The 55,458-nt window shown below is 51.8% G+C and carries 46 protein-coding genes, 5 tRNA genes and 1 pseudogene (1 of these 52 running past the window's edge); 28 read left to right on the top strand and 24 right to left on the bottom strand.

Translation table 11 applies throughout. From position 1 onward, the window contains the following. Positions 1-89: 89 nt before the first annotated feature. The 3 genes from HMPREF0636_RS06280 to HMPREF0636_RS06270 all read left to right on the top strand — a co-directional run bounded on the left by HMPREF0636_RS06280 (position 90) and on the right by HMPREF0636_RS06270 (position 2,150). Positions 90-163, top strand: a tRNA-Ile gene (locus HMPREF0636_RS06280). A 17-nt stretch (positions 164-180) separates the two neighbouring features. Beyond that, a tRNA-Ala gene (locus HMPREF0636_RS06275) sits at positions 181-254 on the top strand. 369 nt (positions 255-623) lie between these two features. Next, positions 624-2,150, top strand: a complete 1,527-nt coding sequence (locus HMPREF0636_RS06270; protein WP_044169198.1) for a Do family serine endopeptidase — start codon at positions 624-626, stop codon at positions 2,148-2,150. A gap of 399 nt (positions 2,151-2,549) precedes the next feature. Here the strand turns inward: HMPREF0636_RS06270 and HMPREF0636_RS06265 are convergent, their stop codons facing one another. The 7 genes and pseudogenes from HMPREF0636_RS06265 to HMPREF0636_RS08255 form a co-directional block, all read right to left on the bottom strand. Then, positions 2,550-3,671 (bottom strand): ABC transporter permease, encoded by a 1,122-nt coding sequence (locus HMPREF0636_RS06265; RefSeq protein WP_044169196.1) that lies wholly within the window; start codon positions 3,669-3,671, stop codon positions 2,550-2,552. A gap of 6 nt (positions 3,672-3,677) precedes the next feature. Next, positions 3,678-4,781: an ABC transporter permease gene (locus HMPREF0636_RS06260; RefSeq protein WP_044169194.1), complete on the bottom strand. Its 1,104-nt coding sequence runs from the start codon at positions 4,779-4,781 to the stop codon at positions 3,678-3,680. Positions 4,782-4,817: 36 nt separating this feature from the next. Continuing rightward, positions 4,818-5,612 (bottom strand): annotated as a pseudogene (locus HMPREF0636_RS06255) (ABC transporter ATP-binding protein); the annotation flags it as partial. Continuing rightward, positions 5,579-6,520, bottom strand: coding sequence for an ABC transporter ATP-binding protein (locus HMPREF0636_RS06250; RefSeq protein ID WP_044169192.1), 942 nt, complete (start codon positions 6,518-6,520; stop codon positions 5,579-5,581). The pseudogene HMPREF0636_RS06255 and the gene HMPREF0636_RS06250, both read right to left, overlap by 34 nt. Next, entirely contained in the window at positions 6,501-7,400 is a 900-nt protein-coding gene (locus HMPREF0636_RS06245) for an HlyD family secretion protein (protein ID WP_044169191.1), read from the bottom strand. The genes HMPREF0636_RS06250 and HMPREF0636_RS06245 overlap by 20 nt, the downstream gene beginning before the upstream one ends. Before the next feature lie 146 nt (positions 7,401-7,546). Next, positions 7,547-8,830: a TolC family protein gene (locus tag HMPREF0636_RS06240; protein ID WP_052328775.1), complete on the bottom strand. Its 1,284-nt coding sequence runs from the start codon at positions 8,828-8,830 to the stop codon at positions 7,547-7,549. Between the two features lie 8 nt (positions 8,831-8,838). Further along, a complete protein-coding gene (locus HMPREF0636_RS08255; protein WP_052328774.1) occupies positions 8,839-9,450 on the bottom strand; it encodes a TetR/AcrR family transcriptional regulator in 612 nt (203 codons plus the stop codon). A 557-nt stretch (positions 9,451-10,007) separates the two neighbouring features. On the opposite strand from HMPREF0636_RS08255, the gene HMPREF0636_RS06230 reads away from it, so the two are divergent. Both HMPREF0636_RS06230 and HMPREF0636_RS06225 read left to right on the top strand, forming a co-directional pair. Next, positions 10,008-11,141, top strand: coding sequence for an OmpA family protein (locus tag HMPREF0636_RS06230; RefSeq protein ID WP_044169189.1), 1,134 nt, complete (start codon positions 10,008-10,010; stop codon positions 11,139-11,141). Positions 11,142-11,170: 29 nt separating this feature from the next. After that, positions 11,171-12,355, top strand: a complete 1,185-nt coding sequence (locus HMPREF0636_RS06225; RefSeq protein WP_044169187.1) for an OmpA family protein — start codon at positions 11,171-11,173, stop codon at positions 12,353-12,355. Between the two features lie 330 nt (positions 12,356-12,685). Here HMPREF0636_RS06225 and HMPREF0636_RS06220 read toward each other — a convergent pair whose 3' ends face one another. After that, the gene (locus tag HMPREF0636_RS06220) at positions 12,686-13,465 is read right to left on the bottom strand and encodes an ADP-ribosylglycohydrolase family protein (RefSeq protein WP_044169186.1); all 780 of its coding nucleotides are present in this window, start codon (positions 13,463-13,465) and stop codon (positions 12,686-12,688) included. 340 nt (positions 13,466-13,805) lie between these two features. On the opposite strand from HMPREF0636_RS06220, the gene HMPREF0636_RS06210 reads away from it, so the two are divergent. Together HMPREF0636_RS06210 and HMPREF0636_RS06205 are read left to right on the top strand one after the other, a co-directional pair. Then, positions 13,806-14,018, top strand: a complete 213-nt coding sequence (locus HMPREF0636_RS06210; protein WP_155807303.1) for a hypothetical protein — start codon at positions 13,806-13,808, stop codon at positions 14,016-14,018. Between the two features lie 2 nt (positions 14,019-14,020). Beyond that, positions 14,021-15,154 (top strand): major capsid protein, encoded by a 1,134-nt coding sequence (locus HMPREF0636_RS06205; protein WP_044169183.1) that lies wholly within the window; start codon positions 14,021-14,023, stop codon positions 15,152-15,154. A gap of 342 nt (positions 15,155-15,496) precedes the next feature. Here HMPREF0636_RS06205 and HMPREF0636_RS06200 read toward each other — a convergent pair. Further along, positions 15,497-15,568 (bottom strand) — tRNA-Arg (locus tag HMPREF0636_RS06200). 349 nt (positions 15,569-15,917) lie between these two features. On the opposite strand from HMPREF0636_RS06200, the gene pdxH reads away from it, so the two are divergent. The 6 genes from pdxH (at position 15,918) to HMPREF0636_RS06170 (ending at position 23,934) form a co-directional block, all read left to right on the top strand. Next, complete coding sequence (gene pdxH / locus HMPREF0636_RS06195) at positions 15,918-16,568, top strand: pyridoxamine 5'-phosphate oxidase (RefSeq protein ID WP_044169181.1); 651 nt, start codon at positions 15,918-15,920, stop codon at positions 16,566-16,568. A 126-nt stretch (positions 16,569-16,694) separates the two neighbouring features. Continuing rightward, positions 16,695-17,612: a tyrosine-type recombinase/integrase gene (locus HMPREF0636_RS06190; RefSeq protein ID WP_044169180.1), complete on the top strand. Its 918-nt coding sequence runs from the start codon at positions 16,695-16,697 to the stop codon at positions 17,610-17,612. Positions 17,613-17,698: 86 nt separating this feature from the next. Next, positions 17,699-19,288 (top strand): lamin tail domain-containing protein, encoded by a 1,590-nt coding sequence (locus tag HMPREF0636_RS06185; protein WP_044169179.1) that lies wholly within the window; start codon positions 17,699-17,701, stop codon positions 19,286-19,288. Positions 19,289-19,818: 530 nt separating this feature from the next. Beyond that, complete coding sequence (locus tag HMPREF0636_RS06180) at positions 19,819-20,442, top strand: TetR/AcrR family transcriptional regulator (RefSeq protein ID WP_044169178.1); 624 nt, start codon at positions 19,819-19,821, stop codon at positions 20,440-20,442. A 71-nt stretch (positions 20,443-20,513) separates the two neighbouring features. After that, positions 20,514-22,628 (top strand): TonB-dependent receptor domain-containing protein, encoded by a 2,115-nt coding sequence (locus HMPREF0636_RS06175; RefSeq protein ID WP_248616890.1) that lies wholly within the window; start codon positions 20,514-20,516, stop codon positions 22,626-22,628. 31 nt (positions 22,629-22,659) lie between these two features. Continuing rightward, the gene (locus HMPREF0636_RS06170) at positions 22,660-23,934 is read left to right on the top strand and encodes a YncE family protein (RefSeq protein ID WP_044169176.1); all 1,275 of its coding nucleotides are present in this window, start codon (positions 22,660-22,662) and stop codon (positions 23,932-23,934) included. A gap of 121 nt (positions 23,935-24,055) precedes the next feature. On the opposite strand, the gene HMPREF0636_RS06165 is transcribed toward HMPREF0636_RS06170, so the two are convergent. The 8 genes from HMPREF0636_RS06165 to HMPREF0636_RS06130 form a co-directional block, all read right to left on the bottom strand. Next, on the bottom strand, positions 24,056-24,259 hold the full coding sequence (locus HMPREF0636_RS06165) for a hypothetical protein (protein ID WP_044169174.1): 204 nt from the start codon (positions 24,257-24,259) through the stop codon (positions 24,056-24,058). Further along, a complete protein-coding gene (locus HMPREF0636_RS06160) occupies positions 24,249-24,731 on the bottom strand; it encodes an N-acetylmuramoyl-L-alanine amidase (protein ID WP_044169218.1) in 483 nt (160 codons plus the stop codon). The genes HMPREF0636_RS06165 and HMPREF0636_RS06160 overlap by 11 nt, the downstream gene beginning before the upstream one ends. Further along, a complete protein-coding gene (locus HMPREF0636_RS06155) occupies positions 24,728-25,240 on the bottom strand; it encodes a hypothetical protein (RefSeq protein ID WP_044169173.1) in 513 nt (170 codons plus the stop codon). The genes HMPREF0636_RS06160 and HMPREF0636_RS06155 overlap by 4 nt, the downstream gene beginning before the upstream one ends. A 233-nt stretch (positions 25,241-25,473) precedes the next feature. After that, positions 25,474-25,944, bottom strand: a complete 471-nt coding sequence (locus HMPREF0636_RS06150; RefSeq protein WP_044169171.1) for an HU family DNA-binding protein — start codon at positions 25,942-25,944, stop codon at positions 25,474-25,476. Positions 25,945-26,601: 657 nt separating this feature from the next. Then, positions 26,602-28,914 carry a TonB-dependent receptor gene (locus HMPREF0636_RS06145; protein ID WP_044169170.1) on the bottom strand — a complete coding sequence of 771 codons (2,313 nt, stop codon included), beginning with the start codon at positions 28,912-28,914 and terminating at the stop codon, positions 26,602-26,604. 48 nt (positions 28,915-28,962) lie between these two features. Further along, positions 28,963-29,880 (bottom strand): DUF4249 domain-containing protein, encoded by a 918-nt coding sequence (locus tag HMPREF0636_RS06140; RefSeq protein WP_044169168.1) that lies wholly within the window; start codon positions 29,878-29,880, stop codon positions 28,963-28,965. Continuing rightward, the gene (locus HMPREF0636_RS06135; RefSeq protein ID WP_044169166.1) at positions 29,877-30,710 is read right to left on the bottom strand and encodes a hypothetical protein; all 834 of its coding nucleotides are present in this window, start codon (positions 30,708-30,710) and stop codon (positions 29,877-29,879) included. The genes HMPREF0636_RS06140 and HMPREF0636_RS06135 overlap by 4 nt, the downstream gene beginning before the upstream one ends. Before the next feature lie 12 nt (positions 30,711-30,722). Next, on the bottom strand, positions 30,723-32,084 hold the full coding sequence (locus tag HMPREF0636_RS06130; protein WP_162147894.1) for a C10 family peptidase: 1,362 nt from the start codon (positions 32,082-32,084) through the stop codon (positions 30,723-30,725). A gap of 1,227 nt (positions 32,085-33,311) precedes the next feature. On the opposite strand from HMPREF0636_RS06130, the gene trpS reads away from it, so the two are divergent. The 15 genes from trpS (at position 33,312) to rodA (ending at position 48,311) form a co-directional block, all read left to right on the top strand. Beyond that, complete coding sequence (trpS, locus tag HMPREF0636_RS06125; RefSeq protein WP_044169162.1) at positions 33,312-34,301, top strand: tryptophan--tRNA ligase; 990 nt, start codon at positions 33,312-33,314, stop codon at positions 34,299-34,301. Positions 34,302-34,340: 39 nt separating this feature from the next. Beyond that, the gene (locus HMPREF0636_RS06120; protein ID WP_005468403.1) at positions 34,341-34,742 is read left to right on the top strand and encodes a DUF3127 domain-containing protein; all 402 of its coding nucleotides are present in this window, start codon (positions 34,341-34,343) and stop codon (positions 34,740-34,742) included. 105 nt (positions 34,743-34,847) lie between these two features. Beyond that, positions 34,848-35,321, top strand: coding sequence for a 23S rRNA (pseudouridine(1915)-N(3))-methyltransferase RlmH (gene rlmH / locus HMPREF0636_RS06115; protein ID WP_044169160.1), 474 nt, complete (start codon positions 34,848-34,850; stop codon positions 35,319-35,321). Between the two features lie 31 nt (positions 35,322-35,352). Continuing rightward, complete coding sequence (locus HMPREF0636_RS06110; protein WP_044169158.1) at positions 35,353-37,089, top strand: phosphoethanolamine transferase; 1,737 nt, start codon at positions 35,353-35,355, stop codon at positions 37,087-37,089. A 27-nt stretch (positions 37,090-37,116) separates the two neighbouring features. Then, positions 37,117-38,349: a GTPase HflX gene (gene hflX, locus HMPREF0636_RS06105; protein ID WP_044169157.1), complete on the top strand. Its 1,233-nt coding sequence runs from the start codon at positions 37,117-37,119 to the stop codon at positions 38,347-38,349. A gap of 36 nt (positions 38,350-38,385) precedes the next feature. Next, the gene (locus HMPREF0636_RS06100; protein WP_044169155.1) at positions 38,386-39,516 is read left to right on the top strand and encodes a ferrochelatase; all 1,131 of its coding nucleotides are present in this window, start codon (positions 38,386-38,388) and stop codon (positions 39,514-39,516) included. Between the two features lie 707 nt (positions 39,517-40,223). Further along, positions 40,224-40,295: transfer RNA gene (locus HMPREF0636_RS06095), tRNA-Glu, on the top strand. A gap of 27 nt (positions 40,296-40,322) precedes the next feature. Beyond that, positions 40,323-40,577: a 30S ribosomal protein S20 gene (gene rpsT / locus HMPREF0636_RS06090; protein ID WP_005468409.1), complete on the top strand. Its 255-nt coding sequence runs from the start codon at positions 40,323-40,325 to the stop codon at positions 40,575-40,577. 55 nt (positions 40,578-40,632) lie between these two features. Next, positions 40,633-40,707 (top strand) — tRNA-Glu (locus tag HMPREF0636_RS06085). Positions 40,708-40,971: 264 nt separating this feature from the next. Continuing rightward, a complete protein-coding gene (gene purH, locus HMPREF0636_RS06080) occupies positions 40,972-42,489 on the top strand; it encodes a bifunctional phosphoribosylaminoimidazolecarboxamide formyltransferase/IMP cyclohydrolase (protein WP_044169154.1) in 1,518 nt (505 codons plus the stop codon). A gap of 26 nt (positions 42,490-42,515) precedes the next feature. After that, on the top strand, positions 42,516-43,535 hold the full coding sequence (mreB, locus tag HMPREF0636_RS06075) for a rod shape-determining protein (protein WP_005468411.1): 1,020 nt from the start codon (positions 42,516-42,518) through the stop codon (positions 43,533-43,535). Between the two features lie 15 nt (positions 43,536-43,550). Further along, positions 43,551-44,420 (top strand): rod shape-determining protein MreC, encoded by an 870-nt coding sequence (gene mreC, locus HMPREF0636_RS06070; protein WP_044169152.1) that lies wholly within the window; start codon positions 43,551-43,553, stop codon positions 44,418-44,420. Continuing rightward, positions 44,413-44,928: a hypothetical protein gene (locus HMPREF0636_RS06065; protein ID WP_044169150.1), complete on the top strand. Its 516-nt coding sequence runs from the start codon at positions 44,413-44,415 to the stop codon at positions 44,926-44,928. The genes mreC and HMPREF0636_RS06065 overlap by 8 nt, the downstream gene beginning before the upstream one ends. 7 nt (positions 44,929-44,935) lie before the next feature. Next, on the top strand, positions 44,936-46,795 hold the full coding sequence (gene mrdA, locus HMPREF0636_RS06060; protein WP_044169149.1) for a penicillin-binding protein 2: 1,860 nt from the start codon (positions 44,936-44,938) through the stop codon (positions 46,793-46,795). Between the two features lie 10 nt (positions 46,796-46,805). Continuing rightward, positions 46,806-48,311, top strand: coding sequence for a rod shape-determining protein RodA (rodA, locus tag HMPREF0636_RS06055; RefSeq protein ID WP_044169147.1), 1,506 nt, complete (start codon positions 46,806-46,808; stop codon positions 48,309-48,311). 471 nt (positions 48,312-48,782) lie between these two features. Here the strand turns inward: rodA and HMPREF0636_RS06050 are convergent, their stop codons facing one another. The 7 genes in view from HMPREF0636_RS06050 to HMPREF0636_RS06020 are tightly spaced (at most 60 nt apart) and all read right to left on the bottom strand, a layout consistent with a single transcriptional unit that may run on beyond the window. Next, positions 48,783-49,271: a S24/S26 family peptidase gene (locus HMPREF0636_RS06050; RefSeq protein ID WP_044169145.1), complete on the bottom strand. Its 489-nt coding sequence runs from the start codon at positions 49,269-49,271 to the stop codon at positions 48,783-48,785. Positions 49,272-49,274: 3 nt separating this feature from the next. Continuing rightward, positions 49,275-50,156: a hypothetical protein gene (locus HMPREF0636_RS06045; protein WP_044169144.1), complete on the bottom strand. Its 882-nt coding sequence runs from the start codon at positions 50,154-50,156 to the stop codon at positions 49,275-49,277. Between the two features lie 14 nt (positions 50,157-50,170). Continuing rightward, positions 50,171-51,148: a glycosyltransferase family 2 protein gene (locus tag HMPREF0636_RS06040; protein ID WP_052328773.1), complete on the bottom strand. Its 978-nt coding sequence runs from the start codon at positions 51,146-51,148 to the stop codon at positions 50,171-50,173. A gap of 60 nt (positions 51,149-51,208) precedes the next feature. Beyond that, entirely contained in the window at positions 51,209-53,596 is a 2,388-nt protein-coding gene (locus tag HMPREF0636_RS06035; protein ID WP_044169143.1) for a GumC family protein, read from the bottom strand. A gap of 4 nt (positions 53,597-53,600) precedes the next feature. After that, the gene (locus HMPREF0636_RS06030) at positions 53,601-54,485 is read right to left on the bottom strand and encodes a polysaccharide biosynthesis/export family protein (RefSeq protein WP_044169214.1); all 885 of its coding nucleotides are present in this window, start codon (positions 54,483-54,485) and stop codon (positions 53,601-53,603) included. 19 nt (positions 54,486-54,504) lie between these two features. Further along, complete coding sequence (locus HMPREF0636_RS06025) at positions 54,505-55,101, bottom strand: sugar transferase (protein WP_044169141.1); 597 nt, start codon at positions 55,099-55,101, stop codon at positions 54,505-54,507. 16 nt (positions 55,102-55,117) lie between these two features. Then, a protein-coding gene (locus HMPREF0636_RS06020) for a glycosyltransferase (RefSeq protein WP_044169140.1) crosses the window boundary here: on the bottom strand, positions 55,118-55,458 show its final stretch. It continues 778 nt past the right edge of the window; the window shows 341 of its 1,119 coding nt (coding positions 779-1,119); its start codon lies beyond the right edge, outside the window; its stop codon occupies positions 55,118-55,120.

The raw sequence follows: 55,458 nt of genomic DNA, 5'->3' as shown, positions 1-55,458 counted from the left end.
CGATGAGTTAGGCTTTCTCTCTTGCGATTGTGCTACCTTCTGATGTCATATCTTTTATTATTCTCATCTATTCTTAGAAGTCCTAAGACAGTCCTATAGCTCAGTTGGTTAGAGCGCTACACTGATAATGTAGAGGTCGGCAGTTCAAATCTGCCTGGGACTACTTAAGTGACTTACCATGGGGGATTAGCTCAGCTGGCTAGAGCACCTGCTTTGCACGCAGGGGGTCAACGGTTCGAATCCGTTATTCTCCACTTCCTATTGACCTCTTGAGGTCTATAAATTACCAATACATCATCAGCGAGTAAGGTCTTCCTTGCTCGCTGATTTTTTATACCCCATCCATTCTTTACCTTGATATGTCTCTAGCATGCTTTAACTATTCAGTCTTTGCTCTACCGGTGCTATGTATCATTGCGATGCTTGTTCTGGGGGATGAAGTGTTAGAGCAGAGGAACAAACGATTAAACTTTGGCATATTCTTTGTTTCCTATAAAATACAAGTGTTGTAAAAGAATATACATTAGGAGCTGAGGGGGGCGTTATAGAGGCGTGACTCTTTGTGGGGTAAGACCTCGCATTCCCTCAGCAAGATAATCATTAGACAATATAACTCGTATCGTATGAGCAAAGTGTGGAAGAATGTCGCAGCGACACTAGGACTGGTCGCTGTGAGTGTTGTGGCATCGGCTACAACGGTGCATGTGATGAAGAATGGTACCCCTTCGGGGAGGGCTTCCTCGGAGGTAAGCGGTACGGAGGCTACGCTTTCGGCTTCGGATTATGGCTTCCAGAATGCAGCACTCTCCGTGGGGCAGCGTCCGATTGGATCTGCTCCAGATCTCACCCCTGCTGCTGAGGCTTCGGTCAAGGCTGTGGTGCATATCAAGGTGCAGAAGGAGCAGCGTGTGGAGCAGCAGCAGATGATGGATCCCTTTGAGTTCTTCTTCGGTGGAGACCCTCGCAATAGCAGCCGTCGCAGTCAGCCCGTCGTGGGCTATGGCTCAGGTGTGATCATCAGCAACGATGGCTACATCATGACGAATAACCACGTTGTAGACGGAGGGGATGAAATTAAGGTGACATTGAATGATAATCGCACCTTCAAGGCCAAGCTCGTAGGTGCTGACTCTGGCTCGGATATTGCCCTGCTGAAGATTGAAGGTTCGGACTTTCCCACGATTCCCTTCGGCAATTCGGATAACCTTCGCCTCGGTGAGTGGGTGCTGGCCGTAGGGAATCCCTTTAACCTCACCAGTACCGTCACAGCGGGTATCGTGAGTGCGAAGTCGCGCTCTACGGCTTCCGCTGGTGATCAGCTGGAGGTAAGTGCCTTCATCCAGACCGATGCAGCTGTTAATCCCGGTAACAGTGGTGGTGCGCTGGTCAATGCCTCTGGTGAGCTCGTCGGGATCAACACGATGATTTATTCGCAGACGGGTAACTATGCCGGCTACTCGTTCGCCGTGCCCATCAATATCGCAGCCAAGGTAGTCTCCGACATCAAGAAGTATGGTACTGTACAGCGTGGTGTCCTCGGTGTCGTAGGTAGTGAAGTCACCTCAGAATTGGTGCAGAAGGAGGGGCTAAAGGTCAATGAGGGCTTCTATGTCGCTGACTTTGCAGAAATCAGTGCCGCCCTTGCTGCAGGTATTGAGAAGGGTGATGTGATTACGGCGATTGCTGGGCATAAGATCTCGAGCTTTGGGCAGCTACAGGAGCAGCTCTCTCGCTTCCGTCCTGGGGATAAGATTGATGTACAGGTAAACCGCAAGGGGGCTGACAAGACCTTTAAGGTAACGCTTAGAAACATGGAGGGAGGCTCCTCCATCATCAAGCAGACCTCTACGCTGGATGCACGACTTGGGGCTACACTTCGCCCTCTAGAGGCGGATGCTCGCCGTTCCTACGGACTGTCCTATGGACTCGTTGTCGAGTCTCTCCGCTCGGGTGCACTGAAGAATGCGGGGATACGCGAAGGGTTCATCCTCCTCACGGCTAACGATAACCCCCTGCGTAGCATCTCAGACCTCAATAAGTCCATCTCACCCGTCAAGGGTAAGACGGCACGTCGCACCACCTCGATTCTTATCCTACGAGGCTTCTATCCTCAGTCAGGTGATGTGGTCACCTACACTGTAGAGTTGTAGGAACCCTCAGTAAAGCATAGCAGAACATAGCCCTCGGAGAGTAGTCTCCGAGGGCTATGTTGTTTCCTATACTAAGGCTGGGAAAGTTCCCCGTCTATTCTTTTGTCCTCTTCTTCAGAAATAATTATCCAACACAAATGCCCTAGATAAAGAGCTGGAGAAGGGGATGCAACGAGTTACCATAAGTCGTTGTAACGAGTTACTATAACTCTCTTCGACGAATTACCACAACTCTTTGACATGAGTTACCATAACTCTTCGTGACGACTTATGGTAACTCGTTATTTCTCATGTTTCTACCCGTTGTATTTTGTTTAATGTGAGTGTGTTATGAGTTATCTCTGAGAAGGTGGAGGAGCGTATCCCGAACTTGCCTATTGGGAGAGCTACATTTCTCCCTTAGCTCCTCTTGCGGTAGGAGAGGAGGGCTAGGGAGCAGGAGGCTAGGGCATAGACGGCGAGTGCGCCGAGCTGTGGGAGTAGATCCATGAGCCCACTCCCCTTGAGGTAAATGCTTCGCATCGCTTGGACGAAGTAACGTAGGGGATTGAGGTAGGTCAGCATCTGTGCCCACTGGGGCATACTCGTGATGGGGGTGAAGAGTCCACTCATTAGGAAGAAGAGCATCATGAAGAAGTACATGACGAACATCGCCTGCTGCATCGTCCCTGCAATATTCGACACACATATCCCCAGCCCCGACATCACCAGCAGGTATAGCAGGGTGAAGGCAAGGATGTTGCCGATCCCTCCAGCTGGGGTAAGTCCGAAGAGTGTTGCTGCCAAGCCCATAGCCAGCATGAGGACGAAGAGCCCGAGTGTCCAGTAGGGGATGAGCTTACTTAGAATCAGTGTCCAGGGGCGGACGGGGCTCACATTCATCTGCTCGATTGTGCCCGTCTCCTTCTCCCCGACGATATTTAGTGCAGGGAGGAAGCCCGTGAGCATTGTCAGAAGCATCACCATCAAGCCCGGCACCATAAAGGCTTTGTAGTCCAGATGGGGATTGAACTGGTATTGGCTCTGCAGGGTGAACGTAGGGAGGGCTGTGTACGCTCCCCTCTCTGCGCTCCCTACACCTGCCTGCCTCAGCTCGGAGGCATAGTCATGCAGCACGCTGGAGAGATAGGTAGAGCCAAGGATACCACGAGTGCCATTGACGGCATTGGCAGCGAGTAAGACTTGGCTCCCCTCTCCTTGTACGATTGCTTTCTCCAGGTCACGTGGGAGCTCTAGTATGATGTCGGTCTCTCCTGCCTCCACCCCTTGGAGTGCCTCTTGGTGGCTCTTCGGTAGGGCGACGAGCTGGAAGTAGCCCGAGCCTTTGACCTTCTCGATGAGCCTTCGGCTAGTCGTGCTGTGGTCGTTGTCTAGGACGGCCACACGCACCTCCTTGACCTCTTGGTTGGCAGCGAAGGGCAGGACTCCGAGCATCATGAAGGGCATGAAGAGGATGACACGTGGGAGGAAGCGATGACGCAGGATCTGCTTGAACTCCTTCTCCAGTAGGTAGCGTAGCATGGTGCTTTATTCTAGTCGGGTCTTAAACTTATATAGGCTCACGAGGATGAGGACACTCGTCATCAGTGTGAGGGCAAGGATCTCCGTCTCGACATGCACGAGGCTGGCCCCTTGGATCATAATCTTGCGCATAGCAGCGATGTACCAGCGTGCAGGCATGAGTGTCGATACCCACTGCAGGACGACGGGCATGCTCTCGATCGGGAACATCAGCCCCGAGAAGATCATCGTCGGAGCCATCAGCGCCATCCCCGAGGAGAGCATGGCGGCCACCTGACTCTCTACGAGGGTGGAGATCATGAGCCCTAGCGATAGGGCAAGGAGGATATAGAGCATCGATACTCCGAAGAGCAGGAAGAGACTCCCCTCGATAGGTACGTCGAGGACAAAGGCAGAGAGGAGCAAGATGCTGATGAGATCCACCAGCGAGAGGGCGAAGTAGGGTACAGCCTTGGCAAGAATGATGTAGAGGGGGCGTATAGGAGAGGCCAGCAAGACCTCCATGGTCCCCATCTCTCGCTCTCGTACAATAGCGATAGCCGTCATCATCGCGCAGATGAGCGTGAGGATGATACCCATCACCCCTGGGACGAAGTGGTAGGCACTCTTTGCCTGAGGGTTGTAGAGCATACGGGTCTCAGCTTGGATGAGTACGGGTGCTCGGTGCTCCTTGAGTAGACGCTCTTGGTAGGAGGAGAGGACGGCTGTGGCATAGCCGATGATGGTACGTGCTTGGTTAGGGTCTGAGCCGTCGGCGATGAGCTGGATCTTAGCCTCTCCCGTCTGATGAAGGTCACTATCAAACTCAGGGGAGAAGGCAATGGCGAGCCGTATCGCTCCGCAACGGAAGAGGCTATCCACCTCGCTTGGGCTTCCCACCTCATGAGTCACGACGAAGTAGGGGCTGGCATCTAGCTGGGCTATGATCTCCCTCGCAGTCTGCCCCGAGGAGGCATAGACGGCGACGGGAGTACTACGCACCTCGGTGGTGATAGCGAACCCGAAGAGCAAGATCTGCGCTATGGGGATCCCCAGCAGGATGAGGAGCGTCCAGCGGTCTCGGGCTATATGCTTGCACTCCTTGAGGACAAAGGCTAGGAACTGCTTCATTGTCTTATCTGATTAGAGTCGTGGGGGAAAGGGCTCTTAGCTGTCTGAGCGCTTAGCCCCACGGGCTAAGCGCTGGAATACCTCTTCCATGGAGGCGACCCCATAGGTCTCTCTGAGTGCACTCGGGCTATCTAGGGCATCAATACGCCCATCGACCATGATGGATACCCGATCGCAGTACTCTGCCTCATCCATATAGTGCGTGGTGACGAAGACCGTGATACCCCTCTGGCTAGCAGCGTAGATGAGCTCCCAAAACTGCCTTCGGGTCACGGGATCGACACCTCCCGTAGGTTCATCGAGGAAGACCACCTCGGGCTCATGGAAGACTGCTACGGAGAAGGCGAGCTTCTGCCTCCAGCCTAGAGGGAGGTCTCGTACGAGGGTGTCTCGTCTAGCCTCGAAGCTAAGACTCGTGAGGAGCTGCTCTGTCCGCTCACGTATGAGCTGCTGTGACATGCCGTAGATACCCCCGTAGAGGCGGAGGTTCTCCCACACACGCAGATCCTCATAGAGCGAGAAGCGCTGGCTCATATAGCCGATGTGCTTCTTCACTTGCTCGGCTTCACGGGTGATGTCGTAGCCTGCCACACGCCCTTCGCCAGAGGTCGGCTTGCTAAGCCCCGTGAGCATGCGCATAGCCGTTGTCTTGCCTGCACCATTCGCCCCGAGGAAGCCAAAGATCTCGGCCCTCTTAACCTCAAAGCTAATCCCATCGACAGCGTGGAAGTCTCCAAAGCTCTTGCGCAGATCTCGGGCTACAATTACCTCCTCGCCCATTGTTTCTCTAAGTTCGCTCATGATGCACTCGGATGTAAAGCCATGAAGCAGTCCTCCACCGAGGGGCTAATCTGCTCTATAGATACGCTGGTATGCCCTGCACGATGTAGGGAGGAGCGCAGAGCCTCTACCCCTTGGCTACCTGTACGCAGTGTGACGTGGTAGCTCTCGCCAAAGGTATAGGCGGTCTCTACCTCGGGACTCTGCCTTAGGTCTGTGAGTAGGGGGATCATACGCTCACTACGTACTGCCCAGAGGGTGTGTGGGTAGCTTGCCTTAATCCCCTCGGGACTATCCACCTGCAGGATATGCCCAGACTGCATGAGGGCAATACGTCCACAGCGAGAAGCCTCATCCATATAGGGAGTGGAGACCATGATCGTGAGCCCCTGCTGCTGGAGTCTCTGGAGCATATCCCAGAACTCCCTACGTGACACGGGGTCTACCCCCGTCGTAGGCTCATCGAGGAAGAGCACCCGTGGGCGGTGGATCAGGGCGCACGATAGGGCGAGCTTCTGCTTCATACCCCCCGAGAGCTTGCCTGCCCGTCGCCCCTCGAACCACTCGATCTGCATATAGATATCTCGGATGAGGCTATAACCCTCCGTGACGGTAGTGCCGAAGACGGAGGCAAAGAACTCGAGGTTCTCCCGTACAGTCAGATCTTGGTAGAGGGAGAATCGCCCCGGCATATAGCCTAGGATGAGGCGAAGGGCTCGGTAGTCACGCACCACATCTAGTCCCTCTACGCTCGCTCTTCCGGCAGTCGGCAGTAGGAGAGAGGTGAGCATGCGCAGGAGTGTGGTCTTGCCTGCACCATCGGGGCCGATGAGCCCAAAGAGTTCGCCATGACCGATAGAGAGCGAGAGCGGATGCACGGCCTCTAGCTGGCCGAAGCTCTTCGCTAGCCCTTCGATCACGATGCTGGGCTCTTGGTGATCAGAAGCGTACCTCTGCATACATCCCTAGCTTAATCAGTCCATCATTGGCTACGGAGACCTTGATGGCATAGACGAGGTTGGCTCGCTCGTCACGTGTCTGTATGGTCTTCGGCGTGAACTCCGCTTTCTCGGAGATCCAGCTGATATGCCCCTTGTACAGCCTGCGCTCATCCCTACCTGCATCGGCATAGACGGAGACCTCCTGCCCTAGTCGTAGCTGGGTCAGTTGGCTGGCATCTACGTAGGCTCTGAGGTACACCAGCCTGAGATCGGCTACCCGAAAGAGTGCACGTCCTCGTACAGCTAGCTCTCCTGCCTCGGAATACTTGGCGAGTACGACGCCATCGATGGGGCTCTTGAGGACGGACTTCCTGATCTCGTCCTCGACTTGCTGTACTTGTACGCTGAGGGTGGAGGCCTCATTGCTGAGTCCTTGGTTCCCCCTCCCTAAGGCTTCGGTCTGGGCAGAGAGCTGACGCTCTAGGACGGAGAGTTGTGCGGAGAGGTCATCGACCTGCTTCGTGGTGGCTGCCCCTGCACGCTGTAGCTCGGTGAAGCGGGTGAGCTCTCGTCGCTGTACGGCGATCTGCTCACGTAGGGAGGCGATCTGCACGGGGATGTTGGAGCGTCTCCCTCCGAGGGCATGGATAGAGGAGTAGAGCTGCATCTTCCTCAGATGAAGTTGGGTGGTGTCGATGAGGCCTACGGGGACACCTGCCTTGAGGGTATCACCCTCCTGCAGGCGAAGGCTGAGGAGCTCGCCCGTGGCATTGGCAGATACGGTAACCTCGGTAGCCTCGAAGGTACCTGTAGCGTCATATTCGTTGTCCCTCCCCGAGCAGGCGGTGATGGGGAGCAGTAAGCCGAGGATGGGGACTAGTGACAGAAGTCTATTCATGGGGTCGTTGTCGTTACTTGGAGATATAGTATGGGCTTGTGGGGCTCGTGAGGGGAGTACGCACCCTAAAGTATCGGGTGCGAAGGGAGACACATCACCAAGGAAGGGAATGCGTGGGGGGTGAAGGGTCTGAAACGGGGTGGATACTATACTCCTGAGAGCCAGCGAAGGTCGTACAGGAGCTGTAGATACTGTACTTGGTGTAGGATTTTCTCCTGCTCAGCTAGACGGACTTGGGTTAGGTCACGCATGAGGTCTGCCCCCGAGAGTGTGCCATGCTCCATCTTTGCTACTGAACTGCTGTAGACACGCCGACGAAGGGCGATTAGCTCATTATCATAGTGGAGCTGTGTCCGTACCTTCTCCAGCGCACCTGTCTTATTGGTAATCTCTATCTGCTGGTTTGTGATGAAGGTCTCACGCTTTAGGTCGAGACTACGCTCTTGTGTGGAGAGCAGACGCTTGTTGTTGCGGTGCGTATAGAGATTCCCAAGAGACCAAGAGAGACGGGCTCCGACGATGTAGTAGGGGGCGAAGTCTCGGTCTAGGAGGTTGAGCCCGGGGCGAGCATAGCCCCCTTGGGCAAAGAGTCCTAGAGTGGGGAGTAGGGAGGCGGATAGCTCCTTGCGCCGAGCATCCAGTGCCTGGGTCTGTCGGTCGAGTACATGGAGCTCAGGGCGAGTCTTATGCTTCTGCTCGGCTATCTCTGCTGTGGGGAATCGGAGTTTGGTGCTATCGGAGAGCGTATCACCCATGAGAAGGCTTAGTGCTCCGAGGTAGCTATGACGTAGGGCGAGGTACTCACTACGGGTACGCTCGGAGCGGATGCGATCTGCCTCCACAGCGTCTAGGTCGCTGGAGGTAGCTACCCCTCCGTTGATGAGGGTCTCTACCTTGTGCTTGGTGCGTAGGACCTCCTCGTGGAAGAGGTCGTTGTAGCTCTGTTGCTCTGAGAGGAGGAGTAGGGCGAAGTAGATCTCGCTCACCCTGCGCCTCAGGGCATAGAGGGAGACATCTGTCTCTGCTCGGTTCACCTCAGCCTCGGAGTTTATGGTGGCGCAGGTAGCAGCTGTCCTGCCCCCATCCCAGAGGAGCTGGCTGACATCGATCGTCACCCCATACTGGTCACGCTCTACCTCGGGAAGGCTTATTGGGATACCTAGGGAGGCAAAGTCTAAGGGCATCTTAGTGACCTCAGACTGGTAGGAGGCCTTGGCGTTGAGGGTGAGCTGGGGATGGTAACGCTTGCTGGCGTTGGAGAGGCTGTAGTCCTTGGTCTGCTCGATGAGGGCATATTGCCGGCTCAGGGGGTAGTGCGCCTCGGCCCGTCTCCAGCATTCCTCTAGGGTGAGCTCCTGTGCGGAGCCTGCTCTAGGGATGAGGAGCGTAAGGAGGGCAAGGGTAAGAGCCTTCGTTAGGATACGTGCCATAATAAGGGTTATTGGGGTCTTAGCCGAGCTAGGACTGTAGTGATAAGCTCTGTGCAGTGAGCGTCAAAGTCGGCGTCCTGGAGAATGTGTCCAGTGGCAGCCCGCTTGAAGGTGGCTAGAATGAAGAAGGAGATATTCTGTGTGACGACGAGGTTGAGTAGTGCCTCGCCACGGACATCGCCTATCCGTCCTGCGCTACGCTCTGCCCTCAGGTCTTCCTCTAGGTGGCGTAGGAATTCACCTCGAGCCCGAGAGAGCTCCTGCGCATAGGGGATCGCACGCTCTGGGCAGAAGAGTATCTCCTTGAGGACGAAGGGGACGAGGCGCGGGTTCTCCCTAAGGAAAGAGAGGTGGGCAGAGATGAGTCTCGTGATACGCTCCTCGAAGGTCTCATCCCGACGGTCGAAGCTGAATATGTTCTGGAGCATGAGCTGTACCTTGCTCCCGAAGATCCGTGCAAAGAGGTTCTCCTTCGTACGGTAGTAGTAATGTACCAGCGCACTATTGCATCCCGCACGCTGGGCGATCTGGGCGGTCGTTGTCTGGGCGAACCCCTGCTCGAGGAAGAGCTCCTCGGCAGCTAGGAGGATCTCCTCCTCGGTCTTTTCTTCTTTCTTCATACTCAATCTGTGGCTAAGGGGCTACTAGAGTCTTCGTTTATGATTAGTTGCCTTATTTAATCGCAAAGTTAAACTAAATAATTAATTCGGTACTATCGTATAATAAATGGAGCAAGTATGCTCATCCATTCTTCCTGGCAAGAGCCTGCCCGAAGATGTGCGATGCTTGTGCTATAATAGCCTTCGAGGGAGCTTCTCTGGGGGCTATTTGCGTCTGCCATGAAACCCTTGCTAGGGTCTCTGCGACACCCATGCAAGGGTCTGAGAGGAAGTCCTAGCAAGGGTCTTTTTCTTCCCCTAGTATGGGTTCCGTTGGCTTCTCCTTTCGGTTTGGGAGGGAAAGTACATGGGACTAAGGAGGGAGTGGACTTTGTTGTTCCTCGTGATGCTTGTAGGGATAGGAGAGCTGAGCTTAGGGATAATCCGTGTCAGATGTAGGAAGCTAGGGAGAGGAATGAATAGGTATAGATCGCTACAATGTGTGTAAAGAAATCTCTATCTTTGCTAGAGATTGTAAGCAAAAAAAGTATCAACTCGATTTTTAGAATAAGTCAATTATGAAACTTAAGTTCACAGTGCTTGCACTAGCAGGAGCTACCATACTCTCCGCTAATGCCCAAACGGAGCTCTCCTCTACGGAGGTAGCAGCTCATCGTCAAGCCTTCTCGCATGAGCCTGGAGCAAACTACTTCATCTCTCTAGGTGGAGGTGTAGGTGCGATGTTCCTGAAGGGGAACAACCATCCCAGCCTCACGGAGCGTCTCTCCTTCACGGCAGCTGTAGCCCTGGGTAAGTGGCACACCCCTTACTATGCTACCCGTCTGAAGGTGCTAGGCGGACAGGCGTTTACCTATCAAGACATGACCTTCACACGCAACGAGAACTATTACCTCGGTGCACATTATGACTTCATGTTTGATGTCGTAAACTACTTCTCGCCTTATAATGAGAACCGTTTCTTCCACCTCATCCCTTACGTTGGTGTTGGGTACGAATACAAGTTCAAGAACAAGGAGCCTAAGCTCCAGGACGCACACGCCCTCACGGCTAACGCTGGCCTGCAGCTAAGCTTCCGTCTGGCACGTCGTGTAAACCTTTTCCTCGAAGGGGAAGCAACGTATAACGGCCTGAACCTTCGTAACTACGAGAACCTAGGCTATTCAAACGCCTTCCGTGTGTCTGCACTAGCTGGTTTGAGCTTCAATATTGGTCGTCAGGGCTTCCGTGTCGTAGAGCCTCTTGATCAGGAGTACATCGATGGCCTCCAGTCTCAGATTAACGCTCTGCGTGCAGAGAATGCTGAGCTAGCTAAGCGCCCTGAGCACTGTCCCGATGCAGACGAGCTAGCAGCTCCTGCAGAGGCTGTAAGCGATCGCTTCGTAGCTGATAAGTCGATCCTCTTCTCTCAGGGTCAGGCTACGGTATCGAAGGATCAGCTGATCACAGTCTTCGATGCTGCTGAGTTCGCTAAGAAGGGTGAAGGTGAGCTCCTCGTGACAGGCTACATCGCTAAGAACGAAACTCGCTTCAAGGGTCTTGCAGAGAAGCGTGCACGTGCCGTCGCTAAGCTCCTCACTGAGCAGTACGGCGTATCCTCTGACAAGATCACCGTCGAATGGAAGGAAGCTGGCGAGGCACCCTATAGCTCAAATCAGGGCTGGAACCGTGTAGTCATCATCCGCTCTAAGTAATCACCACCCGAGTCAAGACAATAAACAGAATGAAGACGAATATTATAACACTTGCACTGGCTACGCTCGTAGCTACGGGTGCAATGAATGCGCAGGAAAACAACCAGCCTGCTCATAAGACGACCTTCGCTAAGGATAAGGCTTCGGCTCACTGGTTCCTTGAGGTAGGTGATGCTGCTACCATTAGCCTAGCAGGTACAAACCGCCACGCTAAGTTTGGCGATCGCATCAGTCTCGTTAATCCTAACCTTGGTATTGGTCGTTGGATTAGCCCAGCCTTCGGTATGCGCCTACAGCTACAGGGTGGGAACATCTATGACTTCCCTTACTCTACGAGGATGATCCCTAGCCCTAGCCCAGCTGCCCCTCCTACATATGTCGTAGAGTATCCTCGCAACGATGTGCGCTATGGTTGGGCACACCTTGACTTCCTCTTCGATGTCACGAACTACTTCATGCCCTATCGTGAGGACCGTGTCTTCCACCTTATCCCCTTCGTAGGGATCGGTGGTGCATACGTGCCCAACGTCAAGACCCCTCAGGGGACGGTAGAGCGTAAGAAGTTCAGCCCAACGGTAGATGGTGGTCTCCAGCTGAAGTTCCGCCTCTCTCGTGTCATCGACTTCAATGTCGAAGGGAAGATGACTGCAGCAGACCTGAAGCTCCCCGCTACAGCTCTGCCAGGTGACCGGACAGCTGACTTCATCGGTCAGGTAGGTGCATCGCTGACCTTCCACCTCGGTAAGAAGGCTTTCGATCCAATCACGCCTAACGATCCAGCACTTATCGCTAGCCTCAACGATGAGCTTAACCGCCTTCGTGCAGAGAATGCCGAGCTAGCTAAGCGTCCAGAGCGTTGCCCAGACGTTGTGGCTCCTGTAGCTGCTACGCCTAAGGTTGTAGGGAATGTGATCTACTTCCGCATCAACAGCGCTGTCATCGACCGCAACCAGGTAATCAACGTCTACAACATCGCTGAATACGCTAAGAGCAATACCGAGACGATTACGCTCGTTGGGTATGCTGACCGTCAGACGGGTACGCCTGACTACAACATGGCTCTATCTAAGCGTCGTGCAGAGGCTGTAGCCGACATGCTGGTCAATAAGTATGGTATCTCACGTGATCGTCTGAAGCTCGACTGGAAGGGTGACACCGTCCAGCCCTACGATGAAAACGTCTGGAACCGTATCGTACTGATGAGCGCTGAATAGCCTCCACTACTGAAACTAAATAAACTCCCCCGCTATGTCTCTCTAAGGAGCATAGCGGGGGAGCTTTTATTGGTGCCTTACTTGTCTGTCGTGCTGTGCCGAGGGATAGAGGTCGGGTACAGCCCTTGGCCCACCTCCAATCATAGGAATGTAGCTAGACGAGGGGTTCATCCCTATACCTAGCCACCCAGAGCTTACTTTATCAAAAGAGGGTAGCGTACTTCCTCAAACACAAACAGCCCATGGGTTTTATCCCATGAGCTGTCTATCTGAGTATGGGAGGAGGGGAATAACTCTTGCTCTCCCCCTTGTAGTATCGACATTGCTTGATTAGTTCTTCTTTTGTAGCCATATTTCAAATTGGTTGATTGTTATTTGCATTTCTTTGGGTAGGTAGGTGAGCGCCTCCTGTTGGATGGCTTCGGGGACACCATAGTGTGCCTCGGCAAGTCCACCTACAATAGCACCAATAGTGTCGCTATCCCCTCCTATGGATATGGCCTTTCGGATGGCGTCCTCAAAACTTGAACTTTCGAGAAAACAACAGAACGCTGGAGGTATTGTGCCAGGGCATGTCTCGTCAAACCTATTTGTTTTCTGTAGCTTGGGAACGCTTATGCCTCTGATTTCATACCCATACTCCTCTTCGGCGAGCTTCTGTATATCAGCCTTGCTAGCCCCATGGCGTAGTAGCCAAATAGCATGAGCTACAACCACTGCTCCACGTATGCCCTCGGGATGATTGTGGCTACAACTTGCGCTGGCCTCGGCATGCCTCAGAGCATCATCTAGGTTGCTAATATACCCACAGGGAGATACTCGCATGGCGGATCCATTACCGAAGCTACCGTAAGGTTGAGGGCTATCTGATTGTACCCACTGTGCAAATCTACCGCCATAGCCACCCATTGGGCAGGGGTAACGCCTGCACCATTCGTGTATAACCTTTCCAAAATCTTCATCACGAAGCAGAGCATCAGCTACTGCTATCGTACATATAGTGTCGTCGGTGAATGAGCATTCAGGTGTGAATAGCTCAAAATCTACACTGTTGGTGTTGTGGAACTCAAATCTAGAGCCTACAATATCACCGATTATTGTACCTATCATCTTGCTTTATTCGTTTTTCGTTTTATCTCTCCCCCTCGCACTTCACTCTTCTTTCCTATGTACGGGTGTTCCTCTATGATTTTGTATGCCCAGAGGGTGTGGATAGACACCCCAAACTCGTCAGGGGTAAAAATCTCGTAGGTAGAGGCTATCGAGCCAAAGTAGTAATGCCTTCCTCCATACATAAGGTGGTATATTGTGTTGCTATGTGCCATATCCACAACGCAAGGATACGAATATTTTTATAATAATAGCAAAGTGAGGGTGTTTCTCTTTTTTTTGTTTTGTCGTTTTGAAATAATGCGCTATATATGAGTACCAACCCAATTAGCAAATGAATATGGACTTACAGAAGATTATAGAGCTGCTTAAGGCGCAGATGCCAAATGCCACTGACATACCAGGAGGCGTAGCCTTAGACCTGTCTCTTCTTGCAGGAGAGACAAAGACGGTGCTGGTAGGTCATACCATCCTAAAGAAGGATAACAAGCACTACAGCACACCGGTGATAGGTAATGCTTATGTCGTGTTTCTAACTAGAAAAAAGAGATAGATATGACAGCTTCTATTTTTAGAGAGTATGTAGCCAAGTACCTTCGACCTACTGTGGCGAGGATCTACGAGTTGATTAACGGGAAGCCAGAAGGGTCACAGCCGAAGCTTCTGCACAAGGTGATGCTCACCGAGGAGCATACCACCAAAGATTCATGGGATGGCCCTTCAATTTCTCGTTGTAGCGTTTCTGTGGGTGATGTACCTATGGTCTCCTCTATACCTCTGAATAGTAGGATTTCATTCTGGGGAGCGACATCGATTCCTAAGTTTACAATAGCCTATCGCAAGAAAGAGAGCGATATCAAGGATCTACAAGTGGCGATTGCTCTTGGAAATAGCGAGGCGCAGGTGGCAGAAATGCTGATGAGAAATGCTGACCTCTGTATTAAGGGCATTGAGGTTGATAAGGAAATCATCTTCTTGCGAGGTCTCTCTACGGGGGTTACGCTTATACCTAATGAGAATAGCAATGGGGAGCACATTTGTATAGACTTTGGGTACAAGGAGGAGAACACTTTCACCGTGGGCAAGAGGTGGTCAGAAGATGGCGCAAAACCTCTCTCTGACCTGCGGGTCGTCCTTGAGGACGCTGAAAGTGTAGGTCTACGACCTGCTGTCATGATGATTTCTCGAAAGGCATTCAACCTGTTGCGTTCTTCCTCGGAGGGTAAGCAGCTCGGGGCAAGCCATATTGGGGCAATCACCACGGAACCATCCAACCTGCCCGTGCCATCTTGTGCGATACTCCTTGAAGCATTGAAGGATGAGCTTTCTATTGATGTCGTAATCGTAGACTCAACCTTCCGCGTTCATGCAGAAGATGGTACTATCCAAACTGTTCGTCCATGGGAGGTGGCTAATGTGGTGTTCCTTCAATCGAACATTGTCGGTCGCCTCGTCTGGAGTGACTGCGTTGAGAAAGTATTTCCAATAGGGGGCATTGAGTATGCCTATGGACAGCAGGGTACGCTCATCAGTATGTACCATGAAGTAAACCCCTTCTCAGAGGTTACGATGGCAAAAGCTCTTGCCATCCCTGTAATCGACTGTGCATCTGAGGTTTTCATCTTAGAAACAGGGACTGTAACCTCTGGCTCAAAGAAGGAAACGAAGGCGAAGAAGGAACGAGTATAACTATTTGCTTTTTCCTTATGTTACCTGAGGCTATACGTCTCAGTTGCCTAGAGAGCGCTTTACCCAGATTTCTACAAAGTGCAGAATGTCTCTCAGGAGGGTCCTTATATAAAGCCTTGGATGATGCTGTGCTAGCCAATCAGGCCAACTTTTACTAAGAGCGGGGTGATCTTCGTCCCATTCACAGGAACAAAGTACGCCTACCTACAAAAAACAGCCTTGGAGTTTGGAGTGTATATGCACGCCAAGCCCCAAGGCTTTATTTCGTCCACTAATGTATCCGCCTTAAATTTTAGACACATTGCCTTATGTTCTACTTCAATGCATTGCAATGAGTAGTTGTGCCCTCGAGCAGAATCGAACTGCTATCTAAAATTTAGGAAATTCTTGTTCTATCCGTTGAACTACAAGGGCCCGATACCGAGCGTATGATGGCTCTCCGCCTACTCGGCCTCCGCAAAGATAGTGAAAAATCGATGCTCCTCAGTCGTGATATGCTATCAGGGATGGCATTCTGTAGGATAGTCGGAAGGGTAAGTGTTGGAGATAGAGATATGCCTTCGTGGCTAAAACTCCTCCGTATGTGACCCTCTGGTGAGCTACTTCCCGAGAGGTAGTCAGAGGCACTCTGGACAAGGGAGACGGAGAGGGAGGAACAGCGATGATCAGAGAGAAAGACGTACATTTGCCCTTACTTATGGAGGGAATGCGTGGTATGTGCATCATCCTCCGAGGCAAGGAATAACAGACGCATTAATAGATAATGGCAAAAGACCTCCACCTAGAGAATATCCGTAGGGAGTATTCTTCCCTTAGCCTTAGCCGTTGGGACTTGCCCCAAGATCCCTTTGAGCTCGTGGAGAAGTGGCTGAACCAAGCCATCGAGACCCAAGTGAATGAGCCCACGGCGATGTTGGTTGGCACAGCTACACCCGAAGGTCGCCCAAGTATACGTACCGTCCTACTCAAGGAAGTGCTGGATGGGCAGTTTGTCTTCTATAGCAATTATGAGAGCCGTAAGGGGAGGCAAATCGCAGCCAATCCACATGTTGCCTTGACCTTCCTCTGGCATGAGCTGGAGCGACAGATACATGTCGAGGGGCAGATCCATCGCCTCAGTCCTGAGGAGAGTGATGCGTACTTTGCTATGCGCCCGTATAAGAGTCGTGTCGGTGCACGTATCTCCCCACAGAGCCAACCTATACCATCACGAGAGTACATTATGATGCGGTTTGCTGCCGAGAGTTTACGCTTCGTAGGCCAGACCGTTCCGAGACCAGAGAACTGGGGGGGATGGGCAGTAGTACCCGAGCGTATAGAGTTTTGGCAGGGGCGTGATAGTAGGCTACACGATCGTTTCCTCTACGAGCGAAAGGAGGATGGGAGCTGGGGTATTCATCGGCTAGCTCCCTAAAGTAGCGTGAGGCTAGGTATAAGAGATGCACTCCGCTGGATGGGTAGGTCTTGTAGAACGGGTGCTAGGAAGTCGCCCCGCTTTTTGAGCTAATTGATGCCCTTTCCCCGTCATCAGATGCCGTCTATGAATCACATACAGGAGTTTCTTGATTACTTGCGTTTTGAGGTCGATGCCTCGCCGATGACAATCGAGAATTATGGCAAGGATCTCTGGGCCTTCCTCGCTCACGTAGAGGCGAGGAAGGGAGAGCCTTTTGTGCCTTCGCAGCAAGATCTTGACCTCGTACGTGGGTGGCTCTCACATAAGCTGGATACGGGGTCAAAGGCCTCCTCCGTGGGGAAGTACCTCTCTTCACTGAAAAGCTACTATCGTTACTTACTCAAGCTGGGGGTCATCAAGGTCAATCCCATCCAGGCTCTCCGTCCACCAAAGGCGGACAAACCTCTACCTGTCTATGTGCCTACCGAGGATGTAAATCGGATTATCGATGAGGTGGTAACGCCTACCGACTGGCGTGGGCAGAGAGACCAGCTCATCCTCTCGATCCTCTACGAGTGTGGCCTTCGTCGCTCGGAGCTCGCTCACCTAGTAGATGCCGATGTCGATACGGGGCTACGCCAACTCAAGGTCTTGGGGAAGGGGCGAAAGGAGCGCATCGTTCCCTTTGGTGAAGGACTGGCTCAGATGATCGAGGCGTGGCGTGAGGAGCGGACGAAACTCTTTGGGCTGACAAAGAGCCTGCTCGTATCGTCCTCTGGAGAAGCGATGAGCCCCGAGGCAATTTACTCCGTTGTGCATCAAGCGCTCCGCTCTGTCCCCAACCTCTCTCGCCGAGGAGCCCATGCCTTGCGCCACTCCTTTGCAACAGATATGCTCAACTCGGGTGGCGATTTGATGCTCCTTCGTGAACTGATGGGGCATAATTCGGTCTCCACAACGGTGCGCTATACGCATACGTCCTTTGAGCAGTTGAAAAAGCTCTATGCTGCTCACCCACGTGTGGCACGCCCCCCTCGAGATATTCCCGATGGGGATGAATAGCCTAGCTGTCTGTCTCTCTTCTGCTCTCTACGACCTTTTTCTATGCCTCCTCTACACCATCTTTCCTCTCCCCTGTTTACAAGACCATGACACGCCTCCGATACCTCCTGCACACATGTCACCTTTTTCTTGCTCTCCTCCCCCTTCTGCTCTCTGTCGAGATACTGAGAGCGCAGGAATGGACTCCTGACCTTGCACAGGACGGGGTGCCTTCAGCTGAGCATTGGCGTCTTGATCGGAATCATTTCACCATCCATGAGGGTAAGATACAGCTCCATGCCCCACGTCCTAAAGCTCGCGGGCTAAGCGTACTCTCCACCTCTTCCCAGCTCCCCGAGAGACCTAGTTTTACAGGGCGTATAGCCTGGGGTACACGCCTCTCACAAGCCAACTATAGCTACATCCTACTCTGCTGTGTTGCCTCCTCTGGCGACACGTACGACTATGTTGCACTTGCCCTTGGGGGTGGTTATTCTGGGCTTTCTCTTGTCCAGCTCTCTGTGCAACTCATGCCAGAGGGTTCTTTGCCCCGCATTCGTTGCAGAGAGGGGGCTACGCTTATTGAAGACGAGCGAGGTGAGAGTATTCAGCCTTCGTCTCTGGACTATCGTGTGGACTACAGTAGGGAGGAGGGTTGGACGCTGTATGTTGCTTCCCCAAAGAAGCCTCTTGTGTGGGGTAAAGTAGGGGTAGCAAAAGAGCCGAAGGTAGATCTGGTGAGGTCTAATTCCTTTGCTTGGGTCTGCGGTTATTCGGCAAACAATAATGAGGCTTGGGAACTTAGCCGTACCAAGATTACACCAGTCCCCAAGGAGGACACACCACCTTCCCCTGACGATGAGGAGCCCCAAGCACAAGGTATCGATCCTCACCCTGGGCAACATATCATCTTCTCGGAGGTGATGTCTGCCCCGAAGACGGATGGATGTGAATACATTGAGTTGTATAACCCGACGGAGGAAGCTCTTAGTCTCCAGCCCTATCGCCTTGCGGTGGGAAAGGATGTTGATAGCTTTAAGCTACTTGCGTTCCCAGACCAAAGCCTAGGGTCGAAGGCCTTCCTTGTCCTTACGAAGGACGCCCAGCAATTCCTTCGCCTCTATCCACAGCTTGGCTCCGAGGAGGTGCTGGAGGTTGCTCTGCCTCGCCTGCTAAATAAGGCGGGTGTCATTGGGCTAATAGACGGAGATGGGAAGACCATTGATGGGTTTAGCTACGATGTTAGTCGCCTGCCCAAGGGACTGCGGAGCAAGCGAGGGATCGCTTGGGAGCGTAAGGATATTCTCCTCGATGGAGAAGATAAGAACTGGCTACCTGCACGAGCTAAGGCAGGGTATGCCACCCCTGCACGCCCCAACTCCTGTTGGTCGGACTCATCTGAGGAGGATGAAGGACGGAGTGATAACAAAGCCACGACATTGCATGCCCTCCTGCAGGAGCTTACTACGCATCCTGACTATCAGCATTCTTGGCGTCTCTATGACGTCTCGGGCAGTCTAATCGTACAAAGTGAAAAACAAACGACCTCCGACCAGCTGACTGAACTATCAGTTCGCCCTTTTGACTTCCTTGCGCGGCTTGTTGGGGCAAGGCGAGGGCTTTTTCTCCTAAGGGTTCAGATCTTTCCTGCGGAGGGGGATGCCATCTTTCGTTCCGTAAAGCTATTCTTCCCCTAACAGGAGCTTTTTTCTCTGTGTTTTTCCCTTGCTTGGACAGGGGAAATGGCGGGGTGTTACTCTAGAGTATATCACTTTAGAGATAGGCTGTGCAATGCCCTATTTACAGGGCCTTGCGAGGAGGGGGTGACGAGTTACCACAAGTCGCAGTAACGAGTTGTGGTAACTCGCTTCGATGAGTTGTGGTAAGTCGTGAGAGAGAATTATGGTAAGTCTCTGGAGGGAGTTATAGTAACTCGTTAAAGTGGTGTTGCGAGGGAGAGGTATATACCTGTTCTTTAGCCTGTTGCTCTTTGTTTGTGGATGGACTTTTGACCTTAAAGCGGGAGGGATAGGGAGCATGGAAAGCCCCTAGGAGTTACAATGGAGAAAAGGGTGCAAGCAGGATTGGATGGCTTGGGAGGTATGGTGAGCGTAAGTCACGTGTGAATACCCACGAGTAGGTATTGGTGAAATGAGAATGTGCCTCTACCTTTGCAACTGCGCTGGAGAGGTCGTTCGTTCGGGCTTTCGTGCAAGAAGATATATAGATGGCGACAACAAAGGAGTTGATACTGAGCTGTGCGAGAGAGCTATTCCTAGAGCATGGGTACGAGGGAGTGTCCATGCGGATGATTGCTACACGCTGTAATATAAGCCTTGGGCTTACTTACCACTACTTCGTGGGGAAGGAAGCCTTGTTCTCCGACATCATTCGCCCCGTGGTACAGACGTTAGATTATATCTTCATGCAGCACAACAGCCCAGAGCATTGTAATGAAGCTATCTTCGAGGATATAGAGCTGGGGCAGTATCGAGAGTTTCTCCTCTTGGTCACCAAGTACCGTAGGGAGCTGCGACTGCTACTCCTATATGCTAAGGGGTCTCCATACGAAGGGTATGAACAAGAGTTTATCAAGCAAAATAATGTCTTGGGGCGAGCATACCTGAATATGCTCAAGGAGAAATACCCTACGATGCGGACAAACCTCTCAGATCGTATCCTACAGATCACGGTCGAGAACTGGCTCCACGTGCTGAAGGGCTTGCTGTCAGAGGAGCTGGATGATTCCGAAAGGGAGCAGATATTGCGTGAGTACTTCACCTTCACCACCGGAGGGTGGAAGCGACTCATCGCTGACCCATCAATAGAAAAAGAAAAAGCCGAGGGATAGCCCTCGGCTTTTTCATTGAACGAATAAGGATATATGTTCAAATCATGTACACGATGTACGCTAACAGAATAGTGGGAAGATGGCTATTGCTCGCGCTCCTTCTCCTTGTTCCCTACCTTGGGCAAGCACAAACGGACAGTGTAGAGCTTAAGGGACAAGCCCTAAAGGAGGTTGTGATTTCGGCCAAAAGCAAGGAGCGTAAACTCCATGAGAGCGGACTCCCTGTCTCCATCATCTCTGTGAGGCAACTACAGGGCACTGCCTCGGGTATCGACGACGTCCTTGCCCGTACAGCTGGCATCACGATCCGCCAGACAGGTGGGGTGGGGAGTAGCTCTCGCCTCTCCGTACGTGGCCTCGAAGGCAAGCGTGTGGGGGTCTATATAGATGAGCAGCCGATCGGGGAGCTCTCCGACATGGTGAGCCTCAATGACGTCCCCATAGATATGATCGATCATATCGAGGTCTACAAGGGGATCGTCCCCAACAAGCTCGGGGGAAACAGCATGGGCGGTGCGGTGAATATTGTGCTGAAGGAGTACCCGCCCTTCTACCTCGATGGCTCGTATGAGGTCGGTTCGTTTCATACGCATCGTCTAAGTACGATCCTCAAGCGGCACGACCGAGCCACAGGGCTTACCTATGGGGTAGGTGGTGGCTTCACCTACTCGGCCAATGACTATGAGATGAGCTTGCCTCAGCGGCAGAACCTCGTCGTACGTCGTGAGCACGACCACTTCCGAAAGATACTAGCAGGTGGATCGATCACTGCCGACGAACGCTGGGGCTTTGAGCGGGCAAAGCTCGAGTTCTTCCTCGCAAATACCTACCGAGAGCTACAGGGCATTGTCACCCCGATCGACTCCGCATACAATCACAACCTAAGCATAGGGACGACACTCCTGCTTAAGCGTAGGCACTTCCTACTTCCTGGGCTAGACCTAGACAACGAGCTATCGGGGGTCTATTCCTACGGCGGGTTAAGGGATAGAGCCACTTCACGGCGAGACTGGGATGGGACACCCCTTCCCCCTACCTCGCCCTATGGGGGAGAGCTGCAGAACCTTCCCTCCGATGGGCATAATAGATCTTACTATATAGCCGACAAGCTCTATATGACGTACACTCTCTCGGGGAAGCAGGCGCTCTCCCTCTCCGCTCGCCTGGCTGCCACGGTAAGCCGTCCGAGGGATGATTACCAGAGGGAACGGATGCACTATGAGGCCAGTCGCCCTGGGGATGTGCTCAGCCTTACCCTTGGACTTGGGCATGAGGTCTACGCCTTCGATGATCGCTTTCTCTCGTCTCTTACGGGGAAGTGGTACTACTACAAGACGAGAGGCGAACAGCCCTCCTACTTCGGCTCTAGCACGTTTGTGCCGGTGAGTTCTACTAAGGGAGACTTCGGCATTAGCGAGGCTCTCCGCTACCAGCTTCTCCGCCCACTGATGGTTAAGGGTTCGGTAGCATGGGAGCTGCGTTTACCCAGCAGTGAGGAGCTACTTGGCAATGGATACCTGATCCTGCCTTCGACGGCACTTAGCCCAGAGCGCAGTCTCTCGGCCAATCTAGGTTTGCTCTTTCAGTCCAGCTACTCCTACGGCAGGACAGAGGTGGAGATCAACGGTTTCTACAACGATGTGCGTGATATGACCCGTCTGGTCTCTGCGATGGGGCCTGCCCTGCAGTATACGAACTTCGGTCAAATGCGTTCCCTCGGTATCGAGGCTGAGGTCAAGAGCGATGTCACCCCTTGGCTCTATCTCTACGCCAATGCCACCTATCAGGATCTCCGAGACACACGTACCCTAGAGCCTCGCTCCACTCGCCCTAACCCCACCTATGGAAAAAGAATGCCCAACATCCCCTATCTCCTAGGGAATGCTGGGCTGGAGATCCACTGGATGGATCTCTTCGGCTTCGTCAGAGGTGCCAATACACGTCTACTGTGTGATGCCTCCTATGTGCATGAGTACTTCTATGACTTTGAAGTCTCTCGCTTCCAAGAGCGACGCATACCATCTTCTATTAGTTTGGATGCAGGCCTAGAGCAAAGCTTCGGCAATGGTCGCTGGACGGTCACGGCGAAGGTCAAGAACCTCCTAGACCGAGACCTCTACAGCGAATACAATCAACCCTTGCCTGGACGTAGCTTCTCACTCAAGCTACGTTACCTCCTCAAGTAACTTAATCATTCACTCAATAAGTAATACACCTATGAAGCAAACATCTCGTGCCCTCTGTGCCGTAGGCCTTGGGCTACTCACCCTACTCTCCTCCTGTGGGAAGAGGAATGACCAGCCGACACCTCCTACCCCTAATCCAGGTGAAGTGACCCCGCTGAAGCTCCCCGAGCACCTCATCTTCCTTACCTCCGTCACTGGGGGTGATGGTTCGCCGAGTGCCTCTTATCTGATTAGTACGGGGCGGATCATCCCCGGGAAGTTTACCAACGCCAATGGTCTGCCCCTAGAGGTAGGGAATACCCCTTACTACTGGGAGGGACGTACCTATACCTTCCCCGGTATCATGGGTTCGACGAAGAGCCAACTCGGGTGCTACCTAGAGCAGATCGATCAGACCTATCGGCAGGTAGGTGCTCTGCCTGTAGCGGGGACAGCGGCGACCACTGCTATGGCTGTCCTCAACAAGGATAAAGCCTATATCTCCAACTGGGGAAGCGGTACTGTGCAGGTCATCAACCCTCTAACTCTAACGAGCACCAAGACCATAGACCTCAACAAGTATGCCCATGAGGGAGCTCTCGTTCGCCCCTCGGTCATGGTGCTACGTGACGGGCTACTCTATGTCGCGCTTTGCCAGCTCAATGCCCAGTGGCAGACCGTCAAGGAGCAGGCAGATATCGCTATCATCGATACGCAGAAGGACGAGCTACTCAAGGTCATCTCTGATACCAAACACAAGCTCACTTTCTGCTCTCGTCCTATCGACCCTAACTCGATGTTTATCGATGAGCAGGGGGACATCTACGTCAATTGTCTCGGGTCTATGGAGGATCCCCTACACCCGAATCAAAAGGCAGGCTTCCTTCGCATCAAGAAGGGCGAGACCGAGTTTGATCCCTCCTACATGCTGAGGACAGCTGATATTAAGCCCGAGGGAGTAGCCCACAACGTAGACTTCTTCTCCTCCATCGCCTATCTAGGCAAGGGGAAGGTGCTTGCTCTGGCTAGCATCAACAAGCTTGATCCCGATCTCGCTAAGAATATGTACATGGCTTATGTCCATCGTCTTGCCCTCATCGATCTCCAGGCTAAGACTATTCGTGTCATCGGGGATCAACCTGCATCTACGGCGATGGCTATAGGGGTCACCTATGATGGTAGCAGGTATGCCTACTATAGCTACACGAGTAAGGAGCGGCAGGGGATCTACTGCTACGACACTCAGACGGGGAAGATAGACCCCGAAGAGCCTTACATCACGACCGAGGGCACGGTCACGGGCATCCGTTACATCCCAGCCAACTAATCCTCGGAAGACGCTATACGGCGGAGAGGCTACCCCCATGCCTACGGGCTGGGGGTAGCCTCTCTTGCTATTGATTGGGCGGTCATTCTGTACGTCTGAGATCGCTTGACCGCACTCCCGTCTAGCGGTGGTAGTGGTAGTCAATCCCGAAGAGTGCGCCTGCGAAGGTCATCACCTCCCCATAAGCCACGAGGACGCTGGAGTGGATCTCTCCAGGAGGTCGTACGAAAAAGGCAATAGCCAATAAACTAATCCCAAAGATACATAGCCCCACAGCCACCCATAGCTGTAGCCTAGTGCCAATCTGCTTGTTCTCAGGCATCATACACCTCCCTTCCCTCGCTAATAAGGCGGTAGGCTTGCCGAGCATCGAAGCAGGGACACACCTTGATCCATTCATGTGGCTCTACTTCTCCGTCCCCATCCCTGTCGGGGCTCAGGTCTCGATGGCCTAGGATAATGCTCTCGGGAGCTAGGCGGTGTAGGCGGATGAGCAGAAGCCTAAGAGCTCGCTGCTGTGCCTCGGTACGGGTATCAGTGGGTTGCCCCGTAGCGTCTAGTCCGCCTTCGTAGCAGACGCCCCAGCTGCAGGCGTTGTAGCCTCGGGCATGTGCCCCCACTTCGTCGAGAGGGCGAAGGGGGATAATGCTCCCCGACCTGCGCACATAGAAGTGGTAGCCTGCATGCCTAAAGCCCCGAGCCTTGTGGTCACGCTCCAGCATCACCTCCGTGTAGTCCATCGTGCAGCGTGTGGCACTGCAGTGCACGACGATATAGCGAATGTTCTCCTGTCTCATCTGCATCTCCTCCAGTATTGATAGCCTAGATAGCCCATGAGGGTAAGTATGGCGGTGATGAATCCGTAGAGTAGATAGCTCAGGCGGGTAAAAAGGCCTATGCCAGAGGAGGATACCCTGTGAGCGGACTGGGCTTTGAGACCTTTGTCTAGTCGGCTCATGAGACTATCCGTTCGTTGCTGAGCTTGGTGCTGGGTTTGATGCTTCCTCAGTACTCGGTGGTAGATGAAGGGAGGAATGGTGTGATGGGAGAGGCTGTCCCTGTCGGGAGAAAGGCCAGAGGGTAGGGGAAGGAATGAGAGGTATTCCTCTTGGCTCTCCTCGTTCTCCTGAGTTTGATGGCTCTGGGTATGCAGAGAGACGAGGCTATCCCTCTTTAGGCTGGTTTGTCCCTCCTCATAGACCCTTTTGGCAGCACAGCCTAGGGGCAGGGTGAGGATGAGGAGCAGAGCCAACTGTGGGGCGCACCCCATCCGCCCTCTGAGGGAGGGTTGGAGTCCTGTATACATAGTTGTAAGTGTTGAATGAAGGAATAGATGAATAGACGGAGCCCTGATGGGTGGGGAAAGGGAGCCTAGGCACATCACGTAAGGTCGTGGTGCTAAAGGGGGGATAGAGCCCTAGAGGAGGCTCCCTGAGCGTAAGGTGTAGGGAGAGAGAAGAGCCCCAGCACCCACCCCATGGCAGTAGGGTGCTAGGGCTACTCTTTGCTTTTGGAAGGGGAGGGGGGATCCCTCTTAGGCTAGATGCCTAGGCCATCGCCCTCGTGAGCATGCTCGCCTCCAGGGGTTTGGGGGGCTGGCTTCTTGGGCTTAGAAGGGGTCTTTGTAGGATCCTCTAGCGAGAGCTCTACACGACGTGCTGCCAGACGAATGGCATCTACTGGGTAGAAGCGTACGCGAGGGGTGCGGATGGTCTGTGCTGTGACGTCTGTAGCCTTCGGCATTCGCTTAGCGGAGGCCATCAGCTTAAACGTACCTAGCTCGGCCAGTGTCACCGATCGCCCGAGGTGAAGCTCTTCGTGAATCACGTCACTCAGGGCAATGAGGGCGGCATGTACGTCTGCTCGGGAGAGGGTGGTCATACGTTCGATCCGACGCTCGAGGTCGTTCGTCTGGATGCGATCATGGCTTTTCTGTTTGGCGTAGTAGAGGGTAGTACCCTTGTTCTTGCCAATAGACATCTTTGTGCTCTTAATTTCAAAGCGTAACATAGTAAAAAAGAATATAAATTATTAGTAGAAGTGTCACGATCTGAGACTCATCGCAATAGCCTCACCTACACGCCCTTGGGTACCCTTTTGAGGGGGTGGAGAATGGGGGTTGGACTTGTTCCCATCGTTTGACAATGCAAAGGTACAAACCTTTCCAATACGTTATCCCGAGGGGGGTATTTTCTACCCCTCCGGGCCTACTTTTTAAAGTCCCCGAGATCCGATGGGAAGGGAGGCTTTTTGTGCTGAAAAAAACTTATCCACACCCCCATGGCAAGATCTTTAGGAAGTATGTTTGTGTGTGGCTATATGATTGATGGATAATGTATTGCTTCCTTTTGTGTACTCTAGAGGTAAGGTTTATCTGCTTTATTTTAGTCACTCTCTTGCACTATCCGACCACCTGATCAGCCAGTGGCTGGAGGTGCCTATGATGCTCTTGGATGATACCCTTTTCTCACGGCCTATCTCCACCCGTCTGAGGTATCGAGGGAAAGTGCAGCGAGTTGCCCCCGTTACCTCCCTGCAATTATCCCCGCTACCTCACTCGGGGTAGCGGGGATAACTATCTGATGCGTCTGGGGGTGCTTAGATAGAGGGTATGAATACGACTGGGTAGGTGCTATACCGCTCTCCTACGAAGGGCAGGCGTGAGGACTAGAAGCGGATTTCCCAGCGCACAGAGGGTACGATAGAGAGGAGGCTGAGCTGTCGCCAGCGGCCGTTCTCATGGAAGATGAGGTAGGGATTGCGCCTGTTGAGGACGTTGTAGATGGAGATCCCTAGCTCGTGTGTCACCTTCTCCCTTCGCCAGAGGAAGGAATAGCCGAGGTCTAGGCGGATATAGGGAGGGAGGCGGTAGGCATTCATCGTGGACATCTCGGTACGAGTGGTTGCATGGTGCTCCTGCTCAGGTGGTACCAGAATTCCTCCTTTCTGGGTGTTCCAGAAGGGAAGCTCTTCGGCTTGGTAACTTGCTATGGGGATCGTCATCGTATTCCCCGAGGTCAGGTAGCCAGCTAAGGTGAGGTGTTGCTCTCGGCGTGCGGTATGTATGGTCTCATACCGTGATTGGACGTTTAGGATATGTGTCCTATCGAAGCTGAAGGGGTATGACTGCCCGCCATTGAGCTCCGAGAAGGTGCGAGTTGTCCTGGAGAGTGTATAGGAGAGGGAGCCCGTGAGACGCCCTTGACGCTTCTCTATCCATAGCTCGAGACCATAGGAATTTCCTCGCCCAGTGATGATATCTTCCTCCCAAGAGACGTTGTGCAGAGAGAATTGATTGAGCCAACTGCGGTAGGCTGTTAGGTTGCTGAGGTGACGATAGTAGCCCCCTAGGCTCACACTGAGGTCTGGAGTGCTCCAGAATCCCCCTAGATACCATTGGTCTGCATGCTCTGGGCGAAACCTCTGCGAGGCAGGTACAATCAGGTCAAGTGACCAACCAATAGGAAGCCCCTCTAGGGTATGCTGATACTGGGTCAGTCGGTCATAGGTCGCCTCTATCCCGAGCTCTCGTGTCAAGGGCAGTGAGCCCTTCAGGCGGAGGTTAATATTGTGAGAGATGTGTCGCTCATGGCTACGAAAAAGATCGTAGCGTATCCCCCCTTGCACTGCGTAGTGTGGACGTCGATACACTCCCTCTGCAAAGACGGAGGCAATGGTAGTCGTGAGGGCTGGCCTCCAGTCCCTAGACTTGTTTCCCTCTATAGATAGGGTTTGCACCATCGGGCGAAAACGCTGCTGGCGTAGGTCAATCCCCATCCCAAGATCTATGTCATGTATCCTCGTGGTGAGGTGGCTTCTCAGGGCTAGCTCTTTCTTCTCCGAGCCCATCATAAGCCCTTTATGTACGCCCCAGTCCCCATCGCTGACCTGTGCCTGCCTTGTCCCACAGTCAGTGTAGTACACCGAGGTCTCTAGGCTGAGGTGCTTGGAGGGGGTGTAGAGCCAGCTAGCCTTCAGAGCCTTATTGATCCAGCCAAGTGAGATCTTATTCCTATCTGCGTTAGGTTCTTCCTCTGGCAGGTAGGAGAAATAGTCATGACTACCGAAGAGTAGAGCCTCCAGAGAATGCTCTGCAGAGATCTCCCAACGGAGCTTCCCATAGAGATCCTGTGCCTGAGGGTTGAAGTCGCCAGAGATATTATCCTTGCCAACGAGGAGCCTTAGCAGCAGGAACTCTGGGCGGAGAAGTGAGGAGCGACCTGCCACCTGAAAGGTCAGCTTATCCCGAGTGATGTACCCCTCAAGCGATCCCCCTATCATCAATGGTGATAAGGCAAAAGACCCTTTGTAACGCCTAGCTGAAGGCCTACGGGAGCGTATCTGCAGGAGGGAGGAGGTAAAGTCGCCAGAGGATGCAGTGATCCCTCCCATCTGGAAGGTGGACTGCCCCACCATATCGGGGTGGAAGATGGAGAAAAGCCCAAAGAGGTGTGTCGGTGCGGGAATGGGAATTCCATCAAGCTCTGTCCTATTATTACCATTACCTGCTCCCCGCACGTAGAAGCCCATTCCCCCTTCCATCCCTTGGGAGACCCCTGGGAGGATCTGAGGATAGCGCATTACATCGACTTCGCCTGCAAGTGTAGCAATGCCCTTCACATCCGCAGGGGAGTAGCCGAAGGTATTATTGCCCCGTGTACCCCCGTGTCCAGTTATCGTGACCTCTTGTAGCTCTGTCTGCAGAGGCTGTAGTCGGAACTCTAAGACTCTCCCCGAATAGAGCGTAACCCTGCGCTGTCGATAGCTATCGGCGGAGAGAATTACTCGAAGGCTATCTACTGGGTAGTCGAAGGAAAACAACCCTTGGTCATCTGTCCGAGCTAGGCGATGTCCTCGCTCTGTCAAGACCTCAACGCCTACGAGTGCGTGTGCTGTTTCTTTATCCTGAATTCGACCGCTATAGTGCTGTGCTTCTACTCTCTGAGCAATAAACCCTAGTATGAGGAATAGGGTAAGCATACCCCTCATGACGGATTTCCTAGTATAAAGTGTCATACACGGGTGTGTTTAAGGTAGAGCATTATGATAGTAGAAGGCTGTCTGATAATAAGCAGCGAAGATACCTAGCCCATGCTCTATGTTTGAGTAGATAGTTGTTTGGTCAAACCATGCTGCTGGGTCATCCTCGCTCTCGTAGAAGAGCATCTTCTCTACAACGGAGCGAAGGTAGCTGTCATACTCTGTGGATGCCGCACGGAAGACCACAAAGGAGGCTTCTGCTGAGGGGTGTTGCACCACGAACTCATAGGGTGATCCCTGCGAAGGGTCTTTAGGTGGAACAATGCGTGTGTAGTAGCGGTAGAGAGCAATGCTACTATATGCCCGATCCCAAGTACTTAGCTCTCTCTCCTCATTGAAGTGATCCACTTGCTTATGATTGGTGCCCATCTGCTGGAAGAGCTCTACCTGTGTATCCTGATTCAGCCCTGGAAGATGGAGTGGGTCAGGGGGCATATTGGTAAGGCTGGAGCGTAGACAGAGCATCCAGTAGGGCGCTGTGAGCTGTCTCTGTGTAAAGAGTCGTGTGGTATAGCTACGGAGTGCTTTGCGCCGTACGGAGACGGGTGAGGGCATCGTAGTCGTTGCTCGAAGGGTCGAGTGCTGGGGTATCTCTACCTCCAGGCGGTAGGCTCTTCCTGCTATGGGGCGATAGTGAAGCTCCCAGACTCCATACCCCGTCTTCGTGAAGACCCCGATAGCCCTATCCTCTTCATAGAGCGTCGCCGTAGCTTGCTCGACCTCCTCGAAGAAGCGTCCTCCCCCTATTTCTCTACTATAGGTGAGCTTGAGCTGCTGGACATCGGTATTGCTGAGGACGCACGAAGCGACTACCTTCACCTCTGCGCGAGGGTCGATATCAATATCTTGTGTGCAAGAGGTTAGGGCTACGAGGGTGATCAGGAGGGTTGTAAAGAAGGTTTTCATCTTAGTTGTACCTCTAGTGTATCACGAAGGGTTGTCCCAGCCGTGGTCTCAAGTATAGTGACGAACTTGGTCTTGATGGGAAGCTCTTGCGGTCGGCTCTTTAGGCGGAAGAGCACGATGGGTGGTGCCATGGGGCTCATTGCGAGCCATTGCCCGATGCGTGTGATCTGTCCCTTGTCTGAATAGCCCCAGAGCAAGGTCTTTGTACGGGAAGAGATAATCTGTCGTGGCTTGAACTCGTAGATGCTGAAGTAGTCGTTCAGTGAGGTCTCTGCGGGCAAACCAAAGAGGGGAGAAAGGGATATGATCCGAAAGTCCTTTACGCCCGTGACTCGATACTCCCATGGGATTAGGTTGGTGAATTCTTTACCTGAGCTTAGGCTTCTTGCAGAGGAAGATCTTCGTCTATGGTCTTGGTCTAGTTGACGCTCTAGCGCTAGCATGTGGGGGGTCGTAAGCTTACGCCCCTTCCATCTATAATAGTTCTCATATGAGTCTTCGTAGTTTCTATTCTTTATGTTCGGAAACTCTGCTCGCAGCTCCTTTAGGTCATCCTCTCCTGTCATTACCCACAGAATAAACTGCTCGGCTTCGACAGCGCCGTCATTTAGCTCCTCGGCGGATTTGGTGATAAAGTGCTTATCCCCAATAGTAATAGGTGTCTCTGTATACCGTAATGGTAGGGTGATGATTTGGGTACATTCCCGAGGGAGGAATTCAAAGGAATAGTTCCCTATTTCATCTCCCTTTTCCTTGCAGGAGCTAGTGCCTCCTAATATCAACAGCGTGGTTATTACAGCTATGATGGCCCATGTTCGATTTGTTATCATACTAGAATCGTGCTAAAAAGAGAAGTTATGAATAATCTCCTTTTTATATGTATAGTTTCCTTGACTGGTCTGCCATACATCATCCTCTTGGGTCATGTAGTCACCAGTATCATGGCTACCACTCCATCCAAAATTCATCTTCCAGAAATAGGATTTCTGTACTTCTGTTATTGTGTACTTCCCGTATGTCGGTTGATGGCGCATACTTGAGTATCTAGGTTCATTACCTATACTGCGTATTTCATCATTGCCACCTTTCTTGAACTTCGGTAATCGTTCATAGGTACTCGTGTAGCGAATGCACTTGTCCCTATATCCGTCAATAATCCAAGAGTGTCCATTATAATAGTGCCACCCTGCATCGAAAATTAAGATCTTCCGCATCTTTCTTCCCGCATAGGCCCTAATATTCACTGGTAACAGTTTATCAAGAGAGGATCGTACCAAATCGGGATTATAGGCAGCATACTCGGATCTTATGTCAAACATCTGGTAGACTTCCATAAGCTTATTTGTGTATGCGCCTGACTCAATTTCTCCGTAGTTCATATCAACATAGAATCCGACAAACCCCATTAGTATTCCGGCTAAGTTTGTTGCTTCAGTTGGGGTCGTGCTATAGGACCATGGAGCCATCTTATCCCAAGTATCTGGTCGCATGGAGTCGAAGTAAAAAGAATATGATCGGTTATGGTTATCCCAAACAGAGCCAGTACACCAACCCCTAGAATAAAATCCCTGAGGCTTATTCTTAAAGAAATGAAAATAGTAGAGCATCTGTGCTCCAGCAACAGCCACACAACCTACGGGGCATCTTTTGCTTGTTTCGCGCCAAGATGGGGTGCATATATTCCATGGGGATCCTTGACCCCACTTGGTTGCAATGAGTGGCCCAACGGCCTTATCTACCAAGACCTCAATCTGGGTATCCACTAGGAAATCCTCATAATCTCGTTCATCGTTATCATAATTATCATCCCCAGGCTCTTTGGCGAAAGAGCGAAGTCTCTGTCCTTTAGGACTGGGGTGCAATCCTAATGCTAATGTATCAATCTTGCACCACATGGCGTAGTCGCCAGACTGGGTATCCTTACTCTTGGAGTGCTTGAGTTCGTAGATCTTCCCTGCTAGGTCTTCGAACCAAAGAGAGGATCCTCCGAGTACCTCTTTGTCTATATAGCCTTTTGTAGACGAGGCTAAGATAGCCTCCGTACGCTTATCCCCAGAGAGTACAACCCAGCCTTTGTCTCCCTCGTAGTTTACGAAGTACATCAGGGTATCTTGCCCTTTGATAATTGGCTCTATACTCTTGACTTTTCGAGGAGTATGATCCTCAAGCTTTAGCTTCTGAGCAAAATACTTTGCAGAGGCCAAAGGGACTTGGTAGTGCTGTGTCTCACTATATCTGCTGGGTTGTTTCTTGTTGTCATCAAGACGAAACTCATCATCAAGTGACGTGCAGCTTGCTAAGGAAAAGAGAGCCATTAAGGCTAAGTAAATCTTGTTCATGTGTAGTATGTTTTGACTTGTGAGTTATAGTTCCTGTTAGCAGGAGAGTTATAGTTAAAGCGTGTTGTACCTTCCCTGATCTGGAGTGTCAGGGGGGGCAGGGGTATCTGTTTGCTACAGATGGTCTTCGGTTCCATATCTGAGAGGTCAGATTAGTATTCCATTAGCAAATGTAGCAATTAAAATATGAGTTCAAATATACACAAGCAGATGGGGATGAGCTGCGTTTGTGTAGCTTACTAAATACGTGTTATAGCCCCCGAGTAAATACGAGCCATATTGTGGTGTATATGGGGAGTATTTTCCGTCAAGAAGTGTCGTGTTTGGGAATGCTGAGGTGGGAAAATCTTATGTGGTGTGATACTTAGTAGTGCTGACGCACATAATGATGACGAGGATGTGGTGCAATAAACCCTTCTCTATGCTGCTCTACCTCTACCCTTCAAAAATGCCCTAGATACGGGGTTTGTGAAAGGGGGGCAAAGACTTACCATAAGTCGTTGTAACGAGTTACTATAACTCTCTTCGACGACTTACCATAACTTTTTATGACGAGTTACCATAACTCTTTGTGACGACTTATGGTAACTCGTTGCGGTACATGTTTTACCCCTTTGTATTTTGTTTAATATGAGGCCATTATAATGTGTCCCTCATCCATGGTTTCCGACTGCTCATAGATGCCTCTGAAGCAGTATGAATAAATACGATCTGACCCTCTTTTAGGCCTTGTCTTCTTCTATGCAAGCGTCTCCAAGGATGCCCCTTGGTATACCTGCCGGATTATGCCCAAGGACACAAGGTGAGCGTCAGAGAGCTCTAGAAGCGACCCTTCGTGGAGGAGCCTAGGAAGATTATCCCAATATATGACTCTCCCCCTCTCGAGGGTAGAGCTAAGAGCTAGAGCATTCACCAGCTTACCCCAATCGTGTGGTTAGACTTAGAGCTCTAGTGAGAGGGACGCTCATTATGCGTCAGCCCTACGATACTTAGCGTCTTGTTTCCTAATTATTTCCTATCTTCGTAACCTACGAGGGAGACTATGTAGCCATAATTCTCCCTCGGGTAAATTATATAGACAGCAAGATAGAAATGGATACAGTAGTCAGCGGGATACGCCCCACGGGTAACCTCCATCTGGGGAATTACTTCGGTGCGGTACGTGCCTTCACTCAGATGCAGAACGAGTATAATTGCTTTTTCTTCATCGCTGATTGGCATTCGCTGACGACCCATCCTCACCCCGACAATATCATCCGTAGTACCAATACTATTCTGGCGGAGTATCTAGCCTGTGGAATAGATCCTGAGAAGGCCACTATCTACATCCAGAGTGACGTGCGTGAGGTCGTGGAGCTGTACCTGTATCTTAATATGAATGCCTACCTTGGGGAGCTGGAGCGTACCACGTCCTTCAAGGAGAAGGCACGTCAGCAGCCCAATAATGTGAATGCTGGGCTACTGACCTATCCTACCCTCATGGCCGCTGATATCTTGATGCATAAGGCTGTAAAGGTGCCGGTGGGTAAGGATCAGGAGCAAAACATGGAGATGGCTCGTAAGTTTGCCCGTCGCTTCAATACAATCTACGGGGTGGATTTCTTTGTGGAGCCCCAGTCATACGCTCTGGGGGATCGAGCATTGAAGGTGCCAGGTCTTGATGGATCGGGTAAGATGGGCAAAAGTGAAGGCAATGCGATCTACTTGATAGACGATGCCAAGACGATTACCAAGAAGGTGATGCGAGCTGTCACGGATGCTGGTCCCACGGAGCCTAATAGCCCCCGTCCAGAGCCAATAACGAACCTCTTTACCCTCATGGAGATTGTCTCCAGCCCAGAGGTTTATAAGCACTTCAGCGATAGCTACAATGACTGCTCCATCCGCTACGGCGATATGAAGAAGCAGCTGGCTGAGGATATCTGCTCTTTCTCTGCCCCTATCCGAGAGCGTATCCTGGAGTTAAACTCTGATGAGGCGTACCTTAGACAAGTGGCGAAGCTCGGTGCAGAGAAGGCTCGCGAGAGTGCCAGCAAGACGCTGGAGGAGGTGCGACAGATCATCGGCTTCCGCCATCGCTAATCGAACGATAAACAACTCAATAAATATAGAAGACAGAGAATGGAACTAATAGGAAAGATTATCCAGGTCCTCCCCCTACAGGAAGGTGTATCTAAGGCTGGGAATGCGTGGAAGAAGCAGGAGTATATCCTTGAGACCCTCGGCACGCAGTACCCTCGCAAGGTGTGCTTCAATCTTTTTGGGGATAACGTGGACAAGTTCCCCATGCAAGTCGGTCAGGATGTGACGGTGTCGATTGATCTTGAGAGCCGAGAGTTCAATGGACGTTGGTACACAGATGTGCGTGCCTGGAATGTGCTCAATGGTGTCCAGCTTGCTGGTGCTCCTGCTCCGGGTTTTGCAACCGCTCCTACCCAGCCCACCCCTGCAACCCCACCCGCTCAGCCAGCCCAGGCCAGCCCAGTAGCTGCACCTACAGCCGCAGACGACCTGCCCTTCTAAGTGGAGGATAAGCCTCAGGACGCTAAGTCATAACAGAGGGAATGCCCCCAAGACCCTATGGAGCATTCCCTCTTTTGCTGTATATAATATTCCCTCGAAGAGTAGATGCAACTATCCCTCCTTGTCCTCGGTAAGACAGACTCGGCACAGATAGAGACGGAGATTAAGCGATATGAGAGCCGTCTGAAGCATTACCTGCCCTTTGAGCTAAGGGTGATTCCCGATGTGCGGCGAGGGAGTAAGCTTACCCCTGAGGAGCAGAAGCGAGCTGAGGGCATAGAGCTCCTTCGCTACATTACTCCGACGGATCGAGTTTGCCTCTTCGACGAGCGTGGAGAGAGCTATACGAGCAGGGCCTTCGCTACGTTCATTGAGCGAGCAATGGTGTCGGGTGAGCGACGTCTGGTCTTCATTATTGGCGGCCCCTACGGCTTCTCCCCAGAGGTCTATGAGCGAGCTGACGGACAGGTGTCGCTGAGCCGCATGACCTTCTCGCACCAGATGGTGCGCCTCTTTGCTATCGAACAGCTTTACCGAGCGCAAACAATCATCCGAGGCGAACCCTATCACCACGACTAAGGAAGAATCCCCACAATACCTCTTATCTTCAATGAACTACTGGCTACAGATCAAGGAGTTTCTCCTGAGGGGGGAGCAACGGATCTATTACTGGATCTTCACGTTCTCGCTCCTCCTGCCGAACGTGGTGCTTTCGGTCGTGATGCAGCAGTCGATGATTGGTCGTGTGCTGAACATCCTACTCATGCTTCCCCTCTACATGCTTGTGCTACTTGTGGCGAAGCGTCCGGGGAGGGTCTACTGGTCGCTGTTGGTGCTTGTCCTCTTGCACATGTTTCAGCTTGTCTTGCTGACAATCTTCAGTGGTTCGGTAGTTGCGGTGGACATGATCCTCAATCTTTTCACCTCAGAGCCTGATGAGGCCACGGAGCTTCTCTCGAATATCCTTTGGCCTATTATTGGTTCGCTCGTGCTCTACGTTCCTGTACTTGTTCTAGCAACATTCTCGGCACGCAACCCTAAGACCTTAACGAAGCGTTTCCGTAAGCGTACGGCACTGTACGCGTTAGTCCTGCTCATCATCGCTCTGCCCATCTACATTGGGGCTAAACGACGTTTCCCCTATCTTCATCTAAGGGCAGAGGTATATCCTATGAGCGTCTTCTACAATATGTATCTGGCAACGAAGAAGCTCAACCAAGTCTTTCATTATAGCTATTCGTCGCAGGACTTCGCCTATGGTGCTACGAGTGAGCATGCCGAAGAGGAGCGCGAGGTCTATGTGCTAGTCCTTGGGGAGACCTCTCGTGCGCATAGCTGGAGTCTCTATGGCTATCCTCGGCAGACAACTCCCCATCTGGATACGATGAGTCGTGAGGCTCTTATCCCTTTCCGAGACGTGCTAACGCAGTCAAATACTACGTACAAGAGCATCCCGATTATTCTCTCTCCTGCAGATGCTTCTTCGGCAGAGGAGCTTCCACGTGTACGGGGGATCCTTGAGGCATTTAAGGAGGCTGGCTTCTACACAGCTTTTATCTCTAATCAGCCAGGGAACCACAGCTATGTGGATTTCTTCGCTATGCAGGGTGATGAGCATCATTCGATACGTAAAGAGCTTAGGCGAGAGAAGCGTCGCCTTTACGATGCGGATATGTTGCCCTACCTGCGTCAGCTACTCTCCTCGGAGCATCGCAAGCTCTTCATCGTCTTGCATGCCTATGGGGCGCATTTCAGTTATCGAGATCGCTATCCTGCATGTGCCCAATCCTTCCCTGTACCTCGTCGCTATTCAGGTGCAGCGAAAGATAGCTTAACGCTAAGGAATGCCTATGATAATGCGATTGTGGAGACTGACCGCTTCCTAGATGGAGCGATACGTCTACTCGGAGCTCAAGATCGTCGCTCTGCCCTCCTATACGTATCGGATCATGGGGAGGATGTGTATGATGATAGCCGTGAGCGTTTCTTGCACTCCTCGCCTGACGTATCTTACTATCAGCTACACGTACCCCTGCTCCTTTGGTTCTCACCTGCCTATAGGGAGGCTTACCCCGATGTGCTAAGAGCTGTAAGAGCCAATCAACAGCGAGCAGCATCTACAAATGCAGTCTTCCACACCTTGCTCCATATAGCGGGGGTGAAGACCCGTTACCGAGCAGACTCACTCTCTCTGGCGAGTCCCTCCTTTGCCGAGGGTACGCGCTACTATCTGAATGATCGCTATGAGTGTCTGCCCATCGAAGAGCTAGATCTTGCTCCCGAGGATCTAGTACTATTTAAGCAAAAGGGACTACGTATTGACCCGTCTCTCTGCGTCAAGCCCTAGAGGAGGTCAGCCGTATTTTATCTGCACATGAGAGAGTTTATCATTACAGAGACCAAGAGCGATGAGGCCGTACTTGTTGGGCTCATTACTCGAAATCAAACAGAGGATCAAGCAAAAGAATACCTAGATGAGTTGGATTTCCTCTCCCGCACAGCGGGGGTAGAGCCTGTCGTGCGCTTCCTGCAGCGACTTGAACAGCCTCATCCAGTGACCTTTGTGGGGAAGGGTAAGCTAGAGGAAATACGCCTCTATGTGGAGGAACGTGAGATTGGTCTGGTAATCTTTGATGACGAACTGACCCCTAAACAGCTACGCAATATTGAGGCCGTACTCAAGGTGAGGATCCTTGACCGTACGAGCCTTATCCTGGATATCTTCGCGGCTCGTGCTACCACTGCTTATGCCAAGACGCAGGTAGAGCTTGCACAGTATCGCTATATGCTCCCTCGGCTCACCCGTCTCTGGACGCACCTAGAGCGTCAGCGTGGTGGTGTGGGGATGCGTGGCCCAGGAGAAACGCAGCTCGAGACGGATAAGCGCCTCATCCAAGACCGTATTGCCCACCTCAAAGAGGAGCTCAAGGGTATCGACCGTCAGATGGCGATGCAACGGAAGAATAGGGGGAAGCTCGTCCGTGTAGCCCTTGTTGGCTATACGAATGTTGGTAAGTCCACGCTGATGAATGTCCTAAGCAAGAGTGACGTTTTCGCTGAGAACAAGCTCTTTGCTACGCTTGACACTACTGTGCGCAAGGTCATTGTCCATAATCTGCCGTTCCTGCTATCTGATACTGTTGGCTTCATCCGTAAGCTCCCCACGGAGCTCATTGAGTCCTTTAAGAGTACACTTGACGAAGTGCGTGAGGCTGATCTCCTCGTGCATGTCGTAGATATCTCTCATCCGAACTTCGAGGAGCATATCGAGGTCGTTTCCTCTACCCTGCGTGAGATCACAGCTGGGGATGAGAAGTCCGTCCTCCTTGTCTTCAATAAGATTGATGCCTTTACCTATGATGAGAAACCTCTGGATGACCTCTCTGAGCGTACACGGCGTAATCTCTCACGTGAAGACCTCGAGCGTACCTGGATGGCTCGCCTAGGTGAGTCGGGCTGTACCTTCATCTCTGCTAGGACGGGCGAAGGGATCGATGAGCTGAAGACCCTGCTCTATGATCGGGTGAAGGAGCTGCATATCCAGCGCTTTCCTTATAATGACTTTTTGTTCCAAGACTATACACTAGAGACAAACGATGATGAGTAATCCTGACCGCAGGTCTTTTCACTCCGCCCCGAGATAATGAAGGGTAACGATACACCTTCGCTCTTCGGGGCTGAATATCCATCTTCCCAAGCCGTCCTTCTTCTTAACCTTGGCTCTCCTCGGACGCCTGCTGTGGAGGATGTACATGCCTATCTCTTGCAGTTCCTTATGGATAGGCGTATCATCGGTCTACCTCATTGGGCAAGGCATCTGCTCGTTCATCATATTATTGTGCCCAAGCGTGCGCCGAAATCTGCCGCTAACTACCGTACGATCTGGGATGAAGAGCGTCAAGCCTTCCCGCTCATTACACACACTGAGGAGATTGCTCGTGCCTTAGCAGAGCGTCGTCAGTGTCCTGTGGCTGTGGGCATGCGCTATGCTTCGCCCTCGACAGGCTCGGCTCTAGAAGCTCTTGCATCCCTGCTCTCAGTAGAGGAAATCATTATCGCACCGCTCTATCCTCATTACGCACGCAGTAGCTATGAGACAGCTGTTGCCTATGTGCTGGAGGAAGCACGCAGGCTAGGTCTCTCTCGTCTACGCTTTCGTCTGCTTTCACCCTTCTATAATGAGCCGAGCTATCGAGCCGTGCTTACCGAAAGCATTCGTCCCTATCTTCAGTCACCCTTTGATCGGCTCATTGTCTCCATGCATGGCATCCCCGTCTCGCATATCCCCAAGGAATGTCGAGAGCATAATGGTGAGACGAACTACTGTGCCTCACGCCGTGACTGGCATGAGCGTCATGCCGAGGAAGACTGCTACCGCCTACAATGCGAAGAGACGACAGAGTCCCTACGTCAGGACCTCGGTCTGGAGCGGGGGCAAGTCGAACTTGTCTATCAATCTCGGTTAGGGCGTCACGAATGGATGCGGCCCTATATGAGCCAGCGTATACGGCAGTTCTCTGGCGAAGGAGCAGAGCGAGTAGTCGTTGTTTGTCCTGGCTTCATCTGTGACTGTCTAGAGACCATCCAAGAGATTGACAGCTACTATCGAGAGGTGTTTCTTGCACACGGAGGTAAGAGCTTTGCTTACGTACCTTGTCTCAATAGTTCGGAGGATTTCATCGCATCGCTAGCCTCCCTCCTAGATCAAACAGCCCTTGATCCCTCAGCCTTGCTTAGCGAAGAGAATAAGCGCAAATACAAGTACGAGCATTAGCTTGTGCTGAGTATCCTCTACCATTTAACCCTTACTCTTCTGTAAAAGGGCTCTCACAAAGGAAGCTCTAGAGAAATGGGATGAAAAACCACTGGTTTTTACCCCCAAGGCTCTAGAGCTTCGTTCATAATCTACCTCTTTATATTAGACCCCGTGGCACGATGGGTATTTTCTCCCTCTCTAGATCCTTAGTATTTAGAGGGCTTTGAGGAGGGGGATGATGAGTTACTATAAGTCGCTGTGACGAGTTATGGTAACTCGTTGTGGCGACTTACCACAACTCGTAGCAACGACTTACCATAACTTTTTGTGACGAGTTACCATAACTCGTTAAGTCCTCTTTTTGCGAATGGCGTATTAGGTTGTTTATTAGTCGATTATGAAGGGGTGGGAAGTTGGGGATTAGTGGATGGGGTGCTTGTTCTTGGTTTTGGGTCAGAAGTACCACATTCCTTTTGTTGTACCTTGAGGGTTGAGGCTATTGGGGATAGGGCTTGGGGTGCATGGTTTCCCTCGTAGCGCATCCTCATCTGTGATCTGTGCGGAGATTAAGCTCGCTTTATGTGATTGTATTATGCTTGCTGATAGCCTCCGTCCGTATGCTAATTGCTTCTGATTTGCTACACTGGGTGTTTGGTATTCCAAATCTTTGTTATATCTTTGCAGGCGCAATCAGAGGCACGCTTGCCTCGCCTATTGCTTGAGGCGGCCCCTTCGTCTATCGGTTAGGACGCAAGGTTTTCATCCTTGAAAGAGGAGTTCGATTCTCCTAGGGGCTACAGATAACAAAAAAAGAAGATTACGAAATGGCAAATCATAAGTCATCAATCAAGAGAATCCGTCAGACGAATGCACGCCGTCTGCACAATCGTTACTACGCTAAGACTGCTCGTAACGCTGTGCGTCGCTTCCGTGCGCTGACGAGTGCAGATGAGGCTCGTGCAATGCTCCCACAGCTTAGCTCGATGCTGGATCGCCTTGCAGGTAAGAACATCATCCACAAGAACAAGGCAGCGAACCTGAAGAGCAAGCTCGCTCGTCAGATCGCACGTCTCGCCTAAGGCATATCACACCGCTCATCCCGTCGGAGTATCCGATGAGGGAGAGCTTTCAGGCGGCCCCTTCGTCTATCGGTTAGGACGCAAGGTTTTCATCCTTGAAAGAGGAGTTCGATTCTCCTAGGGGCTACCACCAAGAGCCAAGTATCAGTTTAAGCTGACGCTTGGCTCTTTTTGTGTTTGCGTAGCATCGCCTTTGCCTAGCTTAGATGGGGAGATTTGCCTTGGGGTTGAGAGGGAAAGTTAGCCTATTGCTAGGGAAATATACATCAGTCATAGGAAAATCGTTATTTTTGTGTGGGCTAGAGGCTTAGGGCGATACTTCTTGAGAAAGAAGAGCAGGTCCCTCCTAGGTCCAAACACATTACGATAAAGCGATATAGCTTAGAGAAAATAGATGGAGAAGGTAATACGTAGAGCCCTTATCTCTGTATTCCACAAGGAGGGATTGGCTGATATACTAGCCCTCCTACACAAAGAAGGTGTAGAGTTTGTATCCACCGGTGGTACGAGCACATTCATCGAAAGCCTTGGTTATCCAACCGTAGCCGTAGAAGACCTAACTCGGTACCCCTCGATGCTCGGAGGGCGTGTCAAGACACTGCACCCTGCGATCCAGGGAGGGATCCTTGCACGGCGTTCGCATGAGGTGGATCAACAAGAGGTGAAGGACTACGGGCTCTCGCTTATTGACCTCGTGATTGTAGACCTCTATCCCTTCGAGGCAACGGTTGCCTCTGGTGCCTCTGAGGAGGATATTATCGAGAAGATAGATATTGGGGGGATTAGCTTGATCCGTGGAGCTGCGAAGAACTATGAGGATGTCGTAATAATCCCATCTCAAGCTGACTATGCTGCGCTACAAAGCATCCTAGAGCACCGAGGAGCAAAGACCACGCTCGAGGAGCGTCGCCACTTTGCCCGTCGTGCCTTCGCTGTCAGCTCGGGTTATGACTCGGCTATTTTCCGCTGGTTTGACGGTGGTGAGGCAACAGCTCTTCGCCTCACGGCTGACCAAGCTCAGCCCTTGCGCTACGGAGAGAACCCCCATCAAAAGGGAATATTCTTCGGCGACCTCTCTCGCTACTTTACACAGTTACATGGGAAGGAGCTTTCCTACAATAACCTTCAGGATATTGAGGCAGCTGTTACGCTTATTCAAGACTTCGATGCTCCGACCTTTGCCATCCTCAAACATAACAATGCTTGTGGCTGTGCCTCTCGCTCCACTCTGCTCGAGGCATGGAAGGATGCCTTAGCAGGTGATCCCGTCTCTGCCTTTGGTGGTGTGCTCATTGCTAACCGACCCATTGATAAGGAGACAGCGCAGGAGATTGATAAGCTGTTTATGGAGGTACTCATCGCCCCAGGCTTTGCTCCCGAGGCACTAGACATACTCAAGAGTAAGAAGAATCGTATTCTGCTAGAGCAGAAGTCCCCCATCCACTCCGATTGGAGCTACCGCTCGATGCTGGGTGGAGTATTGGCACAGGAGTGCGACCAAGCAGTAGAGACTACAGCAGAGATGCGCTGCGTTACAAAGGTAGCCCCTACGGATAGGGAGTTACACGACCTCGTCTTCGCAACGAAGCTGGTTAAGCATAGCAAGAGTAATGCAATTGTCTTAGCCAAGGGAGACCAGCTCATTGCCTCAGGTGTAGGACAGACCTCTCGTGTCGATGCCCTAAAGCAAGCAATCGAGAAGGCTGGACATTTTGGTTTTGATCTGCATGGAGCTGTACTATCTAGTGATGCTTTCTTCCCCTTTGATGACTGTGTCACCCTTGCTGCGGAGGCTGGGATCACAGCAATCGCGCAGCCTGGGGGCTCGGTACGAGATGCCGATAGTATCGCAGCGGCAGACAAGCTAGGTGTAGCAATGGTGATGACGGGTGTTCGTCACTTCAAACATTAAAAGACATAACATAATAATAGATAAGCATGGGATTATTCTCCTTTAGGCAAGAGTTGGCGATGGACCTAGGTACCGCTAACACCATCATCATTAAGGATGATAAGATTGTCCTTGACGAGCCTTCAGTCGTCGCTTTTGATAACCGTACAGGTGAGATGATTGCCGTTGGTACAAAGGCTCGAGAGATGTATGAGAAGGGTAACGCCAATACCCGTACAATCCGTCCATTGCGTGAGGGAGTGATCGCAGACTTCGACGCTGCCGAGCACATGATACGTGGTATGATACGTATGATTAGCCGTCGCCGTGGGTGGTTCACGCCATCTCTTCGTATGGTTGTCTGTATCCCTTCTGGTAGCACCGAGGTAGAGATCCGTGCCGTGCGCGACTCCAGTGAGCATGCTGGTGGACGAGATGTCTACATGATCTATGAGCCTATGGCTGCTGCTATCGGGGTGGGCGTTGATGTACTCGCCCCTGAGGGACACATGATCGTGGATATAGGTGGTGGGACGACCGAGATAGCCGTAATCTCATTAGGAGGTATCGTGGAGGACCAATCCATTGATACTGCTGGTGACGAACTCACACAAGACATAGTGGATCACATGCGTGATCGCCACCAAATCAAAGTCGGGGAGCGTACAGCAGAGCAAATAAAAATACAGGTAGGTGCTGTTTATAATAAGCTAGACGATGCTCCAGAGGACTTCGTCGTATGGGGCGCAAATATGATGGATACACTTCCACGCAAGGTCTCGGTGAACTATCAAGAGATCTGCGAGTGTCTCGACAACTCGATTGGGAAGATTGAGAGTGCCATCCTACGTACCCTCGAAGCCACACCTCCCGAGCTGTATGCTGATATCGTAGCCAATGGTGTTATCCTCACAGGTGGTGGAGCCCTACTACGTGGTCTGGATAAGCGACTCAGCGAGCGTTTTGGCCTTGAGTTTAAGATCGCAGAGAACCCTCTGCACTCTGTCGCTATAGGTACTGGTATCGCACTGAAGAATATCCATAACTTCAATTTCCTCTTCCGATAATCCTTCGCTCTGCTCGTGCATCGGATCTTTGTATTCCTCCGTCGCTATCGGTATTGGCTAGTCTTTTTTCTATTAGAGGGGATTGCTCTGAGCTTTCTCTTCAGTAGCACCCTCTACCAGAAGAGCGTCAGCTGGTATGCAACGAGTGTTGTCTTCGGGCATATAAATGAGGTGATGACCGAGGTCTGGGACTACATTGATTTGCGACCAGAGAATACAAAGCTACTTGAGGAAAATGCACGATTGAGACAGGCAAATGTCCACCTGGCTCGTCAGATGCAAGATGCTTTGGCTCGAGGCGAATTACCACGACTTCACGCTACCGACAGTCTCCCTGTTAGAGAGGGAACATTTGTCATAGCTCGTGTTGTAAATCGTACTTCTCATTCGGGGGAGGTCTTTTACACGATTGATAAGGGAGAGGCTGATGGCATACATAGAGATATGGGGGTGATGAGTGGCTCAGGAGTGGTGGGTGCTGTGATGGCAACCTCACGCCATTATGCACTCGTTATCCCAGTGCTGAACTCTAAGATACGGCTCTCATGTACCCTCTTGGGGCAGCAGGTCAGTGGAACGCTTACAGCCTCTACGAACCCAAACTCTAACGAGGCCATCCTCAGTAATGTCCCACCTCATGCTCGTCCTCACCAAGGAGATACTGTCATCACAAGTGGTTACTCCTATCTCTTCCCAGAGGGGATGATGATTGGAACCATAGCAGACTCTGTCCCAACGACGATGAAGGGAAGTGCAGGGACATTTGCTAACTATCCTGTACGGCTTGCAACGGACTTCCAATCACTACGCTTTGTCTACGTCATCCTAGAGAGACCCGTGGCAGAGGCAAAAGCCCTCGAAGACTCTATCCAGCCCAATGAATAGCTCTTATCTACGCTTCCTCTTTGCGAGTCTTCTTGTCATCGCTATACAGACTTGGGTGCTTAGTCCGATTGCCCTCTTCCGTGTAGCGACACCATTCATCTATCCTATTTTATTACTTCTGTTACCGGTAGGTATTGGGCGCATATCATTACTCCTGCATGGGTTTGCCATTGGGTGTATTATTGATGTGCTTGGGCTGACCCCGGGGCTACATGCCGCAGCTCTGACAGCTACAGCTTTTGTCCGTCCCATGCTCCTCGGCTCTATGGTTGATCGAGACACACCGGAGCAGGCTCTACCGCTCTATGGGACACTCCGTAGCGGAGCGTTTGTACTTTTTTCCTTACTTCTTCTTATCCATCACATCGTCCTCTATGTGCTAGAGGCTGGGGCTATGATACGAGGGGCATATACCCTGATTAGCCTAGGAGCTGGTTATGTCTTCTCTTGGTTGCTCTCGCTCCTTGCTCTGGCTCTGCTCAGCTCATTCGTTACATCACACGATTAGCTAGCCTATGGTCAATGATGAACTCTTTCGGCGACGTTGGCTAGTGATTAGTCTGACCTTCGCCGTCGTTGTTGTATTCATTCTTCGGCTTTTCTTCCTTCAGCTCATCAGTAGTGATTACAAACAACGAGCTGAGAACAACGCCTACTATGTCCTCTCCACGATCCCATCACGTGGCGTTATCTTTGATCGTAACGGGCAGCTCCTAGTTGCTAATCGTCCGATTTTTGACCTGATGATTGTCAATAATGAGGCTAAAGGCAAGCTGGATACCACCCTGCTCTCAGAGATATTACGCATCCCTCGGGAAGAGTTGGTCGCAAAACTGAGTGCAGTGCGTGATCGCTCGATTAACAGAGGCTATACACCCTATACCCCACAGGTTTTGCTCTCTCAGTTAGAGCCACAAGATGTGGGTCGTTTCGAGGAGCAGTTGTATAAGTTCCCAGGCTTCTCTGTTCGCTCGCGGACAATCCGCCAGTATCATTACCATGGTGCAGCACACCTCCTAGGTTACCTCTCTGAGGCTAGTCCGAATGATCTCAAGCGAGACAGTACGATCATGCGAGGTGACTTCGTTGGGCGAAGTGGTGTGGAGCGTACCTATGAGGAAGTGCTACGAGGTACCAAGGGTGAAGAAATCTTCTACCGAGACGCTCGTGGACGCATCCAGGGTAGGCTCGATGGAGGAGTGCACGATCGGGCTCCCGTGAGTGGTAAGGATCTGACTCTCTCGATTGACGCAGGTCTGCAGGCACTAGGAGAGCGAATGATGAAGGGTAAGCGTGGGGCAATCGTGGCTATTGAGCCCGAGACGGGAGAGATCCTTGCTATGGTGACGGCCCCCAACTATGACCCAGTACTCCTCTCGGGTAAGAGCAAAGGGGAGAATCACCGAGCCTTGGAAGAAACGTTCGGTAAGCCCCTACTGAATCGTGCGATACAGGGTAATTACCCGCCAGGATCTACCTTCAAGGCTGCCCAAGGTGCCATCTTCCTCGCCGAGGGAGCTATTACACCGCAGACGGCTTTTGCTTGTTACCATGGTTATCCTCGCCTTGGCAATAGACCGAAGTGCCATGGACATCCATCCCCGATTGCCCTCGTGGGCGCACTCACGACGTCATGTAATGCTTACTTCTGCTGGGGGATGCATTACCTGCTCGACGATCGTCGCTTCTATCCCTCAGCACAAATAGCCTTAGAGCATTGGAAGCAGCGTATTGTGTCGCTGGGCTATGGCTACCGCTTGGGTGTTGATCTACCAGGGGAGAAGAGGGGATATATCCCTAATAGCCAGGTTTATGATAAGGCATATAAGGGTAATTGGAACTCGAGTACGATTATCTCCATCTCCATAGGTCAGGGGGAAATCCTAGCCACCCCTCTGCAAATTGCTAACCTTGCAGCTATCATCGCTAACCGAGGTACCTATGTCCGTCCCCACGTCGTGCATAGCATACGAAATGCCCCACTTGATACGGCCTATACCAATCGCCAGCAGACAGGCATTGCTGCATCAGACTGGGAATACATTGTGCAGGGTATGGCAGGTGCTGTCACTGGGGGTACATGCCGTGCTGCGAACTTTGCTCCTGGAGAGATCGAGGTCTGTGGTAAAACAGGTACGGCCGAGAATCCACATGGGAAGGATCACTCTGCTTTCATTGGCTTTGCTCCTCGTAACGCACCTCGTATTGCGGTCTCCGTCTATGTGGAGAATGGTGGCTTTGGGGCGCACTTCGGTGTACCTATGGGGCGTGTGATGATGGAGTACTACCTACGAGGCGGACAACTATCGGCTGCTGGAGAGGCTGTGGCCTCACAGATGGAGCAGCGAAGTATCACTTATCTCACCGATATCTAGACTGATTCTCATGCAGACTTCGTCTCCTGGACTTCTCCGTTCTCTTGACTGGATAACGATCATGATGTACTTCATCTTGATCTGTTTTGGCTGGCTATCGATCTGTGGAGCTTCGTACAACTTTGAGACCGAGGAGCTCCTTACTCCAGGAGGTCGTCCGATGATGCAACTCCTTTGGATGGGGTTGGGCGTGCTCATCGGCTTCATTGTGCTGACGCTTGATACGGATGTGTATGAGGTTGGCGCTCCGCTCTTCTATGGGGCTATGATGGTGCTTCTGATGGTCACGATTGTCATTGCCCCAGATATCAAAGGCTCTCGTTCGTGGCTGGTGCTTGGTCCTGTGCGCTTGCAGCCTGCAGAGTTTGCGAAGGTTGCCACTGCGCTCACTCTGGCATGGCTCTTCAATCAGTATGAGTTTACCATCAAATCCACACGTAGCTACCTAAAGATATTCGGGATCATCTTCCTCCCCATAGGGCTGATCCTCCTACAGCAGGAGACGGGTTCGGCATTGGTTTTCCTTGCACTTTTCTTAGCCCTTTTTCGTGAAGGCTTCTCTGGACTCTTCATGGGACTGAGTGCAGCTGCAGCGATCTACTTCATTGGGGCGCTCATCCTCGAGGATACGCTGTGGTGGGGAGAGACAGATGCTGACCTCTTCTTCGTCTGTAACTGTATCCTTGTCTTCACGATAGCCCTCTATGCCACCTATGCCCATAGCACAAGGGAGCGTAGGAGATACCTGAAGTATGTCATCCTCTCCATTGTCGGCGTATATGCGCTGGCCGCTCTGGTGAGTGCCTTTGTGCGGTTTGATTGGTCGTACATTGCCCTAGGGCTCGTGTTGCTCTTGGTCTCCGCTCTCCTCTACCTTGCCGTGAAGGAATACCTACTTCGCTATCTGATGATGGCACTCTTTGCCCTTGCTTCGTTGGGCTTTTTCTTCTCTGTGAGCTATGTCTTCAACGACATCCTCCAGCCTCACCAGCAGGTACGTATCAAGATTGCCCTTGGGATCGAGAGTGACATCCGAGGGAAGGGCTATAATGTAGACCAATCGAAAATTGCCATCGGCTCTGGAGGCTTTACAGGGAAGGGATTTCTGAAGGGTACGCAGACGAAGCTTAACTATGTCCCAGAGCAAGAGACGGACTTCATTTTCTGTACCGTAGGGGAAGAATTGGGTTTTGTTGGTGCCGCTGGGCTAGTGCTTTTCTATGGAATCTTTATCCTAAGGATTGTGACGCTTGCCGAGCGACAAGTCTCAACGTTTGGACGTGTCTATGGCTACTGTGTCGCCTCGATTTTCCTTTTCCACCTCTTCATCAATGTTGGGATGGTGCTAGGGCTTGTGCCTGTGATTGGTATTCCTTTGCCCTTCTTTAGTTACGGAGGGTCATCGCTCTGGGGTTTCACGTTCCTGCTGTTCATCCTGCTGGGTATTGATGCTCGCCGTGGGCATCAGTCACGTGCTTCGAGGCTGTCGTCTAGCCTTTCCTCTCCACATAGATAGCTCGGCTTTCCGTTGCCGTCGCCGTCTCTCTGCATATCCCACCATTGCAGAGAGGCTGTTGTTGTATCTTAGATCTACTGCACTTCCCTCTTCTTGCTAGTTTTGTAATTTGTTGGTAGAGAGTTAGGTATAACTCCTCAGGTACCCTGTTTCAACGAGTTGCCATAACTCGTTAAGACGACTTACCATAACTCGTTGTAACGACTTACTGTAACTCTCCGACGCGAGTTACTATAACTCATTGTAGCGACTTATGGTAACTCGTCACCACCATGCTTAAACACCCATAGATAGGAGGTTTTTTGAAGGGAGAGGGAGGGGGAGCAAAACTTACTCATCTTCATTACCAGAATTTCCAGTATAAGAAGGATAAGATGAGTGTATCGAGGCATATAAAAAGGAAGGTCGCACCAAGCATGGTACGACCAAGAGATATAGAAGGGAAGGGTGTGTGTATTGCGAAGAGGAGACTTAAAGGCCCCAGCGTAGGAGCGTACGACGATAGAGCGCAAGGCAGATACGACGGATGAGGTCGTTCTTTGGCCAAAGATGCTCGTAGCGCCACCAGAGCCTTGACCCCAATTCGATGAGGTGTTTGCCACGCTGTACAGCTGTCGCCTCTGCTAGGACTTGGTCAGGAGTACAGCGTTCTCTCTGATAGGGGTTCCCATCCCCCCGTAGGGTGATACGTCGCCCCTCGATATGCTCTACTCGGTGTAGGACATAGCCACGAGGTATACGTACGAGCAGGAGCCTCCCCTCTTGGAGGGAGTCTGGTGTGAGGGCAGAGAGGAAGATGACATCCTTGGTGCTCCGTACGAGTGGGAGCATGCTGGAGCCTTTCGCACGTATCTTGACACGCTTGCCGGAGTTCACACGTGCAAGGATTTCATGAAAGAAGACATCACTATCTACTGTCATCGTGGACTGCTTGCCGTCCTTCTCGATAAGCCCAGCCATAGATTACTTCTCTAGGAGCTGGCGTGTGAGGGCTACAGCCCCCTCATTGGGCTCACAATCCAAGCGATAGACTGGGATAAGCTCCAGTATATCCGCTACGGTGTCGAACATCGCTAGATGTCTTACCTTATCTGAATGCAAGAAGGCCGAGGAGGAGTATATAGCATCGAAGCTATCCCGACCACGAAGCCGTGTGAGCTTGTTCTCCGGAGCCTGATACAGGTAGACGAAGGCCTTAACACGTGCCGACTCATTCTTGTAGCAGGGGGTACTTCCACTCCATGGGCAACCATAGACGCGTACTTCTCCATCCTCGAGGACGCGGACTATGGGTTCGTCATCGTTAAGCAGTGTGGCACCAGGTACGTACTTTCTCCAGAGGCGACTGTGGGTGCTTTTGCCTGTACCGCTTACGCCGAGGAATAGTAGAGCCTCGCCATTGAGTACTGTGACGGAGGCATGCATCTTCAGCATGCGATACGGAGCGATAGCCACACCATAGGCAATCATGATGAGGCGGTTAATAAAGATTGCAGCCGAAGGATCGTCCAGGAGGACGTCTGAGGAGATGGTTCGCCAGTCTTGGTCTACATAAAGCGCATGGTGCCGACGATTGATCGTAAGCTCTAGGAGCAGCTGCCGATCATCGGTGTGGTAAACCTGAGCACGTACCCCTTCGGAGAGCTTGTCCTCAAGTAGGGCTATGCGCTTCTTGCTATCGAGGTCTATCCCACCAGAGAACTGAAAGAGAGGCTCACACCCGTCTGGTAGAGAGGGAACACGAAAAGGCTCATAGCTCGGTAGCAATGTCGCCGTCACCTCTGCCGAAGGCGTATGGAGCACGATATATTCAGTGGCAATACAATATATGAGTTGTTCGTCCATTGTTTTTTGTCTGGCTACCTAGGAAATATCCTCTTGAGCCTGAGGAAAAGGCTCGGTGTATAGATGAAGAGGAGTGCGCGCACCTTGCCCGCAAATGATGAAGGCAGGAGCGGCTTACCACGTAGCGCTTTCGTATAGGGAAGTAGTAGAGGGAGAAGACGAGGGCAGGCAGCACGATTACGCTCCGCCCAAAGAGTAAAGACCATGAGGCGCTCCAAAAGGGCTTGGTAAAGGTAGGGTAAGAGCTTGGGGGAAGTCTGCCTGAGATCAGGCTGGAGGTCTAGCAGATTCTCAAAGAGATAGACGAGCTTTTCATCCCAATACTCTGTTGAGCTACCCCTGCGACCTATGCGGTAGTAATAGCCTACCTCTGCCATGTAATGGTAATAGCCTGAGCGAGTGAGTGCCGAGAAGACAAAGGGAGTGTCTTCGTAAATTCTCCCCTCAGGGAAGCGGAGATCTCCGGCAAGCTCTGTGCGGAAGATTTTTGCCCAAGGCATACCGATGGGACCTTTCATCCGAGCAAAGAGTTCTAAAACCTTCTCGGCATTATTCGTCTCTTCCTGCCCAAGGATGGGGAAGACCTCCTCCTCAAGTCCTCGCACCTCAGCATAGCCAAACTCCAAGACGCCCACCTCGGGATGTGCCTGCATATATGCCAAGCCTCGTCCCAAGATCTCTGGGGCTAACCAGTCATCAGCATCAACGAACGTGAAGTACTTCCCCTTAGCTTCGGAGAGAGCCACATTCCTCGCTACCGATTGCCCAGCATTCGGCTGATGGATGACTCGGATATGAGGCTCACGTACCTGCCAAGCATCACACATCGCCCCAGAGCCATCTGTAGAGCCATCGTCCACGAGTAGCAGCTCCAGCTCCGAGACCCCAGCACGGAGTATCGAGGAGATGCACTCATCGAGCCAAGGAGCTACATTGTAGACGGGTACAATGAAGGTGAGTAAAGGCTCATAGGGAAGCACAGCGTGCGTCATAAAGCGAAAGTTAGTCTTGACGTTGGTGGCTTGAGCTGTCCAAGGACTTATACTGCGACCTTATTTCTTTAGTCCTAAGCGGTATAGGATACCTTTTTTCTTCTTGTTGCCATATCCATAGCCGTATCCGTAGCCATACCCATAGCCGTATCCATATCCATACCCATGGCCTCCGTCACTGGCACCATTGAGTACGATGGACATATTGCGTAGGATCTCGTTGTCGTATAGGCGTTGTAGCTCTGGGAGAGCACGCTTATCGAGGCGAGCGGCACGGAGGACAAAGATGGTAAGATCCGCTATACGGTTGGCAATAGCTGCGTCAGCAACGCTACCGAAGGGTACGTTGTCAAAGATGACGAAGTCAAAGCGGTCCGAGAGCTCTTGGGCGAGGTCATCTAGTCGGTGTCCAAGGAGGAGCTCTGCTGGATTGGGAGGTATGGCACCGGCAGGGACAATGGCGAGCTTCGAGAAGTTAGGATCCTTGTGGATGATCTTCTCTACTGGCATAGCCTTGTCTATGAGATACTCCGTCACACCCTGACCTGCTACGTGTGCTCTGCGAGAGAGAGTCCCTTTACGTAGGTCAAGGTCCACAACGACCACGGTGCTACCAGAGAAGGTAAGTGTCTTCGCCAAATTATAGGACACGTAAGACTTCCCTGCCGACTCTCCAAAGGAGGTGAAGATAATCTTCTTTGAAGGGGTGTCACCGCTACCAATCATGAAGCGTAGGTTCTCACGTAGTACACGGAATGATTCAGAGGTCTCATCTGAGCCTTGCTCACGAGCTCCACGGGGCTGCTTGCGTCCTGGTGCATCTTCCTTGGGTATGTCTCCAAGGAAGGGGATGGTCAGTCGATCGAGGATGTCCTTGCGGGTACGTACCTTGTTGTCAGCCAGGAGGCGAATAATCAGACCAATAGTCGGTAGAGCAAGACCGATGAGGATCGCTAGAAGGACGGTACGCGTCTTGTTGGGACTTACAGGGGGAGCTGGAGCATCATTCATGTCGAGGATGTAAGCACTATCCTGCGTCATGGCTTGCATGAGGGCGTACTCCTCTCTCTTGTTCAGTAGCTCTGTATAGAGACGCTCACGGATGGCAATCTTTCGGTCAATCTCTGCCTTCTCTCTTCCCTTGTTTGATACGTCAGGTAGCTGGGAGAGGAGGGAGGATTGTGTGCCCTGAGCATCCTTGAGGCGGACACGAAGGACATTCGCATACTGATTGAGGCTGGAGATAGCATTCTGTCGGATCTGTGCTAGGCCTCGGTCGTACTCGGCTATCACAGGGTTCTCTGTGCTTCCCTCAGATGCTTTGACAAGGCGATCTCGGTCGCCCTTGAGCTGATTATATTTTGCGATGTAGCCGTCTAGATTAGGATCAGAGACCCCGATATTCAGAGGCATGTACTCGGTCTGTTTCTGTGGGCTACTGAGGTTAGAGAGCATGAAGGAGACGAGCTTTAGCTGGGTCTCAATTTCCATCGCCTGCACTTCGTAGTCTACGGATCGAGTATTGTAACGTCCCATCTTCGCATCGAAGTCAAGGGTACGATTCGTTACAAGGAAGCTCTCCATTTCGTTCTCAACGATCCCGAGTTCCTTGCTGAGGACTGCGATACGTTCGTTTACGAAGTTTGCCGTATTTACGGAAATCTGGCTGCGCATCTCTACCTCCTCTTGGTTGTAGGCTGCCACCTGTGCCGTGAGGATGTCCAGGGCGCGCTGCTTCGTACGATCCTGTAGTGAGAGCATGAGTGTCGAGGACTTCTCTTGAGGCTGGGAGATGGCGACAGCATTCTGGTAGTAGCGAGCAGTCCCTACGAGAGGATGGCGGATAACGTTGATGGTCTTATGCTCCCAAGGAGAATTGAAGTTTGAGCGAGGCTCGATGATGAAACGGTCAGGTCCAAACTGGACGGGTACGTTTAGGGGGACATCTTGAGCCTTCGAAGAGCCTTGTGGCAGGACGGAGACATGTCCAGCATCTTTAAACCGCACTTCGTAGCTAGCTACCTTCTCTAGGCTATCTAGGAAGCGCATAGAGAATGGAGCAGCTGTATAGAGCTCTAGAGTACGAAGCCCTGACTGCACCTGGTAGTACACGTTGGCATTAACCGTCTTAACGGCACGTTCCAAGACTCGGCGGGAAGACATTTGCATCTTCTCGTTGTCCATGTTGAGGCGGAAGCTACGCATGTACCTAAGCACATCTGCATCCATCATAGAGCGTTGGGAAGCATCCTTGATGAAGACCTTGACGGAGGCCTCATAGATATAAGGTTGCTTTGCTGTACGATAGAGGGCAAAGGCAACGACAATACCTACACAGATGACATAGAGGTACCAGAAGCGTAGGAGGTAAAAGAAAATATCTACGAGGTTTACCTCAAGCCCCTTCTCCGCTGGCTGGGTAGAGGTTGTTTCTTGGGTATTGGCCATAGGATTACTTCTTATTGAATAGTCCAACGAGGGCGATGGCTGTGACTACTGTCGACATAGCTGTCGTCAGGTAAGCCACTGTTGAGAGGATCTTGCTCTCGGTATCCTTCTTTCGGTACTTATACTCTGCGTAGACGATGTCGTTCTGTTGCAGGTAGAAGGCTGGTGACTCGAAGATATTCTTTGAGAGCATGTCCAGGCGATAATAGACATACTCACTCCCTACACGCCGTATAACGTTTACTCGTTCAAAGTCTGCCTGCTCAGAGAGCCCCCCAGACTTAGATAATAGCTCTAAGATGTTGGTCTTTGGATCATCCAGAAGGAAAGAGCCTCGGTCGGTTATCTTCCCTGCAGATCCGTTAGAACCTAGAGCCTCAAAGGCGCCGAGGAGGTAGACTCTCAGGTTATCGAACTTGGTGACCACATGGGCATCCATTAGGTACTTGCCAGAGACCAGCCGTGTGCGGATTAGCTCGCTGACCTGCTCAAGGGTGAGACCCTTCACCTGAAGTGTACCCAGCACCGGGAACTGGATGTTTCCCTCAGCGTCTACGAGATAGGAATGCTGTGCATCGGGGGATACAGGAGCATTCACCCCATCTGGGAGAGATACCGACGAGGTTACGGCAGTGGTTGTAGTCGCCACTGTAGAGCCCTTGGCATTGAACGGGAGCGTGAGCTCTGGGTTTCTGAGGCTGGTGACAATGATGCCGAGCTTGTCTCCCTTTTGGATTACAATCCCAGCATCATACTTGACCCCATAGACCTTAGCGACCTCGATGTCCCGTAGGTAGTTGGTGCGCTTGGCCGAATCACACGAGGATAGTGAAATGAGGGCTAGGGTGCTGAGGACAAAACCCGTAACGTGAAGTATCTTCTTTCTCATCGAAGTATATCGTTTCATCTTAGAATTTCTTACCAAATATAATGGAAAAGGCTGTGAGGAAGATGATCTTAATGTCAAACCACAGCGAGTAATTATCGAGGTACTCCAGATCTAGACGCAGACGCTCGAGCATCTTATCCATAGTATCTGTGTAGCCGTTGTATAGGGTAGCATAGGAGAACAGCCCTGGACGTAGGGCATAGAGACGGGCGTAGTCAGGGTTACGCTGCATAATCTGGTCGATGAAGAACTTCCGTTCAGGTCGAGGTCCCACGAAGGCCATCTCACCCTTGACTACATTCCAGAGCTGGGGGAACTCATCGAGGTGATGCGCACGGATGAATGCCCCGATCTTCGTCAGCCGACTATCGTTATCCTGATAGAGCTGAGGCGTACCATCTCCCTCGGCATCCATCCGCATCGAGCGGAACTTATACAGCGTAAAGGGTTTACCCTTGTAGCCGATACGCTCCTGGCGGAAGATGACATCTCCCTCTGGCTCTTCACGGCGAATGAGGATCGCAATGATGGCAATAATGGGGGAAAAGAAGATCAGCGAACCAAGGGCTAGCCAAAAGTCAAATGTTCGCTTAATCACACGCTCAATCGTATTCATTCTCTATATGCAGTCTTTAGTTGCTTAGCAGGTTAGCGTAAATCTCGATGAGGTTATTGATCATCTCATCTTTAGTAAACACGTCATAGAAGCGACGGCGAGCACCCCGACTGTACTGTTCCCACAGGGTGGGGTCTTCGCATATTGTGCGTATAGCCGAGGCCATAGCTTCGCTGTCCTCTATGGGGACATTCAGCCCCGACTCGCCGTCAGTGTTTACCCAAGAGACACCTGACTCAGGGATCTTCGTGGCGATCACGGGGCGAGCTAGTGACATCGCCTCCACAAGAACAATAGCGTATGCCTCTGTCTTGAGTATAGAGCTGAGGCAGAAGACATCGCATGCTCCGAAGTAGG

Origin of the sequence: Porphyromonas catoniae ATCC 51270 (assembly GCF_000565015.1) — a bacterium.
GTDB classification, from domain to species: Bacteria; Bacteroidota; Bacteroidia; order Bacteroidales; family Porphyromonadaceae; genus Porphyromonas; species Porphyromonas catoniae.
This window is presented reverse-complemented; position numbering and strand designations above follow the sequence as displayed.

Bases quoted from the DNA above. Each gene is read 5' to 3' on its own strand.
- HMPREF0636_RS06035 (WP_044169143.1), bottom strand. From the start codon at position 53,596: ATGGCCAATACCCAAGAAACAACCTCTACCCAGCCAGCGGAGAAGGGG.
- HMPREF0636_RS06180 (WP_044169178.1), top strand. From the start codon at position 19,819: ATGGCGACAACAAAGGAGTTGATACTGAGCTGTGCGAGAGAGCTATTC.
- HMPREF0636_RS06245 (WP_044169191.1), bottom strand. From the start codon at position 7,400: ATGAATAGACTTCTGTCACTAGTCCCCATCCTCGGCTTACTGCTCCCC.
- HMPREF0636_RS06170 (WP_044169176.1), top strand. From the start codon at position 22,660: ATGAAGCAAACATCTCGTGCCCTCTGTGCCGTAGGCCTTGGGCTACTC.
- HMPREF0636_RS06165 (WP_044169174.1), bottom strand. From the start codon at position 24,259: ATGATGCCTGAGAACAAGCAGATTGGCACTAGGCTACAGCTATGGGTG.
- rpsT (WP_005468409.1), top strand. From the start codon at position 40,323: ATGGCAAATCATAAGTCATCAATCAAGAGAATCCGTCAGACGAATGCA.
- HMPREF0636_RS06155 (WP_044169173.1), bottom strand. From the start codon at position 25,240: ATGTATACAGGACTCCAACCCTCCCTCAGAGGGCGGATGGGGTGCGCC.
- trpS (WP_044169162.1), top strand. From the start codon at position 33,312: ATGGATACAGTAGTCAGCGGGATACGCCCCACGGGTAACCTCCATCTG.
- hflX (WP_044169157.1), top strand. From the start codon at position 37,117: ATGAGAGAGTTTATCATTACAGAGACCAAGAGCGATGAGGCCGTACTT.
- mrdA (WP_044169149.1), top strand. From the start codon at position 44,936: ATGGTCAATGATGAACTCTTTCGGCGACGTTGGCTAGTGATTAGTCTG.
- rlmH (WP_044169160.1), top strand. From the start codon at position 34,848: ATGCAACTATCCCTCCTTGTCCTCGGTAAGACAGACTCGGCACAGATA.
- HMPREF0636_RS06110 (WP_044169158.1), top strand. From the start codon at position 35,353: ATGAACTACTGGCTACAGATCAAGGAGTTTCTCCTGAGGGGGGAGCAA.
- HMPREF0636_RS06120 (WP_005468403.1), top strand. From the start codon at position 34,341: ATGGAACTAATAGGAAAGATTATCCAGGTCCTCCCCCTACAGGAAGGT.
- HMPREF0636_RS06045 (WP_044169144.1), bottom strand. From the start codon at position 50,156: ATGGACGAACAACTCATATATTGTATTGCCACTGAATATATCGTGCTC.
- HMPREF0636_RS06050 (WP_044169145.1), bottom strand. From the start codon at position 49,271: ATGGCTGGGCTTATCGAGAAGGACGGCAAGCAGTCCACGATGACAGTA.
- HMPREF0636_RS06265 (WP_044169196.1), bottom strand. From the start codon at position 3,671: ATGCTACGCTACCTACTGGAGAAGGAGTTCAAGCAGATCCTGCGTCAT.
- HMPREF0636_RS06210 (WP_155807303.1), top strand. From the start codon at position 13,806: ATGGACTTACAGAAGATTATAGAGCTGCTTAAGGCGCAGATGCCAAAT.
- HMPREF0636_RS06240 (WP_052328775.1), bottom strand. From the start codon at position 8,830: ATGGCACGTATCCTAACGAAGGCTCTTACCCTTGCCCTCCTTACGCTC.
- HMPREF0636_RS06225 (WP_044169187.1), top strand. From the start codon at position 11,171: ATGAAGACGAATATTATAACACTTGCACTGGCTACGCTCGTAGCTACG.
- HMPREF0636_RS06260 (WP_044169194.1), bottom strand. From the start codon at position 4,781: ATGAAGCAGTTCCTAGCCTTTGTCCTCAAGGAGTGCAAGCATATAGCC.
- HMPREF0636_RS06030 (WP_044169214.1), bottom strand. From the start codon at position 54,485: ATGAGAAAGAAGATACTTCACGTTACGGGTTTTGTCCTCAGCACCCTA.
- mreB (WP_005468411.1), top strand. From the start codon at position 42,516: ATGGGATTATTCTCCTTTAGGCAAGAGTTGGCGATGGACCTAGGTACC.
- HMPREF0636_RS06220 (WP_044169186.1), bottom strand. From the start codon at position 13,465: ATGATAGGTACAATAATCGGTGATATTGTAGGCTCTAGATTTGAGTTC.
- HMPREF0636_RS06270 (WP_044169198.1), top strand. From the start codon at position 624: ATGAGCAAAGTGTGGAAGAATGTCGCAGCGACACTAGGACTGGTCGCT.
- HMPREF0636_RS06150 (WP_044169171.1), bottom strand. From the start codon at position 25,944: ATGTTACGCTTTGAAATTAAGAGCACAAAGATGTCTATTGGCAAGAAC.
- HMPREF0636_RS08255 (WP_052328774.1), bottom strand. From the start codon at position 9,450: ATGAAGAAAGAAGAAAAGACCGAGGAGGAGATCCTCCTAGCTGCCGAG.
- HMPREF0636_RS06140 (WP_044169168.1), bottom strand. From the start codon at position 29,880: ATGAAAACCTTCTTTACAACCCTCCTGATCACCCTCGTAGCCCTAACC.
- HMPREF0636_RS06065 (WP_044169150.1), top strand. From the start codon at position 44,413: ATGAATAGCTCTTATCTACGCTTCCTCTTTGCGAGTCTTCTTGTCATC.
- HMPREF0636_RS06040 (WP_052328773.1), bottom strand. From the start codon at position 51,148: ATGACGCACGCTGTGCTTCCCTATGAGCCTTTACTCACCTTCATTGTA.
- HMPREF0636_RS06145 (WP_044169170.1), bottom strand. From the start codon at position 28,914: ATGCTTACCCTATTCCTCATACTAGGGTTTATTGCTCAGAGAGTAGAA.
- HMPREF0636_RS06250 (WP_044169192.1), bottom strand. From the start codon at position 6,520: ATGCAGAGGTACGCTTCTGATCACCAAGAGCCCAGCATCGTGATCGAA.
- HMPREF0636_RS06160 (WP_044169218.1), bottom strand. From the start codon at position 24,731: ATGAGACAGGAGAACATTCGCTATATCGTCGTGCACTGCAGTGCCACA.
- HMPREF0636_RS06100 (WP_044169155.1), top strand. From the start codon at position 38,386: ATGAAGGGTAACGATACACCTTCGCTCTTCGGGGCTGAATATCCATCT.
- rodA (WP_044169147.1), top strand. From the start codon at position 46,806: ATGCAGACTTCGTCTCCTGGACTTCTCCGTTCTCTTGACTGGATAACG.
- HMPREF0636_RS06025 (WP_044169141.1), bottom strand. From the start codon at position 55,101: ATGAATACGATTGAGCGTGTGATTAAGCGAACATTTGACTTTTGGCTA.
- HMPREF0636_RS06190 (WP_044169180.1), top strand. From the start codon at position 16,695: ATGAATCACATACAGGAGTTTCTTGATTACTTGCGTTTTGAGGTCGAT.
- HMPREF0636_RS06230 (WP_044169189.1), top strand. From the start codon at position 10,008: ATGAAACTTAAGTTCACAGTGCTTGCACTAGCAGGAGCTACCATACTC.
- HMPREF0636_RS06135 (WP_044169166.1), bottom strand. From the start codon at position 30,710: ATGATAACAAATCGAACATGGGCCATCATAGCTGTAATAACCACGCTG.
- purH (WP_044169154.1), top strand. From the start codon at position 40,972: ATGGAGAAGGTAATACGTAGAGCCCTTATCTCTGTATTCCACAAGGAG.
- pdxH (WP_044169181.1), top strand. From the start codon at position 15,918: ATGGCAAAAGACCTCCACCTAGAGAATATCCGTAGGGAGTATTCTTCC.
- HMPREF0636_RS06185 (WP_044169179.1), top strand. From the start codon at position 17,699: ATGACACGCCTCCGATACCTCCTGCACACATGTCACCTTTTTCTTGCT.
- HMPREF0636_RS06205 (WP_044169183.1), top strand. From the start codon at position 14,021: ATGACAGCTTCTATTTTTAGAGAGTATGTAGCCAAGTACCTTCGACCT.